This window comes from Brevundimonas sediminis, from assembly GCF_048799765.1.
Taxonomy (GTDB): domain Bacteria; phylum Pseudomonadota; class Alphaproteobacteria; order Caulobacterales; family Caulobacteraceae; genus Brevundimonas.
Genome location: NZ_JBLYQK010000006.1, coordinates 1 through 53688, shown reverse-complemented (window position 1 = coordinate 53688; position 53688 = coordinate 1). Strand labels below are relative to the sequence as shown.

Below are 53688 nucleotides of genomic sequence, written 5' to 3'. Positions count from 1 at the left end.
TGTCGGGCCAGCCGTCATCGAGTGACGACAGGAAGGCCAGCCGCGCGCGCAGGGCCGAGGCGCGCTCGCCCCAGCGCAGGCCCTTGAGGCCGTCCGCCTCGACCTCGGTCTTCAGGGCGGCGGTGATCGCCTTGCGGTCCGGAGCGCCCATCAGCTTCTCGTCGACCACCACGGCGCCGATGCGGCGGATGCGCTTCAGGACCATCCGGCCCGAGGGCTCGCGGGACAGCCGGTCCTCGACTTCGAGCCGATGTTCGAGACCGGCCAGTTCGACGGGTGCGGCCAGACGGATGCGCTCCCGGGCGTCTCCGCCGCCCAGTTCGGCGACGGCCAGCCAGGGCTCGCGCGCCATGATGTCGGTCGGCTCAAGAAAGGCGCCGCGGCCTGAGGCCAGCAGGAACTCGCCCGGCTTGCCGCGGGCCTTGGCCACCCGTTCGGGGAAGGCCTCGGCCAGCAAGGCGCCGGCGTCCGGGTGACCGCCCTTCCCCGCCCCCGCCGCCTTGGCCCAGCGGTCGGCCAGTTTCGCGGCGTCACGGGCGCGGGGCGAGCGGTCACGGTCAAGGCCGCGCAGGCGTTCGGCCAGGTCGACGGCGTTCCCGCCGAGGCCCGGCTCGCTGAGCACGGCGGCGATCCTTGCGCCCAGAATGGCGTCCCCCTGATCGCCGGCCACGGCGACCATATGGGCCAGACGCGGCGACAGGGGGATGCGGGTCAGGCGGCGGCCATGGTTGGTCAGGGCGCCGTCGGCATCGAGCGCGTCGAGCCGGGTCAGCACCTTGCGCGCCTCGGCGAAGGCGCCGGCGGGCGGCGGGTCCAGCATGGCCAGTCCGTCCGGCGAGCGTGCGCCCCAGCGGGCCAGATCCAACGCGAAGGCGGTCAGGTCGGCTTCGAGGATTTCAGGGCGCTGGTGGGCGACGAGGCCGCGGGTCTGTTCCTCGTCCCACAGGCGGTAGCAGACGCCCGGCTCGACCCGTCCGGCCCGGCCCCGGCGCTGCTCGGCCGAGGAGCGGCTCACCTTGACGGTGGCCAGCCGGGTCAGGCCGCTGGAGGGCTCGAACCGGGGCACGCGCGACAGGCCGCCGTCGATGACGACGCGGACGCCCTCGATGGTCAGGCTGGTCTCGGCAACCGAAGTCGCCAGCACGATCTTCCGCCGGCCGGGCGCGGCCGGTTCGATGGCGCGGTCCTGCTCGCCCTTGTCGAGACCGCCGTAGAGCTGGACGAGGTCGACCTGGGCCGGAAGCCGGTCGCCGAGGGCGCGGGCGGTCCGGTGGATCTCGCCCTGCCCCGGCAGGAAGACGAGGATGGAGCCGGTCTCTTCCGTCAGCGCCTGCCGCACGGCGCGGGCGACGGCCTCCTCGAACCGCTCGGCGGGATTACGGCCGAGGTAGCGGGTCTCGACCGGATACATCCGCCCTTCGGCCTCGATGGCCGGCGCGCCCTCGAGAAGCTTTGAGACCCCCGCGATGTCCAGTGTGGCGGACATGACCAGCAGGCGCAGATCGTCGCGCAGCAGGCCCTGCGCCTCTCGCGCCAGGGCCAGCCCCAGATCGGCGTCCAGACTGCGTTCGTGGAACTCGTCGAACAGGACCGCGCCGACGCCGTCCAGCGCCGGATCGTCCAGAATCATGCGGGTGAAGACGCCCTCGGTGATGACCTCGATGCGGGTCTTCGGGCCGATGCGGGATTGCAGCCGTGTGCGATAGCCGACCGTCCCGCCCGCCTGTTCGTTCAGGGACGAGGCCATGCGGTCGGCGGCGGCGCGTGCGGCGAGGCGTCGCGGCTCCAGCACCAGAATACGCTGATCGCCAAGCCACGGCTGATCCAGCAGGGCCAGCGGCACGACCGTGGTCTTGCCCGCGCCGGGAGGCGCGGCCAGCACGGCGACATTGCCTTGCGCAAGCGCGGACTTCAGCGGGTCGAGAACGGCGTGGATCGGCAGCATCGGGGTGCGATCTAGCGGCAACGGGGCCGTTCACGAAAGCGTCGTCTCATGTTCACGCATCGGAAACCGCGTTGCCACCGCTCCTTCGCACGGCTAGCGTCCCGCCCAAAGCAGCGAGAGGGCTGCTTCTCAAGTCGGAGGGGTATTTTATGTGGCGCGTTAAATCGCTCGACGCGATTCTGGCCACGGCCGAGAAGAAGTCGCTTCATCGGTCGCTGGGTCCGGTCCAACTCACACTTCTGGGGATCGGGGCCATCATCGGCACCGGGATCTTCGTTCTGACCGCCGCCGCCTCGCAGAAGGCCGGCCCGGGCATGATGCTCAGCTTCGTCATCGCCGGCGCCGTCTGCGCCGTGGCGGCGCTCTGCTACTCCGAACTGGCGGCCATGGCCCCGGTGTCGGGCTCGGCCTACACCTATACCTACGCCGTGATGGGCGAACTGCTGGCCTGGTGCGTCGGCTGGGCCCTGATCCTTGAATACGCGGTCGCCGCCTCGGCTGTGTCGGTGGGCTGGTCGGGCTATGTGCTCGGTCTGATCGAACAGGGGCTCCATTTCGACTTCCCTGACCTTCTCGCCGCCGGGCCGACCTGGAGCATGAACGGCTGGATCCCGACGCCGGACTTCTCGGCCGGCATCGTCAACGTTCCGGCGATCATCGTCGCCCTCGCCGTCACCGGCCTGCTGGTGCTGGGCACCACGGAATCGGCCCGCGTCAACGCCATCCTGGTGGCGATCAAGGTCGTCGCCCTGACGGTCTTCGTGGCCCTGACCCTGCCGGTCATCGACAGCGCCAACCTGTCGCCCTTCGCCCCCAACGGCGCCTTCGGGGCCTATTCGGGCATGGGCATCGTCGGCGCCGCCGCCTCGATCTTCTTCGCCTACGTGGGCTTCGACGCGGTCTCGACCGCCGCCGAGGAAACCAAAAACCCGCAGAAGAACGTGCCGATCGGCCTGATCGGCTCGCTGGCCTTCTGTACGGTCTTCTACCTGCTGGTGGCCCTCGGCGCCGCCGGCGCCATCGGCGCCCAGCCGGTCCTCGGCGCTGACGGTTCGGCGGTCCAGCCGGGCTCGCCGGCCTTCGTCGCCGCCTGCGCCCTCGCCGAGAACAGCGAGCGTCTGGTTTGCTCGAACGAGGCCCTGGCCCACGTCCTGCGCGTGATCGGTCATGAGCAGGTCGGCAACGCCCTCGGCATCGCCGCCATGCTGGCCCTGCCCTCGGTCATCCTGATGATGATCTACGGCCAGACCCGCATCTTCTTCGTGATGGCCCGCGACGGTCTGCTGCCGGAAGGCCTGACCAAGATGCACAAGAAGTTCAAGACGCCCTACGTCGTGACCATCTTCACCGGCCTGGCTGTCGCCATCGGCGCCGCCCTGTTCCCGGTCGGCCAGCTGGCCGACATCTCGAACTCGGGCACCCTGTTCGCCTTCTTCATGGTGTCGATCGCGGTGCTGGTGCTGCGCAAGACCGATCCGAACCGCGCCCGTCCGTTCCGGATGCCGCTGGTCTGGGTCATCGCCCCGATCTCGGCGGCGGGCTGCGCCTTCCTGTTCTGGAACCTGCCGCACGACGCCAAGATGGTGCTGCCGATCTGGGGCGCCGTCGGTCTGGTGATCTACTTCCTGTACGGCATGCGCAAGTCGCACGTCGGCCGCGGCATCGTCGATGTGCCGGAGCTGGACGCCGACGCCCCTCCGGGACCGGTTCCGCCCATGCCGGGCGCGCCGTCCCCGACGGACGACCACAAGGGCTGATCCCCGGATCAGTGACGACGAAGGCCCGGGAGCGATCCCGGGCCTTTTCCTTTGCGGCGACCTCGCCTAGACGAGGCGGCAGAACCTATGCGGATGTGGCGGAACTGGTAGACGCACTGGATTTAGGTTCCAGCGCCGCGAGGCGTGGAGGTTCGAGTCCTCTCATCCGCACCAGCTTTCTTCCCTTGCCCTATCGCTCGCCGTGCGGCGGCTCGCTGCTTGAGGGCGTGTCAGCCCGTTCTCCGGATCGGGCTTTTTTGCCGCTCGCATTGTTCTTGATTTGTTCTCATTTCAGCGTATCGTCCTGTCCATGGTCGAGACGGTGAAAGGACGGGGTGCGCGGTCGAATGCGACCGGCCGCTTTGAACCCGAAACCGTCGAGGCCTTCGATGACGGCTGGACCGATCAGGACGCGGAAGCGGCGCCGCTGCGCACCACCCTGACGCCCGAGGCGGCCCGGACGATCATTGCGAAGAACACCAGTCCGGATGTCGGTTTCGACCGCTCCATCAACCCCTACAAGGGCTGTGAACATGGCTGCATCTACTGCTACGCCCGTCCGTCCCATGCCTGGATGGGCCTATCCCCGGGCCTGGATTTCGAGAGCCGGCTCTTCTTCAAGCCGGGGGCAGCAGATCTGCTGGAGCAGGAATTCTGCAAGCCGCGATACGTCTGCAAGCGCATCCACATAGGCGGCAACACCGATCCCTATCAGCCGGTTGAGCGCGAACTGAGATCGACACGGTCGATCCTGGAGGTGATGCAGCGGTTCCAGCACCCGTTCAGCATCATCACCAAGTCGGTGCTGATCGCGCGGGACGCCGACATTCTCGGCCCCATGGGGCGTGACGGGCTGGCCTCGGCCTTCGTCTCGATCACCACCCTGGACCGCAAGCTGGCGCGGGCGATGGAGCCGCGCGCCTCGACCCCGGTGAAGCGGCTGGAGGCCATTTCCCGGCTGGCGGATGCCGGCTGTCCGGTGGGCGTGGGGTTCGCCCCGGTCATTCCCGGACTGAACGACCACGAGCTGGAAGCCATTCTGGAGGCGGCGGCCAAGGCCGGGGCGACCAGCGCCATGTACGTGACCCTGCGTCTGCCGCTGGAGATCAAAACCCTCTTTGCTGAATGGCTGGCCGACGCCCGCCCCGACCGCGCGGCCCGGGTAATGTCCCTGGTGCGCCAGACGCGCGGCGGCCGGGACTATGATCCCGACTGGTCGCAGCGGATGAAAGGCTCCGGGCCGGTGGCCGAACTGATCGGGACCCGCTTCCGCGCGGCGATCAAGCGCTACGGGCTGGATGGGCCGCGGCCCCTGCTGGACGAAAACCGGTTCAGGGTTCCGGCCTCGGCGCGGAAGCAGATGGACCTGTTCGACGCGGCTTAGGCGCCACTGGACAAAGACGGCTTCAAGGCGCGAACTGCCGGAGTTCGGTCTGGTGAGGCGATGATGATCCTGCGCAAGATTCGGGTGACGGGGCTGATCGCCGTCGCCGCCCTGAGCCTCACCGCCTGCGTGAAGGTGGATGTGCCCGAACGGGCCTTCTTCTGGCCGGACGCCCGGCTGGCGCGGGAGAACATCACCCTGCCCGCCAATCCGCCGCCCGAGGGGGCGGAGACCCTCGTGCTGCGCTATGCGGAAGGCCCCATCGGGGCGACGCGGGTGCGGTCGGCGGACGCGGCGCGGCCGCTGATCCTGTTCTGCGGCGGCAACATGTTCCGGCGCGAGGCGTCAGGCGGCTCGCGCGCCGACATTCTGGCCCCGTTCGGCGACGCCCTGATGTTCGACTACCCCGGCTATGGCGACACGGCCGGCCTGGACACCTTCGCCAATTTCCGCGCCGTCGGCGAGGTGGTGGCTGATGAGGCCCGCCGTCAGGCTGACGCCGAGGGCCGACGTCTGATCGTCTGGGGCCACTCCCTGGGGGGCATCGTCTGCTCGGAAATGGCCGCGCGGACCCGGGCCGATATTCTGGTGCTGGAGACCACCACGCCCGGCGCCCGCGCCACCGTCGAGCAGCAGGTGGGCCTCATGCGTCCCTTCGTGCGCGTCACCTTGGCGCCCGCGCTGGAGACGGTCGATATTCCCGCGGCCCTGAACGGGTATGCGGGCAAGGTGGTGGTGCTGGAGGCCGGCAAGGATGACACCCTGCCCCCGGCCCTCAGCCGTCGGCTGGCGCGGGCGCTGGAGGCGCAGGGCAATCGGGTGGACCGGATCGTCTTCCCGGCCGCCGGGCACAATGACGTGGGTCGCCAGCCGGAGTTCGCCGCGCGGCTGACGGCGGCGCTGGCGCCCTAGCGCCGAAAGACGCTGACCAGCTCCACGTGGGCCGACCACAGGAATTGGTCAACCGGGGTGACGCTCTCCAGCCGGAACCCGGCGTCCAGCAACACGCGGGCGTCGCGGGCGAAGGTGACGGGGTTGCAGGAGACGTAGACGACGGTCGTCGCCTTGGTCTGGGCGATCTGCTGGGTCTGCTCCAGCGCGCCGGCGCGCGGCGGGTCCAGCACGATGGCGTCGCAGCCGCGCAGATCGTAGGGCGCCATCGGGCGGCGGAACAGGTCGCGGGCCTGGGCCTCGATGGTCTTGATCTTCTTCGCCGTCCTAAAGCCCGCCTTGAGGGCGGCGATGCCGGGGGCGGAGCCGTCGGCGGCGACGACCGGCGCGATGCTGGCCAGGGGGAAGGTGAAGGTGCCGGCGCCGCAGAACAGATCGGCGATCTTCTTAGCCCCCTTCACCGCCGCCACGGCGCGCTCGACCATGGCCTGTTCGGCGGGCGGTGCGGCCTGCAGGAAGCCGCCGGCGGGCACGGGGACGGTGGCCGGGCCGAACTGGACGTGCGGCTGGCGCGCCATGACCAGGGTCTCGCCGGCCAGGCTGAGGCGGGCCAGATCGGCGGCGGCGGCGGCCTCGATGGCCTTCATCTGGGCGTCGCGGGACAGGCCCCCGCCCGAGCGGCGCTCGACCCCTGTCACGTCGACGTCCAGCCCGTCCAGGGTCAGGGTGACATGCAGGGTCGGCGCGGATTTGGGATGTTCCAGGAAGGGCTCGGCCACCTTCGCCAGCGCCGGAAGCGCCGCGACCAGTCGCGGATCGGCGACAGGGCAACGGGTGACTTCGACCAGCCGCCAGCTCTTGCGGGCCTTGAAGCCGAGAACGGCGCCGCCGTCCGGACCTCGACGGGCGTGCAGGGCCAGGCGACGGCGCGAGCCGGCGGGTACGGGCACGGTCGGCTCGACCTCGACCTCGATATTCTCGCGGGCGAGGGCCAGCCGGACCTGCTCGCGTTTCCAGTCCAGATAGGGACCGGCCGCCCAGTGCTGCAGGGAACAGCCGCCGCAATCGCCGTATTGCGGCGAGACCGGCGCGATCCGGTCGGGGCTGGAGGTGACGATCTCGACCTCTTCCAGTCGCCCCTCGCGCACCACGCCGCGCACGGTCTCGCCCGGCAGGGTCAGCGGGGCGAAGACAGGGCCCGCGGGGGTTTCGGCGATGCCGTCGCCCTGCCCGCCCACGCGCGAAATGATCAGCGTTTCCGTCATGCGGCGCTTCTAGAGGCAAATCCGCGCCGAGCGAAACATGAACGAAGATGAACGGCGCGATCAAAGGCCGTTCAGCTTGGCGCCGTCATAAGGGATGCAACAGACACGGGGCCGGATCGTTCGGTCGTCGGGTTTGATGTTTTTCAAGGATGACGCCGATGTTCGTCTCTCTCACCAGCAAGGCCGCCTGCGGGGCCGCCGCCGTTGCGGCCGCCGGTCTGCTGCTGGTCCCCGCCAGCGCCTCGGCGCAGGCCTACACCTACCAGGGCGACCGCTACAGCGGCGGCTACGACTACTACGGCCAGAACCACGGCGACCGCTATTACAGCGGCGACCGCTACCCGGACCGCTATGACAGCGCCTACGGCTACTGCCGCGATGACCGCAGCCAGCGGCGCGCGGCGGGTGCGACCATCGGCGCCGGCATCGGCGCGGTGGCCGGATCACAGGTCGCGGCGCGCGGGCGTCGGACGGAGGGCAGCATCCTCGGCGGCGTCCTGGGCGCCGTGGTCGGCGGCGCGGTCGGCAACGACTCGGCGGCGGATTGCGAACGCTATGATGATCGCGGCTACGCCTATCAGGGCTACGACAGCCGGTACGACGATCGCTACGGTCGCGACGCCCGCTATGACGACCGGTACCGCTATGACGACCGCTATCGTTACGAGGACCGGTCCGGATACCGCAGCGATCGCTACGGTTGCCGCACGGTCGAGACCCGGACCCGCGACTGGAACGGCCGTCTGGTGACCCGCTACGAGGAAGTCTGCAACGGCTACTGACGAGATCGCGTCGCCGGTTATTTTCAGCCCCCCTGTCGATCGGCGATGTGACGGGAGCCGCCGGTGGAGAAATCCACCGGCGGTTTCTCATGTTTGTGGGAGCGCGGACCGTCGGCCCTTCGGGACCTCCCGACCCGACGCGCTCCGGGGCGCTTCGCGCTCAAGCAGCGAGCCGCCGCGCGGCGAGCGATAGCGCCCCGAAACGCCGCCTAGCGGCGTTTCGCCCAAAGAAGATATTCGACGTTTCCATCCCCGCCGGTGATCGGGCTTTCGGCGGTGGCCTGAACGGTCCAGCCGCGGGAGGCGATCCAGTCGCTGACGCGGGTGAGCGCCGCCTGACGGGCGTCCTCGTCCTTGACCACGCCGCCCCGTCCGACGTCGGACCGGGTCTCCATCTCGAACTGGGGTTTCACCAGCGTCACCAGATCGGCGTCCGGCGCGGCGAGCGCGAGGGCGACCGGCAGGACCTTGGACAGGCCTATGAAGCTGGCGTCGCAGACGATCAGCCCGGGCGCGTCGGGGATCCGGTCCGGCGTCAGCTCACGGGCGTCCGTCTTCTCCAGATTGGTCACGCGGGGATCGGCGGCGAGGCGCGGGTGAAGCTGTCCCTGCCCCACATCGACCGACCAGACATGGGCGGCGCCGCGCTCCAGACAGACCTCGGTGAATCCGCCCGTGGAGGCGCCGACGTCCAGCACCACCCTGCCCTCGACCGCGACCGGCCACAGGGTCAGGGCGTGATCGAGCTTGAGGGCGGCGCGGCCGACGAAGCGGTGGGCCGCTTCGGCTTCCAGAACCGCGTCGTCGGCGACCTTTTCCGACGCCTTCGAGACCACCCGGTCGTCCACCTTGACCAGCCCGGCCTCGATGGCCGCCTGGGCCCGCGAACGGCTGTCGAACAGGCCGCGGGCGACGAGGAGCTGATCGATACGGGTCATAGTTCCTCCCCGCCCCGGGGAGGGGGACCATCCGAAGGATGGTGGAGGGGTGTTGAAGCGAGCGCGAAGCCGGCGCCCCTCCACCGCTTCGCGGTCCCCCTCCCCCGTTGGGGGAGGAATGTCGGCATCAGAGCGCTTCCAGCCGCTTCAGCGCCGCTTCCAGACGCGCCTTGCCGGCTTCGGCCTCGGCCAGCTTTTCGTGTTGTTCCTCGACGACTTCCGGCGCCGCGCGCGCGACGAAATTGGGATTGCCCAGCTTCTTGTTCACGTGGCCGATGTCGCTGTCGAAGGCGGCGATCTCCTTGACCAGACGGGCCTTCTCGGCGGTCAGATCGATGATGTCGGCCAGCGACAGGGCCGCCGTGTCACCGCTGACGACGAGGGACACCGCGCCCGTCGGCAAGGCGTCGGCGATCGAGACTTCGGAGACCCGCGCCAAGGTCAGGATCAGCGGGCGGTGCAGCTCGATCAGACGCGCGTTTTCAGCCGACGGCGAGACGAACGTGAGCGGCGGCTTGGCCGACGGCGGGACGTTCATCTCGGCGCGCAGCTGGCGCACCTCGGTGACCAGATCGACCAGCCAGCCGATCTCGGCGTCGGCGGCGGGGTCGATGAAGCTGTCCGGCAGTTGCGGCCATGCGGCGCCCAGCAGCATGGCCTCGTCGCGTGGGGCCCCCTCTTCGGCCAGCTTGTCCCACAGCTCTTCGGTAATGAAGGGCATGACCGGGTGCATCAGCTTCAGGGTCTGGTCCAGGGTCCAGGCGGTCATGGCGCGGGTCTCGGCCCTGGCGGCCTCGTCCGCGCCCTGGAAGACCGGCTTGGCCAGTTCGAGATACCAGTCGCAGAAGACGTTCCAGACGAATTTGTAGAGCGCCGAGGCGGCGTCGTCGAAACGCCCGCCCTCGATGCCGTCCGCCACCTGACGCTCGGCGCGGGCCAACTCGCCGCGGATCCAGCGGTTGATCGACTGCCGGACCGTCGACGGGTCGAAGCCCTCGACGCGCTGGGCCTCGTTCATCTGGGTGAAGCGAGCGGCGTTCCAGAGCTTGGTGCCGAAGTTCCGATAGCCTTCAATGCGTTGCTTCGACAATTTGATGCGACGCGTGCCCGACAGAATGGCCATGGTGAAGCGCAGCGGGTCGGCGCCCAGCTCGTCGATGATGTCCAGCGGGTCGATGACGTTGCCCTTGGACTTCGACATCTTCTGACCCTTCTCGTCGAGGACGAGGCCGTTGATGACGACGCGCTTGAACGGAACCTCATCCATGAAGTGAAGTCCCATCATCATCATCCGGGCGACCCAGAAGAAAATGATGTCGGCGGCGGTGACCAGATCGCCGGTGGGATAGAAGCGCTGCAGGTCTTCGGTCTTCTCCGGCCAGCCCATGGTCGAGAAGGGCCACAGGGCCGAGGAGAACCAGGTGTCGAGGACGTCCTCGTCCTGGGTCAGGGCCTTGCCGCCGGATTGTGCGATCGCCTCTTCCTCGGTCTCGGCGACGTAGATGTTCCCGTCCGCATCGTACCAGGCCGGGATGCGGTGACCCCACCACAGCTGACGGCTGATGCACCACGGCTCGATGTTGCGCAGCCATTCGAAATAGACCTTCGAATAGCTGGCCGGTTCGAAGGTGGTGTCGCCCTGCTCCACCGCCTTGATGGCCGGCTGGGCGAGCGTGTGGGCGTCAACGTACCACTGGTCCGTCAGCCACGGCTCGATGACCACGCCCGAGCGGTCGCCGTGGGGGACGGCGTGTTTGGTCTTCTCGATCTCCTTCAGCCAGCCCTCTTCCTCGGCGCGGGCGACGATGGCCTTGCGCGCGGCGAAGCGGTCCATGCCCTCGTATTCGGCGGGCACGTCCGGGGTGTCGGCGGCGGTGATGCGGGCCAGCGAGTCCATGACGTTCAGCGTCGCCAGGCCGGCGCGCTTGCCGACACCGAAGTCGTTGAAGTCGTGCGCCGGCGTGATCTTCACCGCGCCCGAACCCTTGGTCGGGTCGGCGTACTCGTCGGCCACGATGGGGATGCGCCGGCCGGTGATCGGCAGGGTCACGAACTGGCCGACCAGGCCGGCGTAGCGGTCGTCGGTCGGGTGAACGGCAACACCGGTGTCGCCCAGCATGGTCTCGGGCCGGGTGGTGGCGACGACGATGTAGTCGCGGGTCTCGAACGCGGTGGCCTTGCCCTCGTCATCGAAGGCGACCGGGTGTTCGTAGGTGACCCCGTCCGCCAGCGGATAGGCGAAATGCCAGTAGGCGCCGTCGACCTCCTTCTGCTCGACCTCGAGGTCCGAGATGGCGGTCTGGAAATGCGGATCCCAGTTCACCAGACGCTTGTCGCGATAGATCAGGCCGTCCTTGTGCAGCTGGACGAAGACCTTGCGGACGGCGGCGTTCAGGCCCTCGTCGAGGGTGAAGCGCTCGCGCGACCAGTCGCAGCTGGCGCCGAGGCGGCGCAGCTGGCGGACGATGGTTCCGCCGGACTGGCCCTTCCATTCCCAGACCTTGTCGACAAAGGCGTCGCGGCCCATGTCGCGGCGACCGGGCTCGCCCGCGGCGGCCAGCTGGCGCTCGACGACCATCTGGGTGGCGATGCCCGCGTGATCGGTGCCCGGCAGCCAGAGGACCGCCTTGCCCTTCATCCGGTGATAGCGGGTCAGGATGTCCTGCAGGGTGTTGTTCAGGGCGTGACCGATGTGCAGCGAGCCGGTCACGTTCGGCGGCGGAATGACGATCGAATAGGCGTCGGCCGCGCCGTCCGTGGCGGCCGCGGCGCGCGGGGCGAACAGGCCGCTGTCCTCCCACCGGGCGTACAGGCGGGGTTCAGCGGATTTCGGATCGAAGGTCTTGTCGAGCATGGTCATTCTTTGTGCCCTATCGCTCGGCCCACGGGGCCTCGCTGCTTGAGGGCGGTTTGATCGCTTGCCCTAACGCGACAGACGCGGCGTGTCGCGCTTGAGGACGGTTGAAAAGAGAAAGGGCGGCCCCGCCGGAGCCGCCCTGTGGTGATCTAGTGAAGATCGGTGCGCAGGTGAAGGCTTAGCCGGCCGAGCGGGCGATGCGTTCGACTTCCTTGCGTACCTGGGCCTCGACGATGCCCGGCAGATTGGCGTCGAGCCACTCCTTCAGCATCGGGCGCAGCATTTCGGCGACCATCGCCTCGACGCTGTTGCCGCTGAGGAAGTTCATGTCCGGCGCCGACGGCGCAGGGGCCGAGGCAGGCTTCTGGAAGCTGGCGGCCAGGCCGGCGAAGGCCGAGGCGGCGCTGGCGGCGGCGCTCTCGCCCACCAGCGAATCATAGTTGGTCGTGGGAACCGACGGATGTTCCGGCGTGTGGATTTCCGGCGGCGGAGCGAACACCGACTCACTGACCGGCTCGGCCGGGAAGGGTTCGGGCGCTGCGGCCGAGACGTCCAGATCACCGATGCTCTCGGCCGGAGTCTCATAGGTGTCGGTCAGTTCGAGGACGTCGTCCTCGACGGGTTCGGGTTCGGGCGCGGGCGGCGGAGCGGCCTCGAGGACAGGCGCCGGCTCGGGCTCGGGCTCCGGCGCGGGGGCCGGTTCGGGCGTGGGTGCGGGTTCAGGGGCCGGAGCCGGGGCAGCCGCCGTTTCCGCCGGGGCGTCGTCCTCGGAGATGATCCGGCGGATGGACGCCAGGATTTCCTCCATTGTCGGTTCCTGGGCGGTCTGGTCGGTCATGTCGGTATCCCGGGCACCCGCTGGCGCGAGCGGACTGATGGAAAAACAGGCGTGCGGCGCGGTTCCCCGCACCGCACCAATGTCGTCGCATCTCAGCCCGTCGGAATCAACGGGGGTTTTCCCCCGCAGGGCGAGTTTCCGCGCGCGATCAGTCGCGCGGCGCCGTCCGCACCACTTCGGACTTCAACTGGGCGTCGACCGGGGCGTCCTCGGCGTCGGCCGCCGGAACGATGGCCGGCGCAGCGACGCGATCGATGGTCTCGACCACGGCGTCCCACGGCAGGGCGCCGCGATTGCGGACCCGGCGATAGTTGGCGGCCGGATCATAGGTCTCGATATCCGGCACCAGGTCCGGGCCTTCCAGCTTGCCCATGGCGGCCAGCAGGTTGGCCTGGGCGACGTACTCATTGCGGCGGGCGCCGGCGAGGGTGACCTCGGCGTTGCGCAGCTCCAGTTCCTGGTTCAGCACGTCCAGGGTGGTGCGCAGGCCGACCTGGGCCTCCTGACGCACGCCTTCGGCGGCGACGGTGGCGGCGCGCACTGCTTCCTGTCCGGCCTGCAGGGTGGCGCGGGCCGAGATCGACTGGGCGTAGGCCGAGCTGACGGCCTGCAGGGTGTTGCGACGCTCGCCCTCGACGCCGATCTGGGCGGCGTTGGCGCGCTCCAGGGCCTGGGCGACGCGCGACGAATTCAGGCCGCCGGTGAACAGCGGCACCGACAGGGTCGCGCCGGCGGTCAGACGGGTGTTGTCGCCGAGGTCTCCCAGGCGATCAAACTCGCTGGAGCCGCCGTAGCTGGCGGTGGCGCGCAGCGACGGCAGGAACTCGGCCTTGGCGGCGGCGACGTTGGCTTCGGCGGCCTGCAGCGAATAGGCGGCCGCGCGGATGCCGGGGTTGTCCAGCAGGGCTTCGTCGAGGGCCGCGTCGAAATCGGAGGGCACGCCCGGCAGGGTCGGCATCGGGGCCAGGTCCCCCGGCGCCTGACCGACGACAGCGGCGTAGGCGGCGCGCGACACGGAGAGCTGGGCGCGGGCGTTGGCCAGGTCGGCTTCGGACTGGGCCAGACGGGCTTCCGACTGGGCGACGTCTGTGCGGGTGATCTCGCCGACCTCGAAGCGGGCGGTCGATTCGTCGAGCTGGCGGCGCAGCACGCCGAGGTTGGCCTCACGGATGCGGAGAACCTCGGTGTCGCGGATCACGTCGGCATAGGCCTGGATGACCAGGGCGAGGACGCTTTGCTCGATGTCCCGCAGGTTCTCGCGGCCCGAAAGGATCTCGGCGTCGGCGGCGGTGATGGCGTGGCCGACCCGGCCTCCGGTCCACAGATTCTGGCCTACGCCGATGGTGGCCGAGGCGCTGTCCGTCTCGGACACGCCGCCCGAGGTGAACGGCGGGGTGCCGACAACCGGGGAGTCGGTCCGGGTGTAGCTGCCGCTCAGCGTCACATCGAGGGTCGGACGCAGGCCCGCGCGGGCCTGGACGATGCTTTCATCCAGCGCGCGCTGATTGGCGCGTTGGGCCAGCAGCGACGGGTTGGTCCGATAGGCCAGCGCGATCGCTTCCTGCAGGGTGTCCGCCCAGGCCGGAGCGCCGATGCCGGCGACCATGGCGATGACGGCGACCGAGGTGAGTGCGCGCGAGCGTTTCAGCATGATGGTTCCTGCATGGCGCGGGGGGTGCGCCCTCATATGATACGGTCTGATGCGGGAGGGATTATTCCCGCGCCAGTTAAGTTTTTTTCACGCGATCACCCGGCGTCTCCGTCGGGGCTCCCGGAACTAGAGGGCGAAGGTGGGTTCCGGCGCCAGTTCCGCAAGCATCGGCGGGGCCGCGTCGAACAATTCCTTGCGCGATATGCCTTGCGGGCCACGGAGGTAGAGAACCGCCTTCCCGGCCGGGCCCGAGCGCTCGACGACCGCGAGCCGGCCGCCGACGGACAGGGCCTTCAGCCAGGCCTCGGGACGGCCCGGGACGGCGGCTTCGGAAACGATGATGTCGTAGCCCTCGCCTTCCGGGGCGGTCAGCGGCGCGACGACGGCGGCCACTCCCTCATCGGCGAGCGCGGGGCCGGCCACGTCGAAGACGGCCGCGTCCGAGTCCTGGGCGGTGACGTTCAGGCCCATCCGGGCCAGAACCGCCGCGGCGTAGGGGCCGGCGAGAACGAGGGCGCGCTCGCCCTCGCGCGCCCGCAGCGCCATGAGCAGCTTGGACAGGTCCCGGGGCAGCATCAGCCGACGGTCGCCCGCGACCTGGGGCTCGACCTCGGCGTAGGCGGCGAAGGCGCGATCCGCCGGAACCAGGCGTTCCCGCGGCACGGCCAGCAGGGCCGCCTGCAGGGCGCGGTCTGTGACGTCGTTGACCCGAACCTGGCTGTCGACCATGGCCTTGCGAGCGGCGGTGAAGTCCATCGTGGAAGAATCCTGCTGAAATCTGCCGCGCTTATAGGTCTGTGCGTTGCAGCGGACAATCCGATCTGATAGCGAACCCGCCTCGCGATGGACGGCCTGGTTTCTCCAGGGCTCTCGGCCTGATGGCGGAGTGGTTACGCAGCGGACTGCAAATCCGTGTACGCCGGTTCGATTCCGGCTCAGGCCTCCATCGCGGGATTTCCCTACAGACGACGCCGCAGGACGCACGCGAACAGGCGCGCCGCGCCGCGACGGCCCGCGCCCCTGAACTGAAGCGATTTCAGGCGATCGGCGCGGTGATCCAGCCGATGGCCCCGGCCGCGCCGACGGCGGCGGCCACCACCGCGACGGCGATGCCGACGCGCGCATTGCGACTGACGAAAACGAGAATACCGCCGAACATACGCCTACCCTCCCCGGACGCCTCACTGCGACACAGGTCCGGCGCGTCATCAAGGTGTACAAAGCGTTAATCGCGATTTGGTGATCGTTTTACGCTTCGCGCGCGAAATGATGCAGGGCCAGCGCCCCCGCGACGGCGACATTCAGCGAATCGAAGCCGCCGGACATGCGAATCCCGACCGGCTCGCAGCGGGTGATCAGCGCGGACGGGAGTCCCGGTCCCTCGGGGCCCAGCACAATGGCGACGCGACCGCCGGCGGGGGTCCGGTCCAGCGTCCGGTCGGCGGACGGGGTCATCGCCAGCACCCGGAAGCCCGCCGCCTTGAGGTCTTCGACAGTCCCTGTCGCCTCGAGACCCGTCGCCATCGGCGTCCGCAGGACCGCGCCGACGGAGACCCGGATGGCCTTGCGGTAAAAGGGATCACAGCACCGGTCGTCCAGCAGGACGGCGTCTGCGCCGAAGGCGGCGGCGTTGCGGAACAGACCGCCCATATTGTCGTGATTGCCGATCCCGCAGGCGAGGACGACGGTCGCCTGCTCTCCGGCGTCGTTCAGAAGCGCCGCGAGCGGCGTCCGGGCAGGCTTCTCTCCCAGCGCCAGAATGCCCCGGTGAAGAGGGAAGCCGGCGATGGCGTCCAGCACGCCCTGGGCGGCGACATAGACCGGCGTCTCGTCCGGCAGGCCGGTCAGGGCGTCCGCGAGGCCCTCCAGCCGGTTCTCCGCCAGCAGGACCGCGCGGGGGCGACAGAGGGAATGTCCGGACGTCAGGACGCGCAGCACCACCTCCCCTTCCGCGACGAACAGGCCCTGCCGCCCGGTCAGGTCTCTTTCGCGGATGTCGCGGAAGCCCGCGATACGGGGATCATCGGGGGTTTCGATGCGGAAGTTTTTCAAAGTCCGACATTTCCTGTTGCCTACATTCGATTCCCGTTGCTATAGCGCCCGCCTTCCCGAGCGAAACCTGTTCCGCAGTAGCTCAGTGGTAGAGCAGCCGACTGTTAATCGGCTGGTCGTAGGTTCGAATCCTACCTGCGGAGCCATCGCCCGGCCTTTCCCCCTCGACGGTGTCGTCGGGGGCGGTCTTTCCGGATCATTCGCGAACACCACCGCCCCGGCGATCGTTTCGGCGCGGCGGGACGGCTTTCCGCGCGACGGCGTTCGGACAAGAAAAAAGCCCGACGCGAGCGCCGGGCTGAAGAAGTTCGGTGATGGTGGGTGTCCTCGAAGAAGAGAAGACGATCCCTGTTGCGACCGAATTGGTTAACCGACTGTAAACCGTGAGGCGACCGGGCCGTCCGGCAACCAGGTCCACTGTCGGGCGCCGCCGGGACCGCTCCAGCCGACCCGCCAGCCTTCGCCCGCCCGCTCGACCTGCAGGGGGGCGGCGTCTGTCCCCGGCCCCGGCCAGACAAAGGCCTGGTCCCCGACCCTGACCACGCCGCCGGGAGCGACCGCGCCGAGCAGAACGCTCCACACGCCGCCTTCCCCCGGAATGACCTGCAGCGCCTCGCCCTGCGCCGACACCTCCACTCCCGCGCCCTGTGAGGCGGTGTGGCCGGAGGCGAGCAGGGAGCGGGCGTCGCTGTCGATGGCCCCGAGCGGCGGCGCCGGGTCGAGCCGCCGGGTCGGGCCGCCCGACCGGAGCACCGCGATAGGACCCCGCCCGCCGTCGATGATCAGCAGACGATCCGGCGACGGCGCCGCGTCCTGGCCCACCTGGGTCTCCGGACGCAGAAGAAGCGCCCCCCGGGGACGGATCATGCGAATCTCGAATCGACCGTCCGGATCGGCGGCCGCGGCGTAGGCGGCGCCCTGATCGCTGCGCAGAACCACCCGGGCGCCCGGCTCGGCGCGTCCGGAAAAGATCAGGCTCGCGTCCGCCTGCCGCACCGACAGGATCTGCGGCGGCTGGGTCCAGCCGGTCGTGTTTCCGGCCACGTCGCGGGCCGGCCGCTCGGCCTCCGGCATGCAGGCGGCCAGGCCGACGGCCGCGAAGGCGGCGATCACGCAGAAGGGCCGTTTCATCCTGTCTCTCCCGCAGCTAGGAATACGCCCCCGATAGCGCGGCGGAGCCGCCGCTGTCTTCCGTTTCACCCCGAGGTTTCATGACCATCTCCATCCAGCCGTTCGACGGCAAGTCCGTCTGCCTGTTCTGCGGCTCTTCCGACCGGTCTGATCCGGCCTACACCGTCGCGGCCCAGGAATTCGGCGCGCAGACGGCCGCGGCGGGCTGGCGACTGGTCTACGGTGGCGGCGGGGTCGGCCTGATGGGCGCCTCGGCCCGCGCCGCCCACGCGGCCGGCGGTCGGGTGCTGGGCGTCATGCCCGGCTTCCTGCGCAGCCGTGAGCGTCTGTTCGATGACGTCGAGACCCTGGTTGTGACCTCGATGCACGAGCGCAAGACAATCATGTACGACCAGTCGGACGCCTTCGTGGTCGCCCCCGGCGGCGTCGGCACCCTGGAAGAGGTGATCGAGGTTCTGTCGTGGAAGCGGCTCGACCTTCACCACAAGCCGGTGATCTTCTTGAATATCAACGGCTTCTGGGACACGCTTCTGGCAGCGATTGAAACCGGCATCGCGCAGAAGATGACGCCGGACAGCTTCCGCGAGGCCTATAGCGTCGTGGACAGCGTCGAGGCGGCGATCGCCCTGATGCAGAGCGCGGACGATCTGCCTCACTTGCAACATGATCTCCGGTAAGTGAACGTTGATCAGGGCGCGTCGACAGCGTTTCTTTTGGAAACGCGCTCTTGACAGTTTTAAATAACAACGCACACTGAGATGGTGGGTGCGACAGCGCGCCCGACCTCATCGGAGACTTCCAACAATGCGCGCCTTCCTCGTCGCCGCGGCCCTGCTGGTCGCCGCCCCCGCCTTCGCCCAGTCCGCCGCCACCAGCGCTGTCCTGACCGACGCCGCCAAGGCCCCGGCCGGCCGCACCATCATTGACGGCGCCACCTGGCGCTGCGTGGGCGCGACCTGCACCGCCAGCGGCGGCGCGAACCAGACCGCCCTGCGCGCCTGCCGTCGCGTCGTGGCCCGCTTCGGCACAGTCTCGGCCTTCACCTACAAGGGCACGGAACTGACCGCCGAACAGCTGACGGCCTGCAACGCCGCCTGATCGGTCGCGCATCGCTGAAACTGAAAAGGCCGCCCTGCAAGGGGCGGCCTTTTTGCTGTCGTCAGGAAGGCCGGCCTCAGGCCGTCTCGCCCTTCAGGCGCTGTACGATCCGCTCCCGCCCGATCATCGGGGCGATGGCGGCCATGTCGGGGCCGTGGGGCTGGCCGGTCAGGATCAGGCGCAGGGGCATGAACAGGCCCTTGCCCTTGGCGCCGGTCTTTTCCTTCACAGCGTTGGTCCAGGTCGGCCACAGGGTCTCGTCCACCGTCTCCGGCAGGACTTCCAGCGCGGCGGCGGCGAAGGCGGCGTCCTCGATCACCGGGGTGACCGGGCCGCGCACGATGGCGGCCAGACCGACGACATCGGCGAACTTCTGCAGGTTGGGGCGCACGACCTCCCAGAAGGTCTGCCCCAGATCGGCGTCCAACGCCGCCAGACGCGGCTGGGCCGTCGCATAGTCCATCGCGTGCAGGGCCTGGGCGTTCAGACGGTCCAGATCGGCGGTGTCATAGCGCGCGGGCGAACGGCCCATCTTGGAGAAGGCGAAGCTGTCGCCCAGCGCCTGCACCGAGGCGCCGACCTCCAGCGCGTCCGAGGTGCCGATCTTGCCGAGGTGGCTGGTGATGGCGATGGGCTCATAGCCCTGCTCGCGCATGTCGCTGATCGACAGGGAGCCCAGACGCTTGGACAGGGCCGCGCCGTCGGCGCCGACCAGCAGCGGCATGTGGGCGAAGCCCGGGACCGTGGCGCCGAGCGCCTCGAAGATCTCGATCTGGGCGCCGGTGTTGGTGACGTGGTCCTCGCCCCGGATGATGTGGGTGATGGCCATGTCGATGTCGTCGACGACCGAAGGCAGGGTGTAGAGGAACAGGCCGTCCTCGCGGATCAGCACGGGGTCCGACATGGAGGCGGTGTCCACCTCGGCGTGGCCGCGGGCCAGGTCTTCCCAAGCGACGCGCTTGCCTTCCAGCTTGAAGCGCCAGTGCGGGCGGCGGCCCTCGGCCTCATAGGCGGCCTTCTCGGCCTCGGTCAGCTCCAGCGCGGCGCGGTCGTAGATCGGCGGCAGGCCGCGCGACAGTTGCACCTTGCGGCGACGGTCCAGTTCTTCCGAGGTCTCATAGCAGGCATAGAGGCGGCCCGAGGCCTTCAGGCGCGCGGCGGCCTCCTCATAGCGGTCGAACCGCTTGGACTGGTTGTGGCGCTCGTCCCAGAGCAGGCCCAGCCAGGTCAGGTCGTCCTCGATCCCCTGCTCGAACTCGGGGGTCGAGCGGGCCAGGTCGGTGTCGTCGATCCGCAGCACGAACGAACCGCCCTGCCCCTTCGCGAACAGCCAGTTCACCAGGGCGGTGCGGACGTTGCCGACGTGCAGCTTACCCGTCGGCGACGGGGCGAAACGAACCTTGACGGTCATGGGAAGAGAAACCTCGGAATGCGAGGCGCGTAGGTCGCGCTGCAACCCGGCGAAGTCAAGGCGCGAAGGGGGTCAAGCGGTGGGACAGCCCGCCCGGAACGCACGCGTATCCGCCAGGAAGGTCTCGGCGAGCGCCGGGGTTTCGAACGGAATGTCGTGTTCGGCGATCTGTTCGCTGGTCTCGCGCCAATAGCCCTTGCCGATGCAGGCCGATCCGTCGAGGCAGTCGAACCGCACCACGGCATGTTCCCCGTCGACGATGACAGTCCCTTCCGAGATCGAGTCCAGGGGCAGGGTCCACAAACCCCAGGCGGCGTTGCGCCCGAACAAATGGGACAGGGTCCCGCAATCCCCGCGGACCTGATGATAAAAGAAGGGCATGCCCCGACCGGTGCTGCCGTAGCTGAAATAGGTCTCCGCCCGGTCCTGAGCGGAAACCGCACCCGCCCCGGTCAGGGCGGCGGCGGAGATGGCGGCGGCGATCAGCAGGTCACGCATCAGGAATCCCTTCGCTTTGGGCGAGGAGACGGGTGATCCGATGAACGCCGCGTGAACGACGTTCGATCAGTCGTCGCGGTGGACGCGCTCGCGACGCTCGTGGCGTTCCTGGGCCTCGACCGACAGGGTCGCGGTGGGACGGGCTTCCAGACGACCGAGGCTGATCGGCTCGCCGGTCTCCTCGCAATAGCCGTAGGAGCCGTCCTCGATACGACGCAGGGCTTCGTCGATCTTGGAGATCAGCTTGCGCTGTCGATCACGGGTTCGCAGCTCGAGCGCCCGGTCAGACTCGGACGAGGCGCGATCCACCAGATCCGGGTGGTTCTCGGTCTCGGCCTTGAGATTACTGACGGTGCCCTTGGACTCACGAAGGATGTCATCCTTCCAGTCCATGAGCTTGCCCTTGAAGTAGGCCAGCTGCCGTTCATTCATGAACGGTTCGTCGTCGGACGGCCGGTACGCAGCCGTTTCGAGAACAGACGCCAATGCGTTCATCGCACTCACGCTCTAAACAGCGCCCCCCTGTGGCGCACCGCTGCGTATAGGGATGCGAAAGAGTCGCGGCAACACGCCTCTCGCGAGCGTGAGCGAGAAACGTTAATCCGCGCCCGCCACCGTGACATTTCTTCATCACTCCCGCCCCGCGTCCTGCGGTTTTCGGGATGAAATTGCCGTTTCAGCCGGCGCTGCGGCTCATGCCCGCCTTGGCCAGCTCAACCGCCGCGCGAAGATCGATTTGATCGAGCACCGCCTTCAGCCCGGGATCGGCATCCTCGGGGCGATCTTCCTTGAGGCTGCGCGTCAGGCTTTCGAGCGCACCCTCCCCGGCCTCGCCCGCCAGCAGCGCCAGCTTCAGCTCGTCGAGCCGATCGAGAAGACCGCGCCCGCGTCGAACAGCGCGCCGGCGACGTTCGGTGGCGTCTTCCACGCCCTGGAGCGCCATCAGGGCGGTCATGCCGGCTACGCCGGACACCGAGGCCGCCGCAGAAGGGGCGCTGGCCGGGGCGGCGGACGCGCCGCCGGAAACGGAGAAACCGCTCGCCACCTTGCCGGGGCGGGCGGGCTGTGACGCCGAGGGGCCGGTGGGGCCGGTAACCTTCATGGGAGGAGACTCCGGGACATGAGCGACCATCGCGGCCGCTGGTCACTGTTTGGTTAACGGCCCGGCAGAATCTGCCGCGACCGGCGGGCAGCGGGCGTTTCGTTGCATTGTTTTTGCTGACTTTTGTCTCTGGCATGGCCTTGGCATGGAGGGTCGCGAACACGCTTCACCGGACACCTGACCGATGCAGAAATTGCTGGCCTCCCTGCTGACCGCCGCCGCTCTGGCCGGATTCGCCGCTCCGGCGATGGCCCAGTCGCGGATCAAGGACATCGCCGCCATCGAGGGCGTGCGGTCCAACCAGCTGGTCGGCTACGGCCTGGTCATGGGTCTGGCCGGAACGGGCGACTCGCTACGCAACTGCCCCTTCACCCGCCAGTCGCTGGAGGGGATGAGCGAGCGCCTGGGCAACAATATTCGCGGCGCGACGGCCAACACCAAGAACATGGCCGCGGTCATGGTCACCGCCGAACTGCCCGCCTTCGCCACGCCGGGGGCGCGCATCGACGTCAACGTCTCCTCGATGTGCGACGCCAAGAGCCTGCTGGGCGGGTCGCTGATCGTCACCGGCCTGCAGGGCGCGGACGGTCAGGTCTATGCGGTCGCGCAAGGCTCCATCCAGACCGGGTCGGTTTCGGCTTCCGGAGCTTCCGGATCCTCGGTGACGCGCGGCGTGCCGACGGCCGGCCGGATCGCCTCGGGCGCCACGGTCGAACGCGAGACCGGTTTCGAACTGGCCAATATGAACGAGGTCCGGCTGACCCTGCGCAATCCCGACTTCACCACGGCCCAGCGGGTCGCGGCGGTCATCAACCAGTCCTATCCGAACAGCGCCCTGGCGGAGAACGGGACGGTCGTGGCCCTGCGGGCGCCCGCCGGGCTCGGCATGGCCGGCTTCATCAGCCGGGTCGAGAACCTGCCGGTCTCGGTCGATGCGCCGGCCAAGGTGATCATCGACGAGGTCAATGGCGTGATCGTCATGGGCGATGCGGTGCGCGTCTCCACCGTCGCCATCGCCCAGGGCAATCTGACGGTCTCCGTCCAGGAGAGCCCGATGGTCAGCCAGCCGGAACCCTTCAGCCGCGGCGGCCAGACCGTGGTGGTGCCCCAGTCCGACGTGCAGGTCGAGGAGGAGCGCGGCGTGCAGATGCGGATGGTCGGCGGCGGCAGCTCCCTGTCCAGCCTGGTCAACGGCCTGAACGCCCTCGGCGTCAGCCCCCGCGACATGATCAGCATCCTGCAGGCGATCAAAGCCGCCGGCGCCCTGCAGGCTGACATCGAGGTGATGTGACGATGAGCGATCTCACCCTCGCCTCCCCCTACTCCGGCGGCCTGCCCGCGACCGGTGTCCAGACGCCACGCGGCGCGGATACGGCCCGCATGCGCGAGACCGCGGAGCAGTTCGAGGCGTCCTTCCTGTCGCAGATGCTGAAGCCGATGTTCGAAGGTCTGAAGACCGACGGCATGTTCGGCGGCGGCGAGGCCGAGGGCCAGTGGCGCAGCTTCATGATCGACGCCATGGCGAAACAGACGGTCAAGGCCGGCGGCATCGGCCTTGCCGACCAGGTCATGGCCCAGATGATCCGGATGCAGGAGCAGGGACAGTCATGACCGAGGCAATGAACGCCACCGCCCGTGTGGACCAGATGACCGATCTGACCGAGCGGCTCACGGCCTGTCTGATCGCGGAGGCCCGGGCCTTCGAGACGCGACGGCCGCAGGACGCCGCGGCGACCGTCGCGGCGACGCAGGAACTGGCCAACACCTACCGGCGGGAATCCGCCCAGTTGAAGGCCAATCCGGCGGCGATCGCCGGCGCCCCCGCCGCGCGGCGCTCAGCCCTGGTCAAGGCCACGGAAGCGTTCGAGGCGGTGCTGACGCGGCACGCCCGCGCGGTCGAGGCCGCGCGTCAAATCTCCGAAGGTCTGGTGAAAACCATCGCGGCGGAGGTCGCCGCCCAGCGCGGTTCGCCGTCCGCGTACGGCGCTTCGGGCAAGGCCAACACCGCCGATCCCCGCGCCTTCGCGTTCAACCGGACCGCTTAACCCTGGGCGCACACGCGCAAAGGCGTTTTTAACGCAAGTCGGCGTATGGCTCCGGCATGAACATGAAATCGCGCCTTCTCGGCATGGCTTTCGCGGCTTCCGACGTGCTCCTTGAGCTGGACGGGGAGTCGGTGACCTTCGCCATCGGCGCGGGGCCTGTGCCGGGCGTGGACCCCGGCGCGGCCTGGAGCGGCCAGCCGCTTGAAAGCTTCCTGGGCGATGCGTCCCGCGCGCGGGTGATGTCTGCGGTTCGGGCCCTGTCTCCGGGTGTCCGCTCCGCGCCGGTCGACGTCGAGATCCTGACCGGCGACGGCCGGGCGCGTAAGGCCGTTCTGCGGGCCTTCCTGTTGCCCGATCTCGCGCCTTTCGTGTCCTGCGCCGTGGCCTGGCAGGGCGTGGCCTATCAGGCGGTCGCCCCGCAGACCGAGCCCCTGCTCGACGCCCGGGGGCTGCTCAAGCGTCTGAGCGGCTTGCTGGGAGCGGGCGCCGTGCCCAACCCGCCCGGCCTGAGCGTCGACTTCGTCGAGATTCCCGGTCTCGACGCGCTGGACGACGACGCGCACCGCAACGCCGCCCAGAGGATCGAGGCCTGCCTCCAGTCGGCCTCGCTGAACGGGGCCAGCGCCGCGAAGCTGGCGCCGGACCGGTTCGCCCTGATGCGGAACAGCACGGACATCGTGGACCTGACGGTCGAGATCCGCGCGCTCGGCGCGGCGGAAGGTCTGGACCTGTCCGCCCAGGCCAGCCGGGCCGACATCGGCGCCGTGGAGGCCGCCGTCGCGGTGCGCACCCTGCGACTGGCGCTGAATGAATGTCTGAAGGACGGCGTGACCGCAGGCGATCGGTTCGCAGAACGTCTGCGCCGCACGGTCGAGAACGCCGACCGTTTCCGCGGCATCGTCCGGACCCGCGACTTTACCCTCGCCTGGCAGCCGATCGTCTCGCTGGACACCCGCCTGGTGCACCATTTCGAGGCCCTGTCCCGCTTCGGCGGCGCCCATCAGGCGCCGACCGGCCCGATCGCGATGGCGGAGGAGCTGGGGCTGATCGAGGACTTTGATCTGGCTGTCGCCGAAAAGGCCGTGTCCCAGATGCGCAAGCCCGGCTTCGGGCTGGTCAAGGCCGCGATCAATGTGTCGGGCGTTTCGCTGGGCGATGACCGCTACGTCGAGGGACTGCTCCGGATGACCGCCGCCGCGCCGGAGGTTCGCAAACGCCTCATGGTCGAGGTGACCGAGACGGCGTCGGTGCCGGACCTGCCCGCCGCCAACCGGCGCCTGCAGGCCCTGCGGGAGGCGGACATCCGCGTCTGCCTGGACGACTACGGCGTGGGCGCGGCGTCGCTGGACTACCTGCGTCAGCTGTCCGTGGACCTCCTCAAGCTGGACGGGGTCTTCGCACGCGAGCATCAGGCCGATCCGAAGGTCCAGGCCCTGGCCAGTCACCTGCTCAAGCTCTGCCAGGAGCTGAAGATCCAGACCGTGGCCGAGATGATCGAGACCGAGGAGCAGGCGGCCGCGATGAAGGCCCTCGGCGTCGACTTCGGTCAGGGCTGGCTGTTCGGCCGTCCTGCCGAGACCCCCGTCGTCGCCGCGCCCGTCACCAACCGACGCCGGGGCGAGGTCGTGGGCTGGGGCTAAAGCGCCAGCGTCCGGTCCACGCCGATCGCCTGCAGGAAGTCCGGGTCGTGGCTGACGACCACCAGGGCTCCGTCGTAGTCGCGCAGCGCGGCCTCGATCACCGCGATCGAGTCCAGATCGAGATGGTTGGTGGGCTCGTCCAGAATCAACAGTTGCGGCGGATGATCGCCGCCGGTGACGCAGGCCAAGGCGGCGCGTAGCCGCTCTCCTCCGGACAGCGCCTCGACCGGCTTGTGAGCCGCCGCGTTGCGAAAGAGGAACCGGGCCAGGGCGGCGTGAGCCGCGTTGATGTCCAGCCCCGGGTTGAGACGTCTGCAGGCCTCCAGCAGCGTCTCACCGGGGCGCAGCAGGGCTGCGTCCTGATCCAGAAGCGCCGCCGCGACAGGACGATCAACCCGGCCGGACGTCGGCTCGAGATCGCCGGCGATCACCCTGAGCAGGGTCGATTTCCCGGCGCCGTTCGGCCCCGTGACCGCCAGTCGCTCCGGACCGGTCAGCGCCAGCGACACCGGGTGAAGAATGCTCCGGCCGTCGGGGGCGGACCAACGCGCCTGTTCAAGCGTCAGCACCGTGCGGCCCGCCGCCAGCCCGGTCGGCGGCAACTGCAGGTCCATGGCCCGGCCCCTTTCGACACGGGCCCGGGCGGACGCCAGACCGGCCTCCGCCGCCTCGATCCGGCGCTCCGTCAGGCGGCCTTCGCGCGCGCCGGAGTTCTCCGCCCGTTCAGCCATGGAGCCGAGCAGGATCTTCGGTTCGGACGTCTTCATCGCGAAGGCGCGGCCGGCCCGGTCCCGCCGGGCCTTGCGCTCCAGGGCCTTCTGCCCCTCGCGCGCGGCGGCGGTCGCCTCACGCCGGGCGGCGTCGAGGTCCCGTTCGGCGGCGGCGCGCTCGGCGGCCTTCCGCCCGGCATAGAGATCATAGCCGCCGCCATGGACCGCGACGCCGAGGCTGGAGAGCTCCACGATCCGGTCCATGGACCTGAGCAGGGCCCGGTCATGGCTGGCCACGACCGCGCCGCCGGGCCAGCGCGCCAGCAGGGCGGCGATCTGCGCCCGCCCATCCCGGTCCAGATGGTTGGTCGGCTCGTCCAGCACCAGCAGGTCCGGCGGGTCGAGCAGCAGGGCCGCCAGGCGGAGGCGGGTCTGTTCTCCGCCGCTGAGCGACGCCGTCGGTCGGGCGAGGTCCAGGCCGGCGAGGCCGACCTCGGCGAGCGCCGCCGAGACCCGGTCGTCCAGTCCCCAGTCGGCCGCTTCCAGATCGCCGGGGCCGCCGTCGCCGGCCAGAATACGGGCGATGACATCCAGGGCGTCGGCGACGCCCAGCGTTCCGGCGACGGTTTCGGAGGGGGCGGGATCGGGCCTCTGCGCCAGCCAGGCGACCCGTCCGGCCTGGGTGACAACGCCGTCAACCGGCTCCGCCAGGCCGGCGATCAGACGCAGGAGGGTCGTCTTGCCCGAGCCGTTCCGGCCGACAAGTCCAACGCGCTCCCGCCCGAAGGCGAGGGTCAGATCAGAGAAAAGGGTCTGGCCGTCAGGCGTGCGGGCCGCGACGCGAGCGAGCGTCACGAGCGCGGATGCGGACGGGCCTGGGCTTCGGAGTGAGGGCATAGGCGAGCACGAGCAGCAGCGGGGCGGAAAGGGCGAAACCGGTTTCCAGCGTGCTGATCATGATCGTCGGGCCTCCAGTGAACTCACTCGATAGCGAAAGGATGGGTGCGGATCGCCTTCCGTGCAAGCCTTTTCAGGTCTGGCCGCGCTGACGAGACCGTGAAAGGCTGCGTCCCGGGAGGATTTCCATGCGCCATCTGATCCGCTTCGCCGCCGTTGCGGCCCTGCTCGCCACCGCGGCCTGCGCTCACGGCCCCGAGGCCGCCGCCCCGCCTCCGGACTATACGCCGCTGGAGACCCGGCCGACCGGTCCGCACGCCCGGCTGTATGCCGACTGCATCCGGCAGGCGGCCGAACGCGGCGCCTACAGGCAGGTGATCGACGGCGGCGACGAACTGCTGCTGTTTACCTGTGACGGCCCGCTCGCGGCGGCGTTCTGGCAGGCCCTCGGGCCGCACAGCGAGCGGGTGGGCAGCGGGTTCGAGGAAGGCGGGCGCCGGTACCGGTCGACCGCGCCGGTCATCCGTAACCTGATCGGTGTGGACTATTGCTCCGTGGATGCGTCCGGCGGCGACGCCCGCTGCCTGCTGACCTTCAACGCGGGCGACTTCCTGATCGCGGATGACTGAGGCCAACGGCGTCCCTACATCCCGACCATGACCCACGCCGACACCGCTGACGCCATGGCCGAGCGCCGCAAGGCCGCGACGGATCGCATTCGCGCCGGAACCGGAATCGACGAGGCGATGATCGACCGGCTGGTCGAGGCCTTTTACGCAAGGGTCCGCGACGACGCCCTGATCGGCCCGATTTTCGCCGAGCGGGTCGAGGACTGGGCGCCGCATCTGGCGCAGATGAAGCTGTTCTGGTCGTCGGTCGCCCTGTCGACGGGCGTCTATCAGGGGCGCCCGATGCCGAAGCACCTGCCCCTGCCCGTCGACGCGACCCATTTCGACCGCTGGCTGTCCCTGTTCGAGGAGACGACCCGCGAGGTCTGCCCGCCTGACGCCGCCGCCCACTTCATGGAACGGGCCCGCCGGATCGCCGCGAGCCTGGAACTGGGCGTGGCCAATGCGAACAGCGTCCTTCTGGGACCGGGAGAGCGTTACCGAAGGCCGTGGACGCCGCAGGACTGAGGGGCTGCTGCCACCTGCTGTCAGCAGGCTGGCGAAACCGGAGGTGAGTTCCTATAATGTTCTTGCTGATTTTCCCGAACTGTCCCCCATATAGCGCTGTCGCGCCGGACCCTCCCCGGCCCCTCCGCGTTCTCCGGATTCCATGACCGAAAAGCACAACTTCATCCGCGTCCGCGGCGCCCGCGAGCACAATCTCAAGGGTGTCGATCTCGACATTCCGCGCGAGAAGCTGGTGGTGATGACGGGCCTGTCGGGCTCGGGCAAATCCTCGCTCGCCTTCGACACCATCTATGCCGAGGGCCAGCGCCGCTATGTCGAGAGCCTGAGCGCCTACGCCCGCCAGTTCCTGGAGCTGATGGGCAAGCCGGACGTGGACCTGATCGAGGGCCTCAGCCCGGCCATTTCCATCGAGCAGAAGACGACGTCGAAGAACCCGCGCTCGACCGTCGGCACCGTGACGGAGATCCACGACTACATGCGCCTGCTCTGGGCGCGGGTGGGCATCCCCTACTCCCCGGCCACCGGCCTGCCGATCGAGAGCCAGACCATCTCCATGATGGTCGACAAGCTGACGGCCCTGGCCGACGGCGAGCGCATCCTGCTGCTGGCCCCGGTCGTCCGCGGACGCAAGGGCGAGTACAGGAAGGAAATGGCCGAGTGGCAGCGCGCGGGCTTCCAGCGCGTGAAGATCGACGGCGAGTTCTACGCCATCGAGGACGCCCCGGCGCTGGACAAGAAGTTCAAGCACGACATCGACATCGTGGTGGACCGGATCGTCACCAAGCAGGGCCTTGAGGGTCGCTATGCGGACAGCCTTCAGACGGCCCTGGGTCTGGCGGACGGCATTGCTGTGGCGGAGTGGGCCAATACGATGGAAGGCGAGACCGGGCCGCGCCGGATCACCTTCTCCGAAAAGTTCGCCTGCCCGGTCTCGGGCTTCACCATCAGCGAGGTCGAGCCGCGGCTGTTCTCGTTCAACAACCCGTTCGGGGCCTGCCCGGTCTGCGACGGCCTGGGCGTGAAGCTGGCCTTCGACGCCGATCTGGTAGTGCCGGATCGGGACAAGAGTCTGCATGCGGGTGCGGTGGCGCCCTGGTCGCGCGGCCCTTCGCCGCTCTACACCCAGACCCTGCAGTCGCTGTCGACCCACTATGGCTTCTCGATGGACAAGCCCTGGCGCGAGCTGCCGGGCAAGGCGCAGACCGTGATCCTGCACGGCTCGGGCGGCGAGAAGATCAAATTCGTCTATGACGACAACGCCCGGAAATACGAGACTCTGAAGGCCTTCGAGGGCGTGATGCCGAACCTCGAGCGTCGCTGGCGCGAGACGGACTCGGCCTGGGTGCGCGAGGAACTGGGCCGGTTCCAGTCCGAAACCCCGTGCGAGGCCTGCGGCGGAAAGCGGCTTAAGCCGGAGGCGCTGGCGGTGAAGATCGCCGGCGAGGACATCGCCGAGGTCTCCTGGCTGTCGATCCGGCATGCCCACGAATGGTTCCTGGGTCTCGAGGGCAAGCTGACCGACAAGCAGATGGAGATCGCGCGGCGGATCCTGAAGGAGATCAACGACCGCCTCGGCTTCCTGAACAATGTCGGCCTGGACTATCTGAACCTGTCGCGCAGTTCCGGCACCCTGTCCGGGGGCGAGAGCCAGCGCATCCGTCTGGCCAGCCAGATCGGTTCGGGCCTGACCGGCGTCCTGTATGTCCTCGACGAGCCGTCCATCGGCCTGCACCAGCGTGACAACACCCGCCTGCTGGAAAGCCTGAAGGGGCTTCGGGACCTCGGCAATTCGGTACTGGTGGTCGAGCACGATGAGGAAGCCATTCTCACCGCCGACTATGTCATCGACATGGGGCCGGCGGCCGGCGTTCACGGGGGCACGGTCTGTGCCCACGGCGCCCCCGCAGAGGTGATGGCCAACCCCAACTCCCTGACCGGCAAATACCTGACCGGTGAGAAGGAGATCGAGCTGCCGCCCGAAGGCCGTCGTCCGGTCAACCGCAAGCGGATGCTCAAGGTCTCGGGCGCCACGGGAAACAATCTGAAGAACGTCACGGGCGAGATCCCCGTCGGCCTGTTCACCTGCATCACCGGCGTGTCCGGCGGCGGCAAGTCGACCTTCACCATCGAGACGCTCTACAAGGCGGCCGCCCGTCGCCTGAACAATGCGTCCGACGCCCCGGCCGCCTTCGACCGGATCGAGGGACTGGAGCAGTTCGACAAGGTCATCGACATCGACCAGTCTCCGATCGGCCGCACCCCGCGCTCGAACCCGGCCACCTATACCGGCGCCTTCGGCCCGATCCGCGACTGGTACGCCGGCCTGCCCGAGGCCAAGGCGCGGGGCTACGGCCCCGGCCGGTTCTCCTTCAATGTGAAGGGCGGACGCTGCGAGGCCTGTCAGGGCGACGGCCTGATCAAGATCGAGATGCATTTCCTGCCGGACGTCTACGTCACCTGCGACGTCTGTCACGGCAAGCGCTACAACCGCGAGACGCTGGAGATCGTGTTCAAGGGCAAGTCCATCTCGGACGTCCTTGATATGACGGTGGAAGAGGCCGCCCGCTTCTTCTCGGCCGTGCCGTCGATCCGCGACAAGATGCAGACGCTGGAGCGGGTCGGTCTGGGCTATGTCAAGGTCGGCCAGTCAGCCACGACCCTTTCCGGCGGCGAGGCCCAGCGGGTCAAGCTGTCCAAGGAGCTGTCGAAGCGGGCGACAGGCAAGACCCTCTACATCCTCGACGAGCCGACCACGGGCCTGCATTTCGAGGACACCCGCAAGCTGCTGGAGGTGCTTCAGGAGCTGGTCGAGAGCGGCAACACGATCGTGGTGATCGAGCACAACCTCGATGTCATCAAGGTGGCCGACTACCTGCTGGACTTCGGGCCCGAGGGCGGTGACGGCGGCGGCGAGATCGTGGCCGTCGGCACGCCCGAAGAGGTGGCGAAGAACCCGAAGAGCTGGACCGGAAAATACCTCAAGGAGGTGCTGGACCGGCACGAGGCGCGTCGCAAGGCGCGGGTGGCCGGACTGTCAGAGGCTGCCGCCAGGCCGGCGAAGGTCAAGGCGAAGGCGCGGGCCTGACGGTCCGCGCCGGTCGCGCGTTCAGGGTTTCGGCAGGTCGCGGGCGATCACGGCGAAGGGGGCCCAGAGCAGGGTCGAGACCATCGCCATGCCCAGAGGCAGCAGCAGCAGGGTCAGCAGGGCGCCGACGGCCGCGATCGGGGTTCCCGGCCCGCCGCTGGCCATGGCGACGCTCAACGGCCAGCCGATGAGGACCAGAAGCAGGACGACGATCGCCGCGAGCGCCAGAACCACGATGTTCAGGCCCAGAAGCGGCCAGAACAGGGGACGGGCCGCCTTCCAGGCCTCCGCAAAGGCCAGCCGCTCCCGCACGAAGGTCAGCGGGACGGCCAGACAGAGCCGCACCGACACCCAGATCATCAGGCCGGTCACCGCCAGCCAGACCACGGCGCCCGCGATCATTCCGCCGGCCGCCGTCGCCCAGGTCACCAGCGCCTCGCCCCCGAAGTTGAAGAGGACGCTGATGCAGCCCAGCACCAGCGCCGCGACCAGCACCCGTCCCTCGTCGCGGCCCAGACGAAGGAAGGCGAAGCGGGGCGCTTCCGGGGTCAGAACGGCGCGATACACCGCAGCGCCCAGCACGGCCTGCATGACCACAGCGATCGGGATCATCAGCAGGGAGGTCCGTTCCAGAGCCGCGGTGGCGTCCGCGGACAGGCGGGCGGCGTCGCCGCCGGCGGCCGCGAACTCCTCCATGAACGGCGCGACCAGAGGCAGGGCCGCCAGCAGCATCACGATCAGGCCCAGCAGCCAGACTCCGCCCCAGGCCGCGATCACGCCGGGCCGTCGACGGCTGATGCGGAAGCCTTCGAAGGCGGCTTCGGTGGCGTTGATCTTCATGGGAGGACTCCGTGACTCGTCGCCCGTTCTAGTGACAGGTCCGGCAGGTGTCAGTGGAAATCCGACCGGGTGCGACCGGCGGTCCCGCGCCGGTCCCGGATGTTGGTGCTGGCATCTGACGGCGAGGCCGCTAGAACGCCCGCATGAGCACGCCCCCCTCCCCCTCTCCCGTTCACGTCATCGGCGGCGGCCTCGCCGGTTCGGAAGCCGCCTGGCAGATCGCCAACGCCGGCGTGCCCGTCATCCTCCACGAGATGCGCGGCGTGCCCGGCGTGAAGACCGACGCGCACCAGACGGACGGGCTGGCCGAGCTGGTCTGCTCCAACTCCTTCCGCTCGGATGACTGGGAGTATAACGCGGTCGGCCTGCTCCATGCCGAGATGCGGGCGCTGAACTCGATCATCATGGCCTGCGGCGACGCCCATCAGGTGCCCGCGGGCGGGGCTTTGGCCGTGGACCGCGACGGCTTCTCTCAGGCGGTCACGGCGAAGCTGGAGGCCCATCCGCTGGTCACCCTGGTGCGCGAGGAGATCGCCGGCCTGCCGCCGGAAGAGTGGGACAATGTCATCGTCGCCACCGGCCCCCTCACCTCGCCCGCGCTCGCCGACGCCATCCTGAAGGCCACGGGGGAGGAGAGCCTGAGCTTCTTCGACGCCATCGCCCCCATCGTCCACGCGGACAGCATCGACTTCGATATCGCCTGGCGTCAGTCGCGTTATGACAAGGAAGGCCCGGGCGGAGACGCCGCCGCTTACGTCAACTGCCCGATGGACAAGGACCAGTACGAGGCCTTCATCGACGCCCTGCTGGACGGGCCGAAGGCCGAGTTCAAGGACTGGGAAAACGTCCCCTATTTCGACGGCTGCCTGCCCATCGAGGTGATGGCCGAGCGGGGTCGCGAGACCCTGCGCCACGGCCCGATGAAGCCGGTCGGCCTGACCAATCCGCGCAATCCGACCGTCAAGGCCCACGCCATCGTCCAGCTGCGTCAGGACAACGCCCTGGGGACCCTGTTCAACCTGGTCGGCTTCCAGACCAAGCTGAAGCACGGGGCGCAGGCCGAGACCTTCCGCATGATCCCGGGCCTGCAGAACGCCCAGTTCGCACGCCTTGGCGGCCTGCACCGCAACACCTACCTGAACAGCCCGCAACTGCTGGACAAGCAACTGCGCCTGAAGGCCATACCGCGCCTGCGCTTCGCCGGTCAGGTTACGGGCGTCGAGGGCTATGTCGAGAGCGCGGCCATGGGGCTGCTGACCGGTCGTCTGGCCGCGGCGCAGGCGCTGGGTCGTGACCTGTCCGCCCCGCCGCCGGAGACGGCCATCGGCGCGCTGGTTGAGCACATCACCGGCGGGCATCTGGAAGGCTCCAAGTTCCAGCCGATGAACATCAACTACGGCCTGCTGCCGCCGCTGGAGGCGCCGCGCAAGGACGCCGACGGCAACCGCATCCATCCCAAGGAGCGCGGCCGGGCCAAGAAGCGGCTGATGAGCGTTCGCGGTCTCGAGGCCCTCAAGGCCTGGCGGGACGCGGGCTGATGAGCGAACCGACCGAACTGGGCCGTCTGATCGACCGCCGCACCACCCTGCTCTACCGCCTCGACCTGATCGCGAAGGGCGCGCAGATCACCTATGACGACGGCACCCCCGTGGATATGGCGTCCGAGAAGGCGCGGCTGGAGGACGAGGTGGCCCGACTGGATCGCAAGATCTTAAGCCTGCAGCCGCCCGCCGGTCAGGCCTGACGGTTCGCCGCGATCCAGCGGTGGATCAGGTCTTCCAGATCGGCCGCCTTCGCTTCAACGGCGGACAGGTCCGCGAAGGTCGCCACGCCCCGGTCGGACGACGGCCATTTTGCAAGGCGCTCCGGATCTTCGACGGCGAAACCGGACGGGGCCCGTACAGCCGCGCCACGATGCAGGACCAGACGCGCACCGCCCTTGCGCTCGATCCCGAGCGTGACCCGGTCCTGATCTCCGTCCGCGAAACTGGGCGCGTTCCACTTGATCGTTTCGGTCAGGTCCGGCGCGGCGGCGGTCACGAGGTCACGCAGACGGTCGATCAGCGTCCGGTTTTCCGGCGACAAAGCGTCCAGCCAGGTCTCGACGGGATTTCCCATAGCGGCGAGCTTCCCTAGGTTGGCGGCGCGGCGCAAGCCGCCGGAGCCCCGAATGTCCTCTCCCCTGCCTTTCGAGTTCGCCCGCCGCGCGGTGCGCCAGAAAATCACCGATGTCTTCAACGACGCCGAGCAGGGCGAGCGGCCGGTGCTGCGTCGCGCCGACGCCCTGTTCCCGCCCGACGGGGTGGCTGCGCGGGTCAACGGCGACGTGGTGACCATGATGATCGGCGGGGTGTCCGGCCTGCTGCTGCAGATGCTGCATCCGGCGGTGCTGGCGGGGGTCTGGGACCATTCCGACTTCCGCGCCGACATGCACGGCCGCCTGCGCCGGACCGCCAAATTCATCGCCACCACCACCTATGACCATGCGGAAAATGGTCAGGCGATGATCGACAAGGTCAATCGCATCCACGCGAAGCTGGCGGGCGTTCTGCCGGACGGCACGCCCTATCGCGTCTCTGATCCCGCCCTGCTGGCCTGGGTGCATGTGACCGAGACGATCAGCTTCCTCGACTCCTGGATCCGCTACGCCGAGCCGGACATGACTATGGCGGATCAGGACGCCTATTTCGACGAGATGGCCCGCATCGGGGCGGCTCTGCACGCCGATCCCCTGCCCCGGACGCGGGCAGAGGCCGAGGCCCTGATCCAGAGCTATCGCCCGCAGTTGAAGGCCGACGCCCGCACCCGCGAGGTGGCGCGGATGGTGATGCGCCAGCGGGTCGGCTCGCCCGCCGTCGACGCCGCCGCCGGGGTCATCATGCAGGCCGGGCTGGACCTGCTGCCGGACTGGGCCCAGGCCATGCACGAGCGGCCGTTCGGACCGCCGCGCGCCCTGACCCGCGCAAGCGCCCTGTCCACCGCCCGCGTCATCCGCTGGGCCTTTCGGGGCTCGCCGAATGTCCGGGTGCATCCGCCGGAAGTGACGCGCTACTGATGCCCTTCGATATCCATGTTGATGACCTGTCGGGGCGGCCGACACAGGACCTTCTGGCCTTCCATGTCGCTCAGATGCAGGTCTGGTCGCCGCCGGAATCCGTACATGCCCTGGACCTGTCAGCGCTGAAGACCCCCGACATCACGGTCTGGACGGTGTGGGACGGCAAGGCGGTCGCCGGGGTCGGCGCCCTGCGCGAACTCTCTCCGGAACAGGGGGAGCTGAAGTCGATGCGGACCCATCCGGATCACCTGCGCAAGGGCGTGGCCGCGGCCCTGCTGGAGCACATCATGGATGAGGCGAAGGCGCGGGGTCTGAAACGACTGAGCCTCGAAACCGGCTCGGGCCCTGCCTTCGAGCCCGCGCTGGCGCTGTACCGCCGCCGGGGCTTTGCCGAGGGCCCGGCCTTCGGCGGCTATACGGCGACCGACTTCAACCGGTTCCTGCACCTGGACCTGTAGGTCACGCCTTCCGGTCGGCCAGACGGACGAAATAGACCGACCCATAGGCGCCGATGCCGAGCAGGGCCAGGGTCACCACCAGCGGGGCGTCTCCGACCGGATAGTGGAGGATGGCCGTCCAGTACCACTGGAAGCCGGCGAAGACCGCCATGGTCAGGAGCCAGGGCGCATAGGCCAGTTTGAAGGCCCGGGCGAACCCGCGCGGAGGCGTGCCGCCCGTCCGCATGAAAAAGCCGGTGATCGCGGCCGGCGCCGCCGCCAGTCCGAAGACCTGGCCCAGAAGCAGGACGATGTCGGCGAACGCGGTCACGGGGACCTCCTTCAGGTCAGAGGCGGCCGCGAACGGTCGCGGCCACCAGAGTCAGGCGTTTCAGAAACTCGGGCGCCGCGGGCCGGATCAGCGCTGCCGGCGCGACCGCGGGAAAGGCGACGACCGGGAGGCGGCGCAGACCGCCGTTGGCCTGCCGGCGCAGGGCGCGGGCCTCGTCGATGCGCCCGGTCTGGGCGAGTCCCCGCACCCGGCCGGCGTCGGTCACTTCGGCATCGTGCCCCTCACCCGCCAGAACCCGGACGGCTATCTGCATGGGGCCGACATAGAAGGCGTCCAGATCGTGCGGCTCGCCGTGCACCCGGCCGATGTGGGCCTCGATCAGGGCGTCGAAAGGCGCGCGCGGCAGGCTGCGCCGGGCGACCAGATCCGTCAGCGCCTCCAGCACCGGATGCCCCTTGCGCGGCACGCCGCTGAACACGCCGTCCATCTGCTCGGCCCACCAGGTGAACCGCATCTCGGCCAGCAGCGGCTGGGTGACCCGGGACGGGATCGCCATCAACTCGGCTTCGAAGGCGTACAGGGTGATCAGGTCCGCCCGGGCGCGCGGATCGGCGACGAAGCGGCTGGCCAGCCAGCGGTCGATGTCGGTCTCGCGAACCTGGGTGTCGAGATCGGTCATGGGGTCCTGCAAGCAAAACGGGGCGGATCGTCGGACCCGCCCCGTCAGATCAGTCTTCGGTCAGGGCCGGATCAGGGCCGCGAGGCCATGCCCAGCTTGATCGGCTTGGCGTCGTCGGCCGACCCCCCGCGCTTTACGCCCCACAGCAGGATGATCGGCGCGCCGACGTAGATCGACGAATAGGTGCCGATGATGATGCCGAACATCAGGGCGATCGAGAAGCCGAACAGGGCCTCGCCCCCGAACACGGCCAGGGCCGCCAGCACCATGACGGCGGTGACGCCGGTGATGATGGTCCGCGAGAGGGTCTCGTTCAGCGACAGGTCGATCACGTCGCGAAGCGGCATGGTCTTGTACTTGCGCAGGTTCTCGCGAAGGCGGTCGAACACGACGACGGTGTCGTTCATCGAATAGCCGATCACGGTCAGGATCGCCGCGACCATGGTCAGGCTGAACTCGAGGCGGAACAGCACGATCAGGCCGAAGGTCAGGACCACGTCGTGCACCAGACCCGCCACGGCGCCGAAGCCGAATTGGGGCTCGAAGCGGAACCAGATGTAGAGGAACATCAGTACGATGGCCGAGAGAAGGGCCAGCAGGCCCGACTGGAGCAATTCGCCGGACACCTTGGAGCCGACGACGTTGACGCCGGAATAGGCGACCTCGCCGGTGGCCTGGGTGATGGCGCCTTCGACCTGGGCCACGACCGAGGTCTGGTCACGGCCTTCCGGGACCTGGAAGCGAACGATGGCCGCGGAGCCGTCGTCGATATTGCTGTCGCGTCGGGCGATGCCCTGCACCTGGACGTCGCCGAGCTCGAGCTCGTTCACCGCCCGGCGGACATCGTCGAACTGGATCTGCTGACCGGCGGGTTTGGTCATCTCCAGCGAGGCGCCCCCGCGGAAATCGATGCCCATGTTCAGACCGGGCACGAAGCAGGCCACGATCGAGGCGACGCAGAGGATCACCGACAGGAAGGCCGCCGGCTTCGAGTAACGCACGAAGCGGAAATTGGTCTTCTGCGGCAGCAGTTTGATGAGGGGCCATCCACGCATCGCCATCACTCCGCGATCGGCAGTTTCTTGGGTTTGGCCATTTTCAGCCATATCGCCAGCAGCACCTGGGCCACCAGCACGGACGAGATCACCGAGGTCACGACCCCGATGCCCAGCGTCCAGGCGAAGCCGCGGACCGGGCCTGCGCCGAAGACGAACATGATGGCCGCGGCGACCAGGGTGGTCACGTTGGCGTCGATGATGGTCGCCATGGCCTTGGAGAAGCCGGCGTCCATTGAGGCGATGACGCTGCGACCCATGCGGGCCTCGTCACGCATCCGCTCATAGATCAGCACGTTGGCGTCCACGGCCACGGCGAAGGTCAGGATCAGACCGGCGATGCCCGGCAGGGTCAGGGCCGCGCCGACGAGGCTCATACAGGCCACGATCATCACCCCGTTCAGGACCAGGCCGATGACGGAAATCCCGCCGAACAGCAGGCCGTAGGCCAGGATCATGAAGACCACGATGATGATGAAGCCGATGGCCGTCGACAGGGCGCCGGCGGCGACCGCGTCCTCGCCCAGCTCGGCCGAGACCGTCCGGCGTTCCTCGACCTTCAGCGGGGCCGGCAGGGCGCCGCCGTTCAGCAGGTTGACCATCTCCGAGGCCTCCTGGATCGAGAACTGTCCCTCGATGATGCCCGAGCCCCCGGTGATCGCCGTATTGATGCGCGGCGCCGAGATGACTTGGCCGTCCAGGATGATGGCGAAGGGGCGGCCGATGTTGGCCGCGGTGGCCTCGCCGAAGCGGCGGGCGCCGGCGCCGTCGAAGCGGAAGCCGATGGCGGTCTGCTGACGGCTGTCGGTCGTGACCTCGGCCTTGGTCAGGTTCTCGCCCGAGACCAGGATGCGGCGCTTGACCAGATAGGCGGCCTGGGCCTGGCCCGGCGCGGCCGGAAGCACTTCGGCGTCCGGCGGGATGATCCCCGTCTGCAGCGCCTGGGTCTGGTTCTCGACATCCACCATCTGGAAGGTCAGCTGGGCGGTGCGGCCGATCAGGCGTTCCAGTTCGGCGGGGTCGCTCTGACCCGGCGCCTGGACCACGATGCGGTCGGCGCCCTGGCGGGTAATCGAGATTTCCTTGGTGCCGCTGCCGTCCAGACGACGACGCACGACCTCGATCGACTGGGTGACCGCGTCGGCCGCCATGGCGTTCATCGTCGCGTCGGTGAAGGCGTAGCGGATGCGGTTGTCGCCCTGACGCTGGACCACCCGGTCGGCGACGCCGCGCGCGTTGCCCGAGATGAGCGCGCCCATCGCCTGCTGCGCCAGTTCCATCTGGGCCGGATTGGCGAGGGTCACGACCACGCCGTCGGCCTGCCTCGAAATGCTCGAGACGCCCACATTGGCTTCCGCCAGCACCGTCCGGGCGTCCTCGCCGAGGTTGTTCAGGCGCTTTTCGCGCATGGCCGGGACGTCGACCTCCAGCAGGAGGTAGGACCCGCCCTGCAGGTCGAGGCCGAGGTTCAGGGTGCTCTTCGGCACCCAGCCGGGCAGCGCATCGCGCTGGGCCTGGGTCAGGAAGTTCGGAACCGTGAAGACGATCCCGAACAGAACGGACAGGGCGAGAAGGATGACCTTCCAGCGCGACAGGTGAATCATGCGGGCTGCCCCGAACCTTTCAGGAGACCGATCAGGCCTTGGCGTCGTTGGCGGCGACCGCCGTGCGGTTGCGGACGTCGGCGATCATCGACTTGACCACGGGAACATTCACGCCCTGGGCGATCTCGACCATGACCTGATCGTTCTCGACCCGGGTCACCTTGCCGATCATGCCGTTGGACAGCACGACGGTCTCGCCCCGCTTGATCGCCTCGATCATCGCCTTGTGCTTCTTGATCTGCTGCGACTGCGGCCGCAGGATCAGGAAGTAGAAGAGCGCGATCATCGGCACGAGGAAGACGAACATCGAGCCGGGGCCCGCCAGAAATTCCTGCACTTCTTGATCTCCGAAAGCGCCGGGCGCGCCCAAGGCGCCGCCCCCTGAAAATGAGGCGCGGAACCTAGGGCGCGTCGTTACACTTTGCAACGCGGCGCGAAATCGCGGCCGCCGGTTTGCGCTATCGCGGCAACACGGTCAGCGGGTCGAGGGCGTTGGGTTCGTCGCCGCGCATGCGCCAGGTTTCAAAATGGATCGAGGGGCGGCCGTCGCCGGCCGTGGTCCCCACGGTGCCGATCTGCTGGCCGGGCGTCACATTGTCGCCGTCGCGCACGGTGGCCGATCCGAGGTGGCCGTAGACCGTCCGCCAGCCGTCGCGGTGGACGATCAGGACCGTGAGCCCCTGCCCGGCCAGGTCATCGCCGACATAGCCGACGCGGCCGTCGGCGGCCGCCGAGACGACGGCGCCGGCCGGCGCGCCGATGTTGATGCCGTTGTTGCGTTCGCCCATCCCGACCGGGCCGAAGCGACGCAGGATGTCACCGCGCACCGGCCAGTCGAGGGCGACGCCTGCGGCCGCCGGAGGAGCGACCGGCGGGGCGGAGGCCGCGGGCTGGCGCGGCGGCGGCGGGACCGTCGCGGCAGGGGGTGGCGGCGGCGGAGGCGGAACCCCCTCCTCCGGCACGGTCACGCCCATCGGCGACGGTCCGGTCGCATAGGGATCGCCGCCGATGTCGATCGCGCCTTCCGGCAGGACGATCCGCTGGCCGGGCGAGATCGCCGCCCGCGGACCGAGATTGTTCAGGTCGATCAGGGTCTGCACCGGGGTCTGGAAACGCCGGCCGACGCCCGAGATCGTGTCTCCCGGCTGGATTTCATAGGCGGCGCCGGCCACAGCGGCGGCGGCGCCGAGCTCCCGCGCGGGCGGCGGAGGCGCAGTGAACCCTTCCGAGGCCGGACCGGCGGCCGGCCGGTTGGCGGGCGCGGCATAGGGTTCGTTCGGGACCTCGGTATAGGGCCGCGTCGGCATGACGTACGGCCGGGCTCCGCCCGAGGCCGCCGGAAGCTCGCCGCCCTCGATGCTCTCCACCGGCGCGGCGCGGGGCGGCGGGACTTCCCGGGCGGGGTCCGTGGCGCCGCGAACGCCTTCCCCGGTCGGCGCCGGGCGGATCGGTGAGACCGGAGCGGCCGGCGGCGGGGTGCGGGAGGCCTCGCCGGCGGGGCGATCGGCGTGGATCGAGTAGCGGGGCTCGCGCGGATAGCTGGAGCAGGCCGCCAGCGCGCTGACCGCTCCCAGCAGTGTCAGGATGCGCATACCGTCGCCCATTCGTTTCATTCGCCCGCTCCGATCTCGCGCCCGATCCGTCAGGCCGACCTGACCCGGAAAACCGCGCCAAAGTTGGGCGGGAAGGTTAATCAAAGCTTGCCGGAAGGCCAGATGTGAGGGGCGCCCCCTTGCCGGGCGGTCGTCATCCCTCCTTCGCCGTCCCCTCCACCAGCGGAACGAACCGCACCTCGGTCAGGCTTTCGCGGCGGAACGATCCGTCAGGCTGACCCACATAGCGATGCAGCATCTGCACCGAGCTGCGGCCAACAGGGCAGACCAGCACGCCGCCGGGCTTCAGCTGTTTCAGAAGCTCCGTCGGCTCGCCGGGCGCCGCGGCTGTGACCATGATCCGGTCGAAGGGCGCCTGCTCCGGCCAGCCCAGACCGCCGTCGCCGTGCCGGGTGATGACATTGTCGATATCCAGCTGACGCAGCCGGCTTTCGGCCTCGGTCAGCAGGCTGCGATAGCGTTCGACGGAGTAGACATAGCGGGCCAGCCGGCTGAGCACGGCCGCCTGGTAGCCGCTGCCGGTGCCGATCTCCAGCACGCGGTGCCGCTGCTGGACGTCCAGCGCCTGGGTCATCAGGCCGACGATATAGGGCTGGCTGATGGTCTGGGCGCAGTCGATCGGCAGGGCCTGATCCTCCCACGCCTGATCGAGAAATTTCTCGTGCACGAAGACGGCGCGGTCGATCGACTCCATGGCCGTCAGCACGCGGGGATCGGTCACCCCCTGCTGGCGCAGGCCGAGGATCAGACGTCCGGCGCGGTCGTCGTGCAGTTTCATCGATCAGCCTTCAGGGACACGCGCTCGGCGTAGAGCAGCAACCCGCTGTCGCACCGATCCGCGGGAACGGCCCCCTGCCCTTCCGCCGACACCGCCCGGCCGCGAACAGAGACGCGCCGGTCCCACCAGCGCGCGCCCTGCTCCACGACGCCGCCGGGAAGATCGACGACCAGGCAGCGTCCGTCATCCAGCTCGAGCACGCCCCGTCCGGGGATTTCCGGCGACGGCTGTTTCAACTGCCCCCGAACGGCGCAGAATCCGGGCGCGTCACACCCGAAATCCGCCTCGGGCCGATCCGGCCAGGAGGCGGTAGAGACGCAGCCGCCCAGCGCCACAGCGGCGGCCATCAGGGCGAACACTGTCCTCATTCGGCGGCCACGGCCCGGGGCGGCGCGCCGCCCAGCACCTTCTTCAGGTCGTTGACGCTGGCCATGTGGGTCAGGTCGATGTGCAGCGGCGACACCGAGATGCGGCCGTCGTCCATGGCGCGCAGGTCCGTGCCCTCGGCGTGCTCCTGCTTTTCGCCCCGGAAGCTCATCCAGTAATAGTCGCGGCCGCGCAGATCGGTGCGACGCACCGCGTGCATCTCGCCGATGTCGCGGAAACCCTGACGGGTCACCTCCACCTGGGTCACTCCCTCGGGCGGACGGTTGGGGAAGTTCAGGTTCATGACCACGCCCGGCGCCCATTTCTGCTCCAGCAGCCGGCTGATGATGCCCGGGGCGAAGGCTTCAGCCGTCTCCCAGTGGGCGGTCACCTCGTCGTGGAAGCGCTCAAGGCTCTGGGACAGGGCGATGGAGCGGATGCCGAAGGCCATGCCCTGCAGGGCACCGGCCACGGTGCCGGAATAGGAGCAGTCCTCGCCGACGTTGTGGCCCCGGTTGACGCCGGACAGCACCAGATCGGGCTTCTCCGGCATCAGGTCATTGACCGCCAGAACCACGCAATCGGTCGGGGTGCCGGTGACGGCGAAGCGCTTCGGCCCCAGCCGGTTCACGCGAAGGGGCTCGGTCAGGGTGATCCCCCGCCCCTTTCCGGACTGTTCGACCGCCGGGGCGCAGACCCAGATGTCGTCGGACAGGGTTCGCGCGATGCGCTCCAGACATTCCAGGCCCTCGGCCTCGATGCCGTCGTCATTGGTCAGCAGGATTCTCATGGTCCCGCCGTGAGTAATCCAAACCGCGCGGCCTTGTCAGCCCCGAAGGACGCGACGGGCCTCTAGCGCAGCGCCTCGGCCCGGTCCGCAAGGATGACCACCTCACGGCGGCAGTCGTTGACGATGTTCGAGCCCTGCCAGTCATAGGTCTGGGCGCCGTCGCGATCGGCCCAGGCGGCGGTGCGGCCGTGCAGGCGAACCTTCATGCCGTTCAGATCGCCGGCCGCGCGTTGGGCGTTGCGCGGCAGGGCGGCGCTGACACAGTCGGCGGGCAGTCCGCGGGTGAGGTCGCGCTGCTCGGCGAACAGCTGGATCTCGCCGTTCCGCACCCGGGCCCAGCCCTCGAACTGGCCGGCCGAGGCGTCGATCCAGGATGGCGTCGGGCCGACATTGCCCGGGGTCGAGGCGCAGGCGCCGAGCACGAGCGTCGTCGACAGCAGCAGGGCGGGAGCGAGGCGGGCGATGGGACGCATGGGGCGACTCCTTTGAGGCAGTGAGGCGGGACCAGTGGAGCCGACCGGCGCGACATCTTCATGACGCGCAGCGGGCTCCGGATCTGAAACGCCCGACGCTGCCGGAGGCGCCGTGACGCCTTCCGATCAGCCGCCGACGGCGGTCAGGCCACCCATATAGGGGACCAGAACGTCCGGCACACGGATCGAGCCGTCCGCCTGCTGGTAGTTCTCCATGATCGCGACGAGCGTCCGGCCGACCGCGAGACCCGAGCCGTTCAGGGTGTGCACGAACTCGGTCTTCTTCTCGCCGTCGCGCTTGAAGCGGGCGTCCATGCGCCGGGCCTGGAAGTCGCCGCAGTTCGAGCAGGAGCTGATCTCGCGATACATCCCCTGCGACGGCAGCCAGACCTCCAGGTCGTAGGTCTTGCGAGCCGAGAAGCCCATGTCGCCCTTGCACAGCAGCATCTTGCGGTAGGGCAGCTCCAGCGCCTGCAGGATGGCCTCGGCGCAGCCGACCATCCGCTCATGCTCGGCGTCGGAGTCCTCGGGACGGGTGATGGAGACCAGCTCGACCTTGGTGAACTGGTGCTGGCGGATCAGGCCGCGGGTGTCGCGCCCGGCCGAGCCCGCCTCGGCCCGGAAGCAGGGCGTCAGGGCGGTCATGCGCATGGGCGTCGCCAGCTCGCTCTCGGGCAGGATCTGCTCGCGGACGAGGTTGGTCAGGGAGACTTCGGCGGTGGGGATGAGGAAGCGGCGGCAATCTCTGATGTAACCAAGCGCGTACTGGACGGGATCGAAATCCTCTCCAGCCTCATCAGCGTGAACAGCACGCTGCTCGCAATCGGTCTTAAGCGACGCAAAATTCGCGTCGATTGCCTGAAACAAGTCTTCCTCGAACTTCGGCAGCTGTCCGGTCCCGAACATCGCCTCGTCTCGAACCAGATACGGCGGATTCACTTCCAGATAGCCGTGCTTGTCCGTCTGGGTGTCGAGCATGAACTGGCCGACGGCGCGTTCGAGACGCGCCAGCTGGCCCTTGAGCACGGCGAAGCGCGAGCCGCTCATCTTCGCGGCGGCCTCGAAGTCGAGCAGGCCGAGGGCCTCGCCGAGGTCGGCGTGATCCTTGGCCGGACCGCCTTCGCGGGGCGTTCCCCAGCGGCTGACCTCGACGTTACCCGCCTCGTCCTCGCCGTCCGGCACCTCGTTGGCGGCGAGGTTCTTCTGGGCGGCCAGCAGGTCGCGCAGTTCCTTGCCGACGTTGGCTTCGACTTCCTCGGCGGCGGCGATGTCGGCCTTGAGGGCCTCGACCTCGGCCTTCAGGCGATCCGCCTCGGCCATGTCCTTCCTCGCCATGGCGGCGCCGATCAGCTTGGAGGCGGCGTTGCGCTTGGTCAGGCCGTCCTGCGCCGCGGTCTGCGCCGCGCGCAGTTCGCCGTCGAGGCGCAGCAGGTCGGCGACCAGCCCGTCGGCCTCCTCGACCCCGCGCGACGACCAGCCGCTGACGAAGGCGGCGGGGTTGTCACGGATGGCGCGGATGTCGTGCATGGCTCTAACTCTTGGAAGGGAGAGCGATGCCTTAGCGGGCGCGGCGGATTCCGCCAAGGCCGGGCCGGCGTCAGGTTCCGTCGCCTTGCGACGCGGAACGCTGTCATGCCAGTGTTCGCTCACACCCCCGGAAGGAGACGCGGAATGAAGGCCGTCGCCGCCCTGCCCCTGACCGCCGCGCTTCTGGCCCAGCTGGCTGGCTGCGCCATCGCACCGGCCGCGCCGTCCCTCCCGCAGGCGCGCCCGTCGCAGGGCCAATGCCCTGCCGTGCGCGATATCGACTTCAGCACCCTGGCCCGACGGGCGGCGGCAGGCGATCCCGCCGAGCTCGAGCGTGTCCGGGGCGAGCAGGACCTGATGTTGGCCCGGACGGTCCCGCCGGCTTCCGCGCCGCATCAGCCGGGGCCGGACGCGAGCGTGGTGATCCGCGCCTACAGGCCTTCCGGCTTCTACAGCGGCGACGCCCGTGTCAGCGTGTGGAAGGACGGCGACGGCCAGTGGTGGTTCTGGCGTCAGGACGTCAATCCCTACGCCCCGCCCCCTCCGCCCCCGCCTCCGCCGGGCCGCCCCGGATCGCCGGAGTGGGACGCCTTCATGGCCAATCCGCCGCCGCCCCCGACCGAAGCCGAGCGCTATCCGGCCGTCACCGGCGCCCTGGACCCGGAGCTGGCCGGGGCGATCGAGGCCAACCTGTCGGATCCCTGCCGGGCCTGGGACCCGGACGGGTGGCCGGCCGTCCTGCCGCTGAACCGGCGGATCGACGGCTCACGCGAACGGATCTGCGCCCCGGACGGCGCGGCCTATTTCGCGGATATGATCGTCGCCGGTCAGCCGACCCGGCGGATCGTGCATGCCTGTATCAACGACAGTCCGACCTTCAACGTGATCCGCATCGTCCTGCAGGCGCGGACGTCAGATCAGGCCTGACAGCGGCGAGCTGGCGCTGGCGTACATCCGCTTCGGCATGCGGCCGGCCAGATAGCCCTGACGGCCCGCGATCACCGCGTGCTTCATGGCGCTGGCCATCAGGATCGGATCGCCGGCCCCGGCGATGGCGGTGTTCATCAGCACGGCGTCGCAGCCCAGCTCCATGGCCAGGACGGCGTCCGAAGGCGTGCCGACGCCCGCGTCGACCAGAACCGGCACCCTGGCCTGCTCGACGATCAGGCGGACGTTGACGCGGTTCTGGATGCCCAGACCCGAGCCGATCGGGGCGGCGGCGGGCATGATGGCGGCGGCGCCGGCCTCTTCCAGTCGCTTGGCCATGACCACGTCGTCGGTACAGTAGACCATGACCTGGAAACCGTCCTTCACCAGCAGGTCCAGCGCCCGCAGGGTTTCGACCATGTCCGGGTACAGGTGGGCGGTGTCCGACAGGACCTCCAGCTTGACCAGGTCCCAGCCGCCCGCCTCGCGCGCCAGACGCAGGGTGCGCACCGCATCCTCACCGGTGAAACAGCCCGCCGTATTGGGCAGGAAGGTGAAGCGATCCGGCTTCACATAGTCGACCAGCATCGGCTGGTTCGGATCGGTCAGGTTCACCCGACGCACGGCCACGGTGACGATCTCGGCGCCCGCGGCCTCCGCGGCGTCGGCGTTCTCCTGATAGGTCTTGTACTTGCCGGTGCCGACGATCAGGCGGCTGTTGAAGGTGCGACCGGCGACGGTCCAGCTGTCATTCGCAGAGGAGGCGGAAACGGGGGCATGTGCGTTCATGCCCCCGCTCCTACGCCTTCAACGGCCGCGTTTGAACCCTCAAGCGCCCTGCGGAAGCGCCCAGGCGATCACTTCGTCCGACACCGGGGTCTCCATGAAGTGGTGACCGCCCGGCGCGAGGACCAGGTACTGGCGGCCGCCGGCCTCATAGACCATCGGCGAGGCCTGACCGCCGCCCGGCAGGTGGTCGGTCCAGAGGGTCTCTCCGGTCTTCAGGTCGATGGCCCGGATGAGGTCGTCGGTCGCCGCGGCGATGAAGATCACCCCGCCCGCCGTCACGACCGCGCCGCCGTTGTTCGGCGTGCCGATCTCGATGGGCAGCATGGACGGGATGCCGAACGGTCCGTTCTTCAGGGCCTGGCCCAGGGGACGGTCCCACAGGGTCCGGCCCGAGCGCAGGTCGATGGCGCGGATGCCGCCGTACGGGGGCTCCTTGCACAGCAGGCCGGTGAAGGGCATCCGCCAGCCGGCGTTGACGCTGATCGCATAGGGCGCGCCCGCCTGCGGGTCCCCCGCCCCTTCGGCGCCGCCCTTGCGGGCGTTGGGCTCGCCGCGCGGGGCCCAGCCGCGACGGTCCGCCTCGGCGCGCGGCACCAGGCGGTTGTAGTTCGGCATGTCATTGTAGTTGGCGACGATCACGCCGCGCGCCGGATCGATGGCGACGCCGCCCCAGTCCGAACCGCCGTTGTAGCCCGGATACTGGATGTAGCGACGATCGGCCGTCGGCGGGGTGTAGAAGCCTTCATAGGCCGCGCTGCGGAACTGGATGCGACAGATCATCTGGTCGATCGGCGACATGCCCCACATCTGCTTCTCGGACAGGTCGTCGGGGCGGCGCAGGGTGTGATAGCCGCTGGTCGGCTGGGTCGCCGTGCGCATCTGCGGCTCGACGCCGCCGCGCGGGGCCCGGATCTCGTTGACGGGAGTCAGCGACTGTCCGGACTCGCGGTTGAGGACGTAGATGTCACCCTGCTTGGACGGCAGCACGACCGCCGGAACCGCGCCGCCGGCCGTCGGGAAATCCACCAGCGTGGCCTGCGAGCCGAGGTCATAGTCCCAGACGTCGTGACGCACGGTCTGGAAATGCCAGCGCGGCTTGCCGGTCGTGACGTCCAGCGCCACCAGCGAGGTCGCGTAGTCCAGTTGCGGCCCGGCGCGGTCGGCGCTCACATAGTCGGCGGCGGTCGAGCCCAGCGGCAGATAGACCAGGCCCAGACGTTCGTCGCCCGAGGCCGTGGTCCACATGTTGGGCGTGCCCAAGGTGTAGATCTCGCCTTCCGGCGGGGTGGTGTCGATGTCCGGGCGCATCATGTCCCAGGCCCAGCGCAGCTGGCCCGTCACGGCGTCGAAGCCCTTGATCACACCCGACGGGGCCTGACGATACTGCCCGTCGAGGATCTGGTGGCCGGTCACGACGACACCGCGCACGATGGTCGGAGCCGAGGTGATGGAGACCATGCCCGGGATCAGGCGGCCCATGTTCGCCGAGGTGTCGACCTGGCCGTTCCGGCCGAAGCCGGCGCAGCGCTGGCCGGTGCGGGCGTCGACGGCGATCAGCCGGGCGTCCAGCGTGCCCCAGATGATCCGCGTCGCGCACGGATCGGTCGCCACCGCGTCCGGCACGACATAGTAGGCCACGCCCCGGCAGGCCGCGGTGTAGGGAATGTTGTCGTCGCTGACCTGCGGATCATGCTTCCACAGGTTCCGGCCGGTCGCCGCATCCACCGCCAGCACCATGTTCTTGCCGGTGCAGATGTAGAGGGTGTTCCCGATCTTCAGCGGGGTGTTCTCGGACGCGTATTTGTTCTGCGCTCCAGGGCGGTCGCCGGGCAGATCGCCGGTGTGCAGGCTCCACACCCGCTCCAGCCGTCCGACATTTTCGGGGGTGATCTGGGTCAGGGGCGAGTAGCGCTGGGCGTGGTAGCTGCCGCCGTAGGCCGGCCAGTCGACACCCACAGGGAGGGCGTCGGGGTCGCTGGGCGCCTGCATCTGCGCGATGGGGATTTCGCCGTTCACATGCACCTTGGCGGCGTTGGCCGAGGCGACGCCGCCGATCATGAGCAGGGCCAGCAGGCCGACCGCCCCGCCCGCGGCCCAGACCTTGCCCCGTCCCGGCTTCAAGGCGGGCAAGGCGGCCAGGACGAAGGCCATGAGGACCGCGGGCGCGATCACCCGGGGCACCAGGCCCCAGCCGTCGATGCCGACCTCCCACAGGGCCCACAGGACGGTCAGGACGAAGACGCCGATGTAGATGAAGGCTCCGGTCAGGCTGCGCCGGATCAGGAAAATCCCGCTGGCCAGCAGGCCGAGACCCGCCAGCAGATAGTACCAGGAGCCGCCCAGTCCGATCAGCCAGCCGCCCCCGACAGTGAGCGTCAGGCCGATAAGGGCGAGAACCACCCCGAGGGTGATGATGAGGCCTCCCGCGAGGCCTCCGGGTTTGCGCTCAACGGACATGCACGCCTCCAGCGTTGCCTTGGATTTGCGTGGCCAACCCCTCACCCTGTGCGCGGTTCCGTATGAAAACAGGCCCGGTTACCGATCGGCGATCACAATCCGTTGCCCGCGACGGAGACGGTCGACCCGACGGGCGGTCGGATGCACGGACCGATTGCACTCCGGCATCGTTCGGATAGTCTCGATCGGTCAGAACATGCTTCCGGAGGACGAACCATGAAAACGACAGTGATCCTCACCTGCTGCGCGGCCATCGTGGCCGGCGTCGCGCCGGTCGCGGCCCAGGTTCCCGGCGCGCCGGCGCGCCCGCGGACGCCGCAGGTCGATATGGCCGCGCGCTACGGCTCCAGCATTGCGGAAAACCAGAGTCGTCTCGCGGCCCAGATCGCCGATCCCAACAATCGCGAGGGGATGAGCGACGCTGAACGGGACCGCCTGGCGTTGCTGGAGCGGATTGCTCCCCTGGTGGCGGAAGGGCGCTGCAATGACGCCCGGCAGATGGCCCGTGACGTCGGTGATCGGGCGGTCTCGCGCCGTATCGGGCAGGTCTGCACCGAGGGACGGCCGACGGCGATGCCCGCCGAATAGGCGCGACCGGCGCCTTTCGTCAGTTTTCCGTCGCGTCCGGTGATGTGTCACTACGCATCCGTCACGACGCCACAGGAGAACAGCCTTGCGGATCAGATCTCTCATCACCCGAAGCGCGGCCGCGCTCCTGCTCGCTTCAACGGCGATGACGATCGTCAGTTGCTCCACCGCGACCGCCCCGGTGATCGCGCCTCCGGCGCCGCCGCCCCCGCCTCCTCCTCCTCCGCCTCCTCCGCCTCCGCCTCCGCCTCCGCCCCCTCCTCCGCCGCCTCCGGTCACGATGCCGGCGCCCGCGCCGGGCGCGGTGGAGGATGTGGTCGTCACCGGCAGCCGTGTCGCCCGCGACGGGGATGCGGCCTATACAGAGGGCGACGCCCGGATCGCGGCCGCGACCCCGATCGCCGCCTCCGCGCCCCGATCGACGCCGCCCGCGACGCCGCGGGTCAGCCAGGCCGGCCTGCTGACGGCGGGGGACTATGACGACCTGCTGAACCCGAGCTGGTATGCCGACTACGTCAACCGGTACCTGCAGGATCAGGGCCGGTCCCCGGACGATCTGGTCCTGCCGTGGGTCGACACCCGCGAGGCCGTCACCGTGACGGTGCGGGACAGCGAAGGCCGGCCGGCTCCGTTTGTCGAGGTGTCCGTCTCCCGCCCCGAGGGCGGCCCCGTGCGTCTGCGGACACTCGCGGACGGCACGGTCGTGCTCTTCCCGCGCCTGGACAGGCTGGGGGCGACCGCCGACATCACCGTGGACGGCGCCACGCGCCGGCTGACCATCGGACCGGACAGCGGAGTTGATATCCGCACCAGCCGCCGCGCCGCCGACGTCCGCGCCTTCGACCTGCTTCTGGTCGTGGACGCCACGGGCAGCATGGGCGACGAGATGGAGTATCTGAAGCGGGAGCTGGCCGCGATCATGGACTCGCTCGCCGAGCGCCATCCGGGCGTCAGCACCCGGATCGGCCTGATCGTCTATCGCGACAACGGCGACCAGTATGTGGTGCGCGACTTCCCCTTCACCTCCGATGTCGGCGAGCTGGTTCGCCAGCTGGAGGCCCAGCGCGCGGATGGCGGCGGGGACTATCCCGAGGCCATGGATCAGGCCCTGACGCGGGCGATGGACTATCCGTGGCGCGACAATGCCGTGCGCTCGGTCGTCCTCGTCGCTGACGCCCCACCTCACGACGACCGCATCGCCGCCACCTGGGAACAGGTGCAGGAGGCCCGTAGCCGCCGCATCCAGATCACGCCCGTTGCGGCCAGCGGAGTTGGCCATCGCGCCGAGTTCGTGATGCGGGCCGCGGCCGCGGCGACCCAGAGCCGCTATCTGTTCCTGACCGACGACAGCGGGGTCGGCAACGCCCACGCGACGCCCGAGGTCAAATGCTACGTCGTCACCCGCCTGGACAGCCTGCTGCGCCGGGTGCTGGACGGCCAGATCTCGGGCCGCCGGATCGAGCCGACGGTCAACGAGGTCATCCGCACCGTCGGCCCCTACGACCGGGGCGTCTGCGGGCCGAAATAGGCGGCATCAGCGGTCAGGGCGTCGCGCAGCGGATCGGCGTGACGCCCCGCCCTTCCCGGCCGGCGAACGAGTCCTTGAGCGTGGCGAAGGCCCGATTTCCCATGCCGAACCAGGTCCGCGACGGATCATCGGCAGAGCGGCCATAGACAATCGCCAGCGCCCGCTGGACCTGCTCCCGGTCATCCGCCGACTGGTCGGGAATCGCCCCGATCCGGATGATCAGGTTGTCGTCCATGAAGTCGCCGTAGATGGCCAATGACCGAAGAACCATGGTCCTGCCCGAGTCGCTGGCGCAGATGGCGCCTTCAAGCGCTGCATCCCGTTCTTCGCCGTATCCCATGACAAGTGTCCGGATCGGCAGCCAGGCGGGGTCCTCGTCCTCCAACCAGTCCGCTGTCGGCGCCAGCCGCGCCGTTTCGGAGATCGCCCAGGCCTCCACCGCCTCGTCGAAGAGGGTCATGAGCGGCAGGGTGACCTCGGGCCGGTCGCGGTAGTCGGCGGGGCGCAACAGCTTGATAGCGGGGTCCGCTCCGAACTCCAGGCCCCGGCGGCGCATGTCCCACCACAGGCTCAAGGCGATCTCGGGCCACGCCTGAAGAAGAACCGGTTCGGTCCGCCAGGCCTGGTTCTCCTCATCGTAGCTGTAGTCCGGCCCCCGCATGGCGGTCATCATGCTTCCGGCCAATGTGGCGGCGTCATCGTTCGACAGGCCGCCCAGCCGGGGCAGCGCCATGTCCCTGAACAGACGGAAGGCCGACAGGACGTCGCCGTTCCGCGACCGGTAGCGGATGGTCAGCGCCAATTCGCCGGGGGTGGGCTGCCCCGCGACCAGCCGGTCAAACAGGGGCGCGGCGTCCGGGTGTTCGCCGTTGATCAGCGACAAGAGGACGGATTCCTTCTGACGGCGCAGATCAAATCCCGGGCGCCGGATATCGAAGATCAGGTCCGTTGCGGCGTCGGCGAAACCGCCTTCCCGATTGGCCTCGGGGCCACGGATCGAGAACCGGGGGCTCTCTCCACGCTCCAACGCCGCATAGGCCTGAAGCAGGTAGGGCGTGGGCTTCCACGGCGACAGGGAGCTGAGGTGATCGCGGATGTCGGCGGCGATGGCGCGGTCGGCCGCGCTCGCATTGGCGGCCTCAAGCGCCGGAAGACGTCCGGCCAGATCATCCAGTGCCGCCATCCGGTCCGGATTGCGCTGAACCTCCAGATACAGGTGAAGGGCGCGCGCCCACAGGCTGTTCGGGCCGGCGTAGTCCTCACTGCTCCGGCCGAAGACGGCGGGCGCGACGAACCAGCCTTGCGGCCCGTATCCAGTCCCGTCCTCGTTGTCGGCGAGAAACAGCACATAACGGCGGCCCTGCTGGAAGGTGTAGCGCGAGCAGGGCCCCATGTAACTTTCGGGATGGGCCTGATCGATCCGGTTCGGATCGCTGGGCGCAATCTGACCCAGCCTCGCGCTGCGAAGGACTACGGTCGCCGGCGGAGCACCTTTCCAGCGTTGCTCGACGCGGAAGGTCACTGATGAATCGAAGCCGTCTCCGCCCGTATTTCTCTCGGCGACCGCAACGACAACGCCGTCGGCGTTCTCGGCCAGCTCATAGTTGCTCTGGCGGACGAAGTCCGAGGTGACGGAACAGGCCAGCGCCGCCCCGCCCGTCAGCCAGGTTGCGACAGTCGCCGCCAGAACACCGAGAACCCGCATCTTTCCACCCCGACCGAAAGCCCGGTCCGAAGGTGGGCGACAAACCATGTCGCAACTGTGACGCTTCGGTGTGGTTTCAGCCGCCGCCGACGAACTGGACGACCTCGATGCGGTCGCCCTCGGCGACGGGGGTGACCGCATGCTGCGATTTCGGGACGATCTCCAGATTCCGTTCGACGGCGACCTTTCGCACGTCCAGCCCCAGCTCCTCCACAAGGGCCAGGATGGTGTCCGAACGGACCTCACGAACTTCGCCGTTCACCTGAATCTGCATGACCTTGCGTCAATCTTCTTGCGGCGCGCGCTTGCCTGACGCCACGCCTCAGCTAAAAGGCCCGATCCGATTCCGTCGGAACGTCACCTCTGCGAGCGAATGCCCGACAGCCCCGTCCTCTACGTCCTGAACGGCCCGAACCTCAACCTGCTTGGGGTGCGCGAGCCTGAAATCTACGGACGCGAGACCCTGGCGGACGTCCAGGCCCTGTGCGAGCGCACCGCCGCGGGCGCGACCGTGGTGTTCCGCCAGACCAATCACGAGGGCGAGCTGATCGACTGGGTCCAGGAGGCCCGCGAGAAGGCTGACGCGGTTGTGATCAATCCCGCCGGCTACGGCCACACCTCGGTGGCCCTGCTGGACGCGCTCAAGACCCTGACGGTTCCGATCGTCGAATGTCATCTGTCGAATCCGGCGGCGCGCGAGCGCTTCCGGCATCGCACCTATGTGTCGGCGATCGCCGCCGGCGTGGTTTCGGGCTTCGGCCCGATGAGTTACGAACTGGCCGTGAAGGCCGCCCTTGGACTGGTGCAGGAACGCAGCCTGTCCGAGGATCGTTCGCATTAAAGGACAGCAAGAGGCTCCCATGGCCGACCCGAAGAAGAACGAAGCCGACATCGACGCGACCCTGGTGCGCCAGCTCGCCGACATCCTGAACGACACCGACCTGACCGAAATCGAGGTCGAGAAGGGCGAACTGCGCATCCGCGTCGCCCGTGAGATCACCGTGAGCGCGGCTCCGGTCGCCTACGCCGCCGCGCCCGCCCCCGTCGCTGCGGCGCCGGCGGCCGCGGC

54 protein-coding genes, 3 tRNA genes and 1 pseudogene (1 of these 58 only partly in view) are annotated in these 53688 nt (G+C 69.0%); 25 read left to right on the top strand and 33 right to left on the bottom strand.

The window, feature by feature from the left end; genetic code table 11:
• Positions 1 to 1945 carry the 5' portion of an ATP-dependent helicase HrpB gene (gene hrpB / locus ACLQ7T_RS05420; protein WP_420478494.1) on the bottom strand. 473 nt of this gene lie to the left of the window's left edge, so 1945 of the gene's 2418 nt are visible here — the first part of the coding sequence; it begins with the start codon at positions 1943 to 1945; its stop codon lies off the left edge, out of view.
• A gap of 149 nt (positions 1946 to 2094) precedes the next feature.
• On the opposite strand from hrpB, the gene ACLQ7T_RS05415 reads away from it, so the two are divergent.
• The 4 genes from ACLQ7T_RS05415 to ACLQ7T_RS05400 all read left to right on the top strand — a co-directional run bounded on the left by ACLQ7T_RS05415 (position 2095) and on the right by ACLQ7T_RS05400 (position 5998).
• Positions 2095 to 3702 carry an amino acid permease gene (locus tag ACLQ7T_RS05415; RefSeq protein WP_420478493.1) on the top strand — a complete coding sequence of 536 codons (1608 nt, stop codon included), beginning with the start codon at positions 2095 to 2097 and terminating at the stop codon, positions 3700 to 3702.
• Positions 3703 to 3791: 89 nt separating this feature from the next.
• Positions 3792 to 3876 (top strand) — tRNA-Leu (locus tag ACLQ7T_RS05410).
• Positions 3877 to 4012: 136 nt separating this feature from the next.
• Positions 4013 to 5086: a PA0069 family radical SAM protein gene (locus ACLQ7T_RS05405; RefSeq protein WP_420478572.1), complete on the top strand. Its 1074-nt coding sequence runs from the start codon at positions 4013 to 4015 to the stop codon at positions 5084 to 5086.
• Between the two features lie 63 nt (positions 5087 to 5149).
• Positions 5150 to 5998, top strand: coding sequence for an alpha/beta hydrolase family protein (locus ACLQ7T_RS05400; RefSeq protein WP_420478492.1), 849 nt, complete (start codon positions 5150 to 5152; stop codon positions 5996 to 5998).
• On the opposite strand, the gene ACLQ7T_RS05395 is transcribed toward ACLQ7T_RS05400, so the two are convergent.
• Positions 5995 to 7242, bottom strand: coding sequence for a class I SAM-dependent RNA methyltransferase (locus ACLQ7T_RS05395; RefSeq protein ID WP_420478491.1), 1248 nt, complete (start codon positions 7240 to 7242; stop codon positions 5995 to 5997). The genes ACLQ7T_RS05400 and ACLQ7T_RS05395 overlap by 4 nt on opposite strands.
• A gap of 158 nt (positions 7243 to 7400) precedes the next feature.
• Between ACLQ7T_RS05395 and ACLQ7T_RS05390 the strand changes: the two genes are divergently transcribed.
• Positions 7401 to 8024 carry a hypothetical protein gene (locus tag ACLQ7T_RS05390; RefSeq protein ID WP_420478490.1) on the top strand — a complete coding sequence of 208 codons (624 nt, stop codon included), beginning with the start codon at positions 7401 to 7403 and terminating at the stop codon, positions 8022 to 8024.
• 209 nt (positions 8025 to 8233) lie between these two features.
• On the opposite strand, the gene ACLQ7T_RS05385 is transcribed toward ACLQ7T_RS05390, so the two are convergent.
• The 5 genes from ACLQ7T_RS05385 to ACLQ7T_RS05365 all read right to left on the bottom strand — a co-directional run bounded on the left by ACLQ7T_RS05385 (position 8234) and on the right by ACLQ7T_RS05365 (position 15064).
• Positions 8234 to 8962: a TlyA family RNA methyltransferase gene (locus tag ACLQ7T_RS05385; RefSeq protein ID WP_420478489.1), complete on the bottom strand. Its 729-nt coding sequence runs from the start codon at positions 8960 to 8962 to the stop codon at positions 8234 to 8236.
• A 127-nt stretch (positions 8963 to 9089) separates the two neighbouring features.
• Positions 9090 to 11816, bottom strand: a complete 2727-nt coding sequence (locus ACLQ7T_RS05380; protein WP_420478571.1) for a valine--tRNA ligase — start codon at positions 11814 to 11816, stop codon at positions 9090 to 9092.
• A gap of 181 nt (positions 11817 to 11997) precedes the next feature.
• Positions 11998 to 12657, bottom strand: a complete 660-nt coding sequence (locus ACLQ7T_RS05375) for a DUF2497 domain-containing protein (protein WP_420478488.1) — start codon at positions 12655 to 12657, stop codon at positions 11998 to 12000.
• 148 nt (positions 12658 to 12805) lie between these two features.
• On the bottom strand, positions 12806 to 14308 hold the full coding sequence (locus ACLQ7T_RS05370) for a TolC family outer membrane protein (RefSeq protein ID WP_420478487.1): 1503 nt from the start codon (positions 14306 to 14308) through the stop codon (positions 12806 to 12808).
• A 126-nt stretch (positions 14309 to 14434) separates the two neighbouring features.
• On the bottom strand, positions 14435 to 15064 hold the full coding sequence (locus tag ACLQ7T_RS05365; RefSeq protein ID WP_420478486.1) for a protein-L-isoaspartate O-methyltransferase family protein: 630 nt from the start codon (positions 15062 to 15064) through the stop codon (positions 14435 to 14437).
• 116 nt (positions 15065 to 15180) lie between these two features.
• On the opposite strand from ACLQ7T_RS05365, the gene ACLQ7T_RS05360 reads away from it, so the two are divergent.
• A tRNA-Cys gene (locus ACLQ7T_RS05360) sits at positions 15181 to 15254 on the top strand.
• Positions 15255 to 15344: 90 nt separating this feature from the next.
• Here the strand turns inward: ACLQ7T_RS05360 and ACLQ7T_RS05355 are convergent.
• A complete protein-coding gene (locus ACLQ7T_RS05355; RefSeq protein ID WP_420469687.1) occupies positions 15345 to 15467 on the bottom strand; it encodes a hypothetical protein in 123 nt (40 codons plus the stop codon).
• A gap of 89 nt (positions 15468 to 15556) precedes the next feature.
• The gene (locus ACLQ7T_RS05350) at positions 15557 to 16360 is read right to left on the bottom strand and encodes a TrmH family RNA methyltransferase (protein ID WP_420478485.1); all 804 of its coding nucleotides are present in this window, start codon (positions 16358 to 16360) and stop codon (positions 15557 to 15559) included.
• A 71-nt stretch (positions 16361 to 16431) separates the two neighbouring features.
• Between ACLQ7T_RS05350 and ACLQ7T_RS05345 the strand changes: the two genes are divergently transcribed.
• Positions 16432 to 16506 (top strand) — tRNA-Asn (locus tag ACLQ7T_RS05345).
• Positions 16507 to 16726: 220 nt separating this feature from the next.
• Here ACLQ7T_RS05345 and ACLQ7T_RS05340 read toward each other — a convergent pair.
• Entirely contained in the window at positions 16727 to 17491 is a 765-nt protein-coding gene (locus ACLQ7T_RS05340; RefSeq protein ID WP_420478484.1) for a hypothetical protein, read from the bottom strand.
• An 80-nt stretch (positions 17492 to 17571) separates the two neighbouring features.
• Between ACLQ7T_RS05340 and ACLQ7T_RS05335 the strand changes: the two genes are divergently transcribed.
• Entirely contained in the window at positions 17572 to 18168 is a 597-nt protein-coding gene (locus ACLQ7T_RS05335; protein ID WP_420478483.1) for an LOG family protein, read from the top strand.
• Between the two features lie 127 nt (positions 18169 to 18295).
• Positions 18296 to 18589 (top strand): DUF8200 family protein, encoded by a 294-nt coding sequence (locus tag ACLQ7T_RS05330; RefSeq protein ID WP_420478482.1) that lies wholly within the window; start codon positions 18296 to 18298, stop codon positions 18587 to 18589.
• Between the two features lie 76 nt (positions 18590 to 18665).
• On the opposite strand, the gene gltX is transcribed toward ACLQ7T_RS05330, so the two are convergent.
• From gltX to ACLQ7T_RS05310, 4 genes are all read right to left on the bottom strand, one after another.
• Positions 18666 to 20000, bottom strand: a complete 1335-nt coding sequence (gltX, locus tag ACLQ7T_RS05325; RefSeq protein ID WP_420478481.1) for a glutamate--tRNA ligase — start codon at positions 19998 to 20000, stop codon at positions 18666 to 18668.
• 72 nt (positions 20001 to 20072) lie between these two features.
• Positions 20073 to 20498 carry a hypothetical protein gene (locus ACLQ7T_RS05320; protein ID WP_420478480.1) on the bottom strand — a complete coding sequence of 142 codons (426 nt, stop codon included), beginning with the start codon at positions 20496 to 20498 and terminating at the stop codon, positions 20073 to 20075.
• A 66-nt stretch (positions 20499 to 20564) separates the two neighbouring features.
• Positions 20565 to 20993 carry an RNA polymerase-binding protein DksA gene (dksA, locus tag ACLQ7T_RS05315; protein WP_420469694.1) on the bottom strand — a complete coding sequence of 143 codons (429 nt, stop codon included), beginning with the start codon at positions 20991 to 20993 and terminating at the stop codon, positions 20565 to 20567.
• Between the two features lie 181 nt (positions 20994 to 21174).
• Positions 21175 to 21600, bottom strand: a complete 426-nt coding sequence (locus ACLQ7T_RS05310) for a flagellar assembly protein FliX (protein ID WP_420478479.1) — start codon at positions 21598 to 21600, stop codon at positions 21175 to 21177.
• Positions 21601 to 21784: 184 nt separating this feature from the next.
• Here ACLQ7T_RS05310 and ACLQ7T_RS05305 point away from each other — a divergent pair, with 184 nt between their 5' ends.
• The 4 genes from ACLQ7T_RS05305 to ACLQ7T_RS05290 all read left to right on the top strand — a co-directional run bounded on the left by ACLQ7T_RS05305 (position 21785) and on the right by ACLQ7T_RS05290 (position 25285).
• Positions 21785 to 22891 (top strand): flagellar basal body P-ring protein FlgI, encoded by a 1107-nt coding sequence (locus ACLQ7T_RS05305; protein ID WP_420478478.1) that lies wholly within the window; start codon positions 21785 to 21787, stop codon positions 22889 to 22891.
• A gap of 2 nt (positions 22892 to 22893) precedes the next feature.
• Positions 22894 to 23211, top strand: a complete 318-nt coding sequence (locus ACLQ7T_RS05300) for a rod-binding protein (RefSeq protein ID WP_420478477.1) — start codon at positions 22894 to 22896, stop codon at positions 23209 to 23211.
• The gene (locus ACLQ7T_RS05295; protein ID WP_420478476.1) at positions 23208 to 23645 is read left to right on the top strand and encodes a flagellar basal-body protein FlbY; all 438 of its coding nucleotides are present in this window, start codon (positions 23208 to 23210) and stop codon (positions 23643 to 23645) included. The genes ACLQ7T_RS05300 and ACLQ7T_RS05295 overlap by 4 nt, the downstream gene beginning before the upstream one ends.
• A 62-nt stretch (positions 23646 to 23707) precedes the next feature.
• The gene (locus tag ACLQ7T_RS05290) at positions 23708 to 25285 is read left to right on the top strand and encodes an EAL domain-containing protein (RefSeq protein WP_420478475.1); all 1578 of its coding nucleotides are present in this window, start codon (positions 23708 to 23710) and stop codon (positions 25283 to 25285) included.
• Here ACLQ7T_RS05290 and ACLQ7T_RS05285 read toward each other — a convergent pair.
• Together ACLQ7T_RS05285 and ACLQ7T_RS05280 are read right to left on the bottom strand one after the other, a co-directional pair.
• Complete coding sequence (locus ACLQ7T_RS05285) at positions 25282 to 26850, bottom strand: ATP-binding cassette domain-containing protein (RefSeq protein WP_420478474.1); 1569 nt, start codon at positions 26848 to 26850, stop codon at positions 25282 to 25284. The two genes, ACLQ7T_RS05290 and ACLQ7T_RS05285, sit on opposite strands and share 4 nt — an antisense overlap.
• A complete protein-coding gene (locus ACLQ7T_RS05280) occupies positions 26816 to 26953 on the bottom strand; it encodes a hypothetical protein (protein ID WP_420478473.1) in 138 nt (45 codons plus the stop codon). The genes ACLQ7T_RS05285 and ACLQ7T_RS05280 overlap by 35 nt, the downstream gene beginning before the upstream one ends.
• Before the next feature lie 127 nt (positions 26954 to 27080).
• Here ACLQ7T_RS05280 and ACLQ7T_RS05275 point away from each other — a divergent pair, with 127 nt between their 5' ends.
• From ACLQ7T_RS05275 to uvrA, 3 genes are all read left to right on the top strand, one after another.
• Positions 27081 to 27521 carry a hypothetical protein gene (locus tag ACLQ7T_RS05275; RefSeq protein WP_420478472.1) on the top strand — a complete coding sequence of 147 codons (441 nt, stop codon included), beginning with the start codon at positions 27081 to 27083 and terminating at the stop codon, positions 27519 to 27521.
• A gap of 27 nt (positions 27522 to 27548) precedes the next feature.
• Positions 27549 to 28028 carry a group III truncated hemoglobin gene (locus ACLQ7T_RS05270; RefSeq protein ID WP_420478471.1) on the top strand — a complete coding sequence of 160 codons (480 nt, stop codon included), beginning with the start codon at positions 27549 to 27551 and terminating at the stop codon, positions 28026 to 28028.
• A 142-nt stretch (positions 28029 to 28170) separates the two neighbouring features.
• Positions 28171 to 31113, top strand: a complete 2943-nt coding sequence (gene uvrA, locus ACLQ7T_RS05265; protein WP_420478470.1) for an excinuclease ABC subunit UvrA — start codon at positions 28171 to 28173, stop codon at positions 31111 to 31113.
• Between the two features lie 21 nt (positions 31114 to 31134).
• Here uvrA and ACLQ7T_RS05260 read toward each other — a convergent pair whose 3' ends face one another.
• Positions 31135 to 31953 (bottom strand): hypothetical protein, encoded by an 819-nt coding sequence (locus tag ACLQ7T_RS05260; RefSeq protein WP_420478469.1) that lies wholly within the window; start codon positions 31951 to 31953, stop codon positions 31135 to 31137.
• Positions 31954 to 32096: 143 nt separating this feature from the next.
• On the opposite strand from ACLQ7T_RS05260, the gene trmFO reads away from it, so the two are divergent.
• Both trmFO and ACLQ7T_RS05250 read left to right on the top strand, forming a co-directional pair.
• Entirely contained in the window at positions 32097 to 33491 is a 1395-nt protein-coding gene (trmFO, locus tag ACLQ7T_RS05255; protein WP_420478468.1) for a methylenetetrahydrofolate--tRNA-(uracil(54)-C(5))-methyltransferase (FADH(2)-oxidizing) TrmFO, read from the top strand.
• Positions 33491 to 33697: a hypothetical protein gene (locus ACLQ7T_RS05250; RefSeq protein WP_420478467.1), complete on the top strand. Its 207-nt coding sequence runs from the start codon at positions 33491 to 33493 to the stop codon at positions 33695 to 33697. The genes trmFO and ACLQ7T_RS05250 overlap by 1 nt, the downstream gene beginning before the upstream one ends.
• Here ACLQ7T_RS05250 and ACLQ7T_RS05245 read toward each other — a convergent pair.
• Positions 33688 to 34071 carry a DUF1801 domain-containing protein gene (locus ACLQ7T_RS05245; RefSeq protein WP_420478466.1) on the bottom strand — a complete coding sequence of 128 codons (384 nt, stop codon included), beginning with the start codon at positions 34069 to 34071 and terminating at the stop codon, positions 33688 to 33690. The two genes, ACLQ7T_RS05250 and ACLQ7T_RS05245, sit on opposite strands and share 10 nt — an antisense overlap.
• 52 nt (positions 34072 to 34123) lie before the next feature.
• Here ACLQ7T_RS05245 and ACLQ7T_RS05240 point away from each other — a divergent pair, with 52 nt between their 5' ends.
• The gene (locus tag ACLQ7T_RS05240) at positions 34124 to 35008 is read left to right on the top strand and encodes an oxygenase MpaB family protein (RefSeq protein ID WP_420478465.1); all 885 of its coding nucleotides are present in this window, start codon (positions 34124 to 34126) and stop codon (positions 35006 to 35008) included.
• The gene (locus ACLQ7T_RS05235; RefSeq protein ID WP_420478464.1) at positions 35008 to 35469 is read left to right on the top strand and encodes a GNAT family N-acetyltransferase; all 462 of its coding nucleotides are present in this window, start codon (positions 35008 to 35010) and stop codon (positions 35467 to 35469) included. Before ACLQ7T_RS05240 ends, ACLQ7T_RS05235 begins: the two co-directional genes overlap by 1 nt.
• Before the next feature lies 1 nt (position 35470).
• Here ACLQ7T_RS05235 and ACLQ7T_RS05230 read toward each other — a convergent pair whose 3' ends face one another.
• The 11 genes from ACLQ7T_RS05230 to serS form a co-directional block, all read right to left on the bottom strand.
• A complete protein-coding gene (locus ACLQ7T_RS05230) occupies positions 35471 to 35779 on the bottom strand; it encodes a hypothetical protein (RefSeq protein WP_420478463.1) in 309 nt (102 codons plus the stop codon).
• Positions 35780 to 35795: 16 nt separating this feature from the next.
• A complete protein-coding gene (locus ACLQ7T_RS05225) occupies positions 35796 to 36419 on the bottom strand; it encodes a squalene/phytoene synthase family protein (RefSeq protein ID WP_420478462.1) in 624 nt (207 codons plus the stop codon).
• Between the two features lie 71 nt (positions 36420 to 36490).
• Positions 36491 to 37480: a protein translocase subunit SecF gene (secF, locus tag ACLQ7T_RS05220; RefSeq protein ID WP_420478461.1), complete on the bottom strand. Its 990-nt coding sequence runs from the start codon at positions 37478 to 37480 to the stop codon at positions 36491 to 36493.
• Positions 37480 to 39078 carry a protein translocase subunit SecD gene (gene secD, locus ACLQ7T_RS05215; RefSeq protein ID WP_420478460.1) on the bottom strand — a complete coding sequence of 533 codons (1599 nt, stop codon included), beginning with the start codon at positions 39076 to 39078 and terminating at the stop codon, positions 37480 to 37482. Before secD ends, secF begins: the two co-directional genes overlap by 1 nt.
• 31 nt (positions 39079 to 39109) lie before the next feature.
• Entirely contained in the window at positions 39110 to 39415 is a 306-nt protein-coding gene (gene yajC, locus ACLQ7T_RS05210) for a preprotein translocase subunit YajC (protein WP_420469717.1), read from the bottom strand.
• Between the two features lie 121 nt (positions 39416 to 39536).
• Complete coding sequence (locus ACLQ7T_RS05205) at positions 39537 to 40691, bottom strand: peptidoglycan DD-metalloendopeptidase family protein (protein ID WP_420478459.1); 1155 nt, start codon at positions 40689 to 40691, stop codon at positions 39537 to 39539.
• A 133-nt stretch (positions 40692 to 40824) separates the two neighbouring features.
• Entirely contained in the window at positions 40825 to 41469 is a 645-nt protein-coding gene (locus tag ACLQ7T_RS05200) for a protein-L-isoaspartate(D-aspartate) O-methyltransferase (protein ID WP_420469719.1), read from the bottom strand.
• Complete coding sequence (locus ACLQ7T_RS05195) at positions 41466 to 41816, bottom strand: hypothetical protein (RefSeq protein WP_420478458.1); 351 nt, start codon at positions 41814 to 41816, stop codon at positions 41466 to 41468. Before ACLQ7T_RS05195 ends, ACLQ7T_RS05200 begins: the two co-directional genes overlap by 4 nt.
• A 17-nt stretch (positions 41817 to 41833) precedes the next feature.
• Positions 41834 to 42625, bottom strand: coding sequence for a 5'/3'-nucleotidase SurE (gene surE, locus ACLQ7T_RS05190; RefSeq protein ID WP_420478457.1), 792 nt, complete (start codon positions 42623 to 42625; stop codon positions 41834 to 41836).
• Positions 42626 to 42687: 62 nt separating this feature from the next.
• Positions 42688 to 43098 (bottom strand): hypothetical protein, encoded by a 411-nt coding sequence (locus ACLQ7T_RS05185; protein WP_420478456.1) that lies wholly within the window; start codon positions 43096 to 43098, stop codon positions 42688 to 42690.
• A 126-nt stretch (positions 43099 to 43224) separates the two neighbouring features.
• Positions 43225 to 44625 carry a serine--tRNA ligase gene (serS, locus tag ACLQ7T_RS05180; protein WP_420478455.1) on the bottom strand — a complete coding sequence of 467 codons (1401 nt, stop codon included), beginning with the start codon at positions 44623 to 44625 and terminating at the stop codon, positions 43225 to 43227.
• A gap of 144 nt (positions 44626 to 44769) precedes the next feature.
• Here serS and ACLQ7T_RS05175 point away from each other — a divergent pair, with 144 nt between their 5' ends.
• Positions 44770 to 45552, top strand: a complete 783-nt coding sequence (locus tag ACLQ7T_RS05175) for a hypothetical protein (RefSeq protein WP_420478454.1) — start codon at positions 44770 to 44772, stop codon at positions 45550 to 45552.
• Here the strand turns inward: ACLQ7T_RS05175 and ACLQ7T_RS05170 are convergent.
• Together ACLQ7T_RS05170 and ACLQ7T_RS05165 are read right to left on the bottom strand one after the other, a co-directional pair.
• Positions 45538 to 46341 (bottom strand): thiazole synthase, encoded by an 804-nt coding sequence (locus tag ACLQ7T_RS05170; protein ID WP_420478453.1) that lies wholly within the window; start codon positions 46339 to 46341, stop codon positions 45538 to 45540. The two genes, ACLQ7T_RS05175 and ACLQ7T_RS05170, sit on opposite strands and share 15 nt — an antisense overlap.
• 39 nt (positions 46342 to 46380) lie before the next feature.
• Entirely contained in the window at positions 46381 to 48798 is a 2418-nt protein-coding gene (locus ACLQ7T_RS05165; protein ID WP_420478452.1) for a membrane-bound PQQ-dependent dehydrogenase, glucose/quinate/shikimate family, read from the bottom strand.
• Between the two features lie 216 nt (positions 48799 to 49014).
• Between ACLQ7T_RS05165 and ACLQ7T_RS05160 the strand changes: the two genes are divergently transcribed.
• The gene (locus tag ACLQ7T_RS05160; RefSeq protein WP_420478451.1) at positions 49015 to 49386 is read left to right on the top strand and encodes a hypothetical protein; all 372 of its coding nucleotides are present in this window, start codon (positions 49015 to 49017) and stop codon (positions 49384 to 49386) included.
• A gap of 280 nt (positions 49387 to 49666) precedes the next feature.
• Entirely contained in the window at positions 49667 to 50914 is a 1248-nt protein-coding gene (locus ACLQ7T_RS05155) for a vWA domain-containing protein (RefSeq protein ID WP_420478450.1), read from the top strand.
• A 13-nt stretch (positions 50915 to 50927) separates the two neighbouring features.
• Here the strand turns inward: ACLQ7T_RS05155 and ACLQ7T_RS05150 are convergent, their stop codons facing one another.
• Both ACLQ7T_RS05150 and thiS read right to left on the bottom strand, forming a co-directional pair.
• A complete protein-coding gene (locus ACLQ7T_RS05150; RefSeq protein WP_420478449.1) occupies positions 50928 to 52619 on the bottom strand; it encodes a hypothetical protein in 1692 nt (563 codons plus the stop codon).
• Positions 52620 to 52695: 76 nt separating this feature from the next.
• Positions 52696 to 52893 (bottom strand): sulfur carrier protein ThiS, encoded by a 198-nt coding sequence (thiS, locus tag ACLQ7T_RS05145; RefSeq protein ID WP_420469728.1) that lies wholly within the window; start codon positions 52891 to 52893, stop codon positions 52696 to 52698.
• 99 nt (positions 52894 to 52992) lie between these two features.
• Here thiS and ACLQ7T_RS05140 point away from each other — a divergent pair, with 99 nt between their 5' ends.
• Positions 52993 to 53460: a type II 3-dehydroquinate dehydratase gene (locus ACLQ7T_RS05140; protein ID WP_420469729.1), complete on the top strand. Its 468-nt coding sequence runs from the start codon at positions 52993 to 52995 to the stop codon at positions 53458 to 53460.
• Positions 53461 to 53479: 19 nt separating this feature from the next.
• Positions 53480 to 53688, top strand: a pseudogene (locus ACLQ7T_RS05135) (acetyl-CoA carboxylase biotin carboxyl carrier protein); the annotation flags it as partial.

What these genes read in the sequence shown, in the direction of transcription:
- ACLQ7T_RS05415 (WP_420478493.1), top strand. Translation starts at nt 2,095, where the DNA reads ATGTGGCGCGTTAAATCGCTCGACGCGATTCTGGCCACGGCCGAGAAG.
- ACLQ7T_RS05405 (WP_420478572.1), top strand. Translation starts at nt 4,013, where the DNA reads ATGGTCGAGACGGTGAAAGGACGGGGTGCGCGGTCGAATGCGACCGGC.
- ACLQ7T_RS05400 (WP_420478492.1), top strand. Translation starts at nt 5,150, where the DNA reads ATGATCCTGCGCAAGATTCGGGTGACGGGGCTGATCGCCGTCGCCGCC.
- ACLQ7T_RS05395 (WP_420478491.1), bottom strand. Translation starts at nt 7,242, where the DNA reads ATGACGGAAACGCTGATCATTTCGCGCGTGGGCGGGCAGGGCGACGGC.
- ACLQ7T_RS05390 (WP_420478490.1), top strand. Translation starts at nt 7,401, where the DNA reads ATGTTCGTCTCTCTCACCAGCAAGGCCGCCTGCGGGGCCGCCGCCGTT.
- ACLQ7T_RS05385 (WP_420478489.1), bottom strand. Translation starts at nt 8,962, where the DNA reads ATGACCCGTATCGATCAGCTCCTCGTCGCCCGCGGCCTGTTCGACAGC.
- ACLQ7T_RS05380 (WP_420478571.1), bottom strand. Translation starts at nt 11,816, where the DNA reads ATGCTCGACAAGACCTTCGATCCGAAATCCGCTGAACCCCGCCTGTAC.
- ACLQ7T_RS05375 (WP_420478488.1), bottom strand. Translation starts at nt 12,657, where the DNA reads ATGACCGACCAGACCGCCCAGGAACCGACAATGGAGGAAATCCTGGCG.
- ACLQ7T_RS05370 (WP_420478487.1), bottom strand. Translation starts at nt 14,308, where the DNA reads ATGCTGAAACGCTCGCGCGCACTCACCTCGGTCGCCGTCATCGCCATG.
- ACLQ7T_RS05365 (WP_420478486.1), bottom strand. Translation starts at nt 15,064, where the DNA reads ATGGACTTCACCGCCGCTCGCAAGGCCATGGTCGACAGCCAGGTTCGG.
- ACLQ7T_RS05355 (WP_420469687.1), bottom strand. Translation starts at nt 15,467, where the DNA reads ATGTTCGGCGGTATTCTCGTTTTCGTCAGTCGCAATGCGCGCGTCGGC.
- ACLQ7T_RS05340 (WP_420478484.1), bottom strand. Translation starts at nt 17,491, where the DNA reads ATGAAACGGCCCTTCTGCGTGATCGCCGCCTTCGCGGCCGTCGGCCTG.
- ACLQ7T_RS05335 (WP_420478483.1), top strand. Translation starts at nt 17,572, where the DNA reads ATGACCATCTCCATCCAGCCGTTCGACGGCAAGTCCGTCTGCCTGTTC.
- ACLQ7T_RS05330 (WP_420478482.1), top strand. Translation starts at nt 18,296, where the DNA reads ATGCGCGCCTTCCTCGTCGCCGCGGCCCTGCTGGTCGCCGCCCCCGCC.
- gltX (WP_420478481.1), bottom strand. Translation starts at nt 20,000, where the DNA reads ATGACCGTCAAGGTTCGTTTCGCCCCGTCGCCGACGGGTAAGCTGCAC.
- ACLQ7T_RS05320 (WP_420478480.1), bottom strand. Translation starts at nt 20,498, where the DNA reads ATGCGTGACCTGCTGATCGCCGCCGCCATCTCCGCCGCCGCCCTGACC.
- dksA (WP_420469694.1), bottom strand. Translation starts at nt 20,993, where the DNA reads ATGAACGCATTGGCGTCTGTTCTCGAAACGGCTGCGTACCGGCCGTCC.
- ACLQ7T_RS05310 (WP_420478479.1), bottom strand. Translation starts at nt 21,600, where the DNA reads ATGAAGGTTACCGGCCCCACCGGCCCCTCGGCGTCACAGCCCGCCCGC.
- ACLQ7T_RS05305 (WP_420478478.1), top strand. Translation starts at nt 21,785, where the DNA reads ATGCAGAAATTGCTGGCCTCCCTGCTGACCGCCGCCGCTCTGGCCGGA.
- ACLQ7T_RS05300 (WP_420478477.1), top strand. Translation starts at nt 22,894, where the DNA reads ATGAGCGATCTCACCCTCGCCTCCCCCTACTCCGGCGGCCTGCCCGCG.
- ACLQ7T_RS05295 (WP_420478476.1), top strand. Translation starts at nt 23,208, where the DNA reads ATGACCGAGGCAATGAACGCCACCGCCCGTGTGGACCAGATGACCGAT.
- ACLQ7T_RS05290 (WP_420478475.1), top strand. Translation starts at nt 23,708, where the DNA reads ATGAAATCGCGCCTTCTCGGCATGGCTTTCGCGGCTTCCGACGTGCTC.
- ACLQ7T_RS05280 (WP_420478473.1), bottom strand. Translation starts at nt 26,953, where the DNA reads ATGATCAGCACGCTGGAAACCGGTTTCGCCCTTTCCGCCCCGCTGCTG.
- ACLQ7T_RS05275 (WP_420478472.1), top strand. Translation starts at nt 27,081, where the DNA reads ATGCGCCATCTGATCCGCTTCGCCGCCGTTGCGGCCCTGCTCGCCACC.
- ACLQ7T_RS05270 (WP_420478471.1), top strand. Translation starts at nt 27,549, where the DNA reads ATGACCCACGCCGACACCGCTGACGCCATGGCCGAGCGCCGCAAGGCC.
- uvrA (WP_420478470.1), top strand. Translation starts at nt 28,171, where the DNA reads ATGACCGAAAAGCACAACTTCATCCGCGTCCGCGGCGCCCGCGAGCAC.
- ACLQ7T_RS05260 (WP_420478469.1), bottom strand. Translation starts at nt 31,953, where the DNA reads ATGAAGATCAACGCCACCGAAGCCGCCTTCGAAGGCTTCCGCATCAGC.
- trmFO (WP_420478468.1), top strand. Translation starts at nt 32,097, where the DNA reads ATGAGCACGCCCCCCTCCCCCTCTCCCGTTCACGTCATCGGCGGCGGC.
- ACLQ7T_RS05250 (WP_420478467.1), top strand. Translation starts at nt 33,491, where the DNA reads ATGAGCGAACCGACCGAACTGGGCCGTCTGATCGACCGCCGCACCACC.
- ACLQ7T_RS05245 (WP_420478466.1), bottom strand. Translation starts at nt 34,071, where the DNA reads ATGGGAAATCCCGTCGAGACCTGGCTGGACGCTTTGTCGCCGGAAAAC.
- ACLQ7T_RS05240 (WP_420478465.1), top strand. Translation starts at nt 34,124, where the DNA reads ATGTCCTCTCCCCTGCCTTTCGAGTTCGCCCGCCGCGCGGTGCGCCAG.
- ACLQ7T_RS05235 (WP_420478464.1), top strand. Translation starts at nt 35,008, where the DNA reads ATGCCCTTCGATATCCATGTTGATGACCTGTCGGGGCGGCCGACACAG.
- ACLQ7T_RS05225 (WP_420478462.1), bottom strand. Translation starts at nt 36,419, where the DNA reads ATGACCGATCTCGACACCCAGGTTCGCGAGACCGACATCGACCGCTGG.
- secF (WP_420478461.1), bottom strand. Translation starts at nt 37,480, where the DNA reads ATGGCGATGCGTGGATGGCCCCTCATCAAACTGCTGCCGCAGAAGACC.
- secD (WP_420478460.1), bottom strand. Translation starts at nt 39,078, where the DNA reads ATGATTCACCTGTCGCGCTGGAAGGTCATCCTTCTCGCCCTGTCCGTT.
- ACLQ7T_RS05205 (WP_420478459.1), bottom strand. Translation starts at nt 40,691, where the DNA reads ATGAAACGAATGGGCGACGGTATGCGCATCCTGACACTGCTGGGAGCG.
- ACLQ7T_RS05200 (WP_420469719.1), bottom strand. Translation starts at nt 41,469, where the DNA reads ATGAAACTGCACGACGACCGCGCCGGACGTCTGATCCTCGGCCTGCGC.
- ACLQ7T_RS05195 (WP_420478458.1), bottom strand. Translation starts at nt 41,816, where the DNA reads ATGGCCGCCGCTGTGGCGCTGGGCGGCTGCGTCTCTACCGCCTCCTGG.
- surE (WP_420478457.1), bottom strand. Translation starts at nt 42,625, where the DNA reads ATGAGAATCCTGCTGACCAATGACGACGGCATCGAGGCCGAGGGCCTG.
- ACLQ7T_RS05185 (WP_420478456.1), bottom strand. Translation starts at nt 43,098, where the DNA reads ATGCGTCCCATCGCCCGCCTCGCTCCCGCCCTGCTGCTGTCGACGACG.
- serS (WP_420478455.1), bottom strand. Translation starts at nt 44,625, where the DNA reads ATGCACGACATCCGCGCCATCCGTGACAACCCCGCCGCCTTCGTCAGC.
- ACLQ7T_RS05175 (WP_420478454.1), top strand. Translation starts at nt 44,770, where the DNA reads ATGAAGGCCGTCGCCGCCCTGCCCCTGACCGCCGCGCTTCTGGCCCAG.
- ACLQ7T_RS05170 (WP_420478453.1), bottom strand. Translation starts at nt 46,341, where the DNA reads ATGAACGCACATGCCCCCGTTTCCGCCTCCTCTGCGAATGACAGCTGG.
- ACLQ7T_RS05165 (WP_420478452.1), bottom strand. Translation starts at nt 48,798, where the DNA reads ATGTCCGTTGAGCGCAAACCCGGAGGCCTCGCGGGAGGCCTCATCATC.
- ACLQ7T_RS05160 (WP_420478451.1), top strand. Translation starts at nt 49,015, where the DNA reads ATGAAAACGACAGTGATCCTCACCTGCTGCGCGGCCATCGTGGCCGGC.
- ACLQ7T_RS05155 (WP_420478450.1), top strand. Translation starts at nt 49,667, where the DNA reads ATGCCGGCGCCCGCGCCGGGCGCGGTGGAGGATGTGGTCGTCACCGGC.
- ACLQ7T_RS05150 (WP_420478449.1), bottom strand. Translation starts at nt 52,619, where the DNA reads ATGCGGGTTCTCGGTGTTCTGGCGGCGACTGTCGCAACCTGGCTGACG.
- thiS (WP_420469728.1), bottom strand. Translation starts at nt 52,893, where the DNA reads ATGCAGATTCAGGTGAACGGCGAAGTTCGTGAGGTCCGTTCGGACACC.
- ACLQ7T_RS05140 (WP_420469729.1), top strand. Translation starts at nt 52,993, where the DNA reads ATGCCCGACAGCCCCGTCCTCTACGTCCTGAACGGCCCGAACCTCAAC.